Here is a 55,847-nt window from a genome sequence, read left to right on the forward strand (position 1 = left end):
GGCATACGGTGGTGCGGGTCGTGCGGACCGTGCGCGGCACCGTGCGCTTCGCCCTGGAGTGCCGTCCGCGCTTCGACTACGCCCGCACCGACCACACCCTCGACATGTACGGCGGAAACAGCGGAAACGGCGGGACCGGCGCAACCGGCGGCGCCGGCGGGACGGCGGGCAGCGCGGTCTTCCGGGCGCCGGGCACGACCGCGTACCTGCAGGCCACCTTCCCGCTGGAGCGGGACGGGCGCGACGCGCGGGGCACGGTCACCTTGAACGCCGGCCAGTCGGCGGCCGCCGTGTTCACGGTCTGCGACGGCGACGGCGAGGCGCCGCCCCCGCCGACCGCCGACTCGGTCACCGAACAGATGTGGGACGCCATCGACTTCTGGCAGCGCTGGGTGCGCACGTCCCGCTACCGCGGCCGCTGGCCGGACATGGTGAACCGCTCGGCCATCACCCTCAAGCTGCTCACCTACGCCCCGAGCGGCGCCCCGGTCGCCGCCGCGACCATGGGGCTGCCCGAGCAGGTGGGCGGCGAACGCAACTGGGACTACCGCACGCGCACCCAGGTGTAGCTGTTCGCCGAGGAGATCGGCCCCAGCGGGGAGCAACTGGGCAACTTCCCGCAGGCCTTCACCCATCTGTCGCTCATCATGGCGACGACGACCCTGGACGAGGCGCTCGACCGGCTGACGGCCCGCTGAACGCCGGGATGGCCGGTCCCCGCGGCAGCAGCTGGGTCACGACGAAGGACACCACCGCCGCGAGCACCACGAGCGCCACCGTGTCCACGTTGCCCAGCAGCAGGACGACCAGCACCGCGCCGCTGACGGGCAGTCGCAGGGCCGCCGTCACGGACGCCGCCATCCCGGCCGCCATCGCCGGCACCAGGCCGAAACCGGGCAGCGGCGCCAGCAGGGCGCCGGCCGCCCCGCCGAGGAACAGCGCGGGAAAGACGGGACCGCCGCGCAGGCTGCCCAGGCAGAGCGAGTAGGCGAGCCCCTTGAACACCAGCACCGCCACGAGCGCGCCCACGGACCAGGCGGTCGCGTTCTGCGCCAGATCGGCCAGGGCGCTCTCCCCGGACAGCGCGGCCTCGGCGGGGGAGCGGCCGGTGGAGACGGCGTAGAGGGCGATGCAGCCGGCCGCGCCGAGTGCGCACAGCGTGGTGTTGCGCACCGTCCAGGACGTCACCCGACCGGCGGTGAACCTCCCGCCCACGAAGATCCAGTGGATCAGGAAGGCGAGGGCCGGCGCGATCAGCAGCACCCACAGGATGTCCGCCCAGTCCAGCGGCGGCGGCTTGGGCAGGCCGATGTCCAGGCTCCCGGTCCGCAGGCCCGTCCAGCGGACGAACCCGGTGAAGACCAGGTCGCCGACCCCGCTGGCCAGCAGCACCGGCAGCATCACCGCGAACAGCTGGGGACCGCCGACCCCGGCCACCTCCATCAGCAGCACCGCGCCCACCAACGGATTGCCGAAGAGCGCCGAGACGGCCGCGGCGGCGCCGGCCGCCCCGAGCAGCGCGGTGCTCGTCTCCGTCTGCGGGGCCCGCACGAAACTCGCGAAGAGCAGCGCCAGTCCGCCGCCCAGGGCGATCAGCGGCGCCTCGGGACCGAGCACGGCGCCGAGCGGCAGGCCCACGAGCGCGGCGACGAGCACGCCGGGCAGCGCCTCCTTGCTGGCGCCGCCCGCGTGCAGTCCGCCCGCGGGAATGTGCCCGCCCCGCCCGGGAAGCCGGGAGACCACCAGCCCGACGACCGCGCCGGCCACCAGCAGCAGCGGGAACCCCCACCACCACGGGGCCCGCGTCCAGCCCAGGTCCTTGGGCCAGTCCGTCCAGATCAGCCGCTCCAGCTGGTCGAGCGTCACGAGGAACCAGAAGGCGATCAGGGCCACCGGAACGCCGATCAGACCGCAGAAGACCAGCGCCTTGAGGTATTCGGGCCGGCGCAGCATCGTGCGCAGCAGGTCGGCTTCCGGCGGCTGGTTCGGGGCGGACGCGGTGGTCGCCTCCGGCTTCGTCCCGGCGATGGGAATCTCCTCGGCTCGTCGACTCGGCAGGCGATTCCCCCGTATCCCCTCATTTCCGGACGAGGTTATCCCTCCGGTCGCGTCCGGGGAGGGAGCGGCGCGGACCTCCACGCCGCACGCCGCTCCCTCCCCGGCCCGCGCGGGTCAGTTCTTGCCGAGCAGCTTCTTCATCTCCGCGATCTCGGCGGTCTGCGCGGTGACGACGGAGTCGGCCATGGACCTGGCCGGACCGTACGCGCCCTTGCTCTTCTCGACGGCGGCCATGTCGACGGCGCCCTGGTGGTGCCGGACCATCATGGCCAGGAACATGGCGTCGAAGTCCTTGCCCGACGCCTTCGCCAGCTCGTCCATGTCGGAGGCGCCCATCATGCCGGGCATCGCGCTCCCGCCGGAGTGGTCCATGCCGGGCATCGCCCCGGCCATGGAGTCGGACGCCGCGGGGACCTTCTCGCCCCACGTGGCCAGCCAGCCGCTCATGGTCTTGATCTCCGGGTCCTGGGCCTTCTCGATGCGCGAGGCGAGGTCCTTGACCTGAGCGGAGGAGGCCCGGCGGGCGGCGAGCTCCGCCATCTCCAGGGCCTGCCGGTGGTGGGGGATCATGCCCTGCGCGAAGGACACGTCCTGGCCGTTGTGCGCACCGACGGCGCCGGCGGACGACGACGGAGACGACGACGGAGACGACGAGGCCGACGACGAGGCCGCCGAGGAGGACGTGTCACCGCCGTCGGCCCCGCAGGCGGCGAGGGTGAGCGCGGCGGTGACGGAGACGGCCGCCAGGACCGTGCGGCGGGTCAGGGAACGGGTGTTGCGCATGCTGAAGCTCCTGTGGTGCTGGTGGAAAAGGGATCTGGACATGCCGAGGCGCACCGCGTCGTCGTACCGGTGACGTGGTGCGGTGCGGTGTCTAGATCCGCAGGAGCTGGAGTTCCGCCAGCGAGGGCGGCGCGCGGGCGCCGTCGGGCGCGTCGGCCGCGTACGGGCAGAGCGAGTCGTCCGGCCCGGGGACGGCCACCGGGTCGGGAACGAGCGCGGGCAGCGCGGGAGTCCCGCTCACCGCGGCCGCCGCACAGGTCGGATCGGCGTGCTGGAGATGCCCTCCGCCGCAGCCCCCGCCGCCCCCGGCACAGTCGTCGTGCGCACTGACCTCACGGGCCGCACCGACCTCACGGGCTGCACTGACCTCGCGGGCCGCGCCGATCTCACCGACCGCGCTGACCGTGACGGCCGCGGTCTGCGCCGCGCCGGGCCGACCGACGGCGTGGCCGCCGGAGTGTTCATGACCGGCCCCGCCGGGCGCCAGGGCGTGCATGGCCAGCAACCCGACCAACACCGCGAACACGAGCAGCCCCCACCGCCGCCGCCACCCGGGCGGCGCCGAGAGATGCTGCTCGGGCCTGGTCATCGGAAACACCTTAGCCGCAGCCCGCGAAGGGGACTGACACGCGGCGCCCACGACGGACGCGTGTCGGGACCTGCCGGAACGGGTGCCTCAGGGCCACACGAGGCAGTACGGCTGATGCCCCGCCTCGTGCAGACGGTGGCTGAAGTCCTGCCATTCGTGCAGGAGTTGGTACACGTTGAAGGCGTCCCGGGGGCCGCCCCGGTCCGGCACCGTGGACCAGATGAACGCCGCCGCACCGACCGCTTCCTCGCCGATGTCGCGGATCGGGTCGACGACCGTCATGGGGAGCTTCACCACGGCGTAGTCGGGGTGGAGGACGACCAGTTCCAGCGGGGGCACCTTGTGCAGGGGGACGCCTTCGATGCCGGTCAGCACCATCGCGGCCATCGTCTCCGGCTTGATCTTGGTGAACATGCCGTTCATGCCGAGCTCGTCGCCGCCGAGTTCCTCGGGGCGCATCGAGATCGGGACGCGGGCCGCCGTGGCACCGTCGGGCGCGCCGAAGTACTTGTACGTCACCCCCACCCGACCACCGTTCCCGCTCCCCGCCCGGAGGCGGTCGACCCGCTGCTCGACTCGCCGGTCGACCAGCTCGGGCTCACTCGGTACACCCTGTGCCTGCGTCTGACGTGCTTCGTTGGCTTCCTCCGCGTCGCGCCGGTGCCTTCCCCGCCGGGCACGTCGAGGACCCAGGTCGTCAGTCCCCTCGCCCAGTCCGCCACCGCGATGCATATCTCCACCCGACTGCTTTTCTAGGACGCGTGGCCCCCGCCGCGCAACCCGATCATCGTGTCAGTGACCTCCCCCACGGCCGCCCGCCGAAACGTGCGGTGAAACACCTGTCCGCAGGATCTTCGCAGCCCCTCGACACACGGTCGGTGAGAGCTACGTCTGTCAGGCCCGTTCCGACTCAGTTTCGCAGATGGTGAAGCGGTCGGCGGCGTGGGCGGCGGAGCGGATGCGGGGCGGGCGGGAAGAAGGGACTGGCCGTCCGGTCAGTAGACGCGGTACGCCCCGCACGGCCCCCGTGGGCCGCCGGGGGCGCTGGCCTACCCTGGGAGGTCACTGGCAACCGGAGTCCAGCAAGTCGGAAAAGGTCGGAGAAGCCGCAGGTCATGAGCGAACTGCCCTATTCATACGATGCGCCTGTCTCGCAGGCGCTGTTCGACCGTGCGTCCGTCGTCACGCCGGGCGGGGTGAACTCGCCGGTGCGCGCCTTTCGCGCCGTGGGCGGAACGCCCCGGTTCATGGTGTCCGGCGCCGGCCCGTATCTGACGGACGCCGACGGGCGGGAGTACGTCGACCTCGTCTGCTCCTGGGGGCCCATGATCCTCGGGCACTCCCACCCCGAGGTCATCGCGGCCGTGCAGGACGCCGTCTCGCGCGGCACCTCCTTCGGCACGCCCGGCCAGGGCGAGGTCGAGCTCGCCGAGGAGATCGTGGCGCGGGTGGAGCCCGTGGAGCAGGTGCGGCTGGTGTCCAGCGGCACCGAGGCGACCATGTCCGCGATCCGGCTCGCCCGCGGCTTCACCCGGCGCTCGAAGGTGATCAAGTTCGCCGGCTGCTACCACGGGCACGTCGACTCGCTGCTCGCCGCCGCCGGGTCCGGCGTCGCCACGTTCGCGCTGCCCGACACGCCCGGCGTCACGGGCGCCCAGGCCGGCGACACCATCGTGCTGCCGTACAACGACCTGGAGGCCGTGCAGGAGGCCTTCCACCGGCATCCGGGCGAGATCGCCTGCGTGATCACCGAGGCCTCGCCGGGGAACATGGGCGTCGTGCCGCCCATGCCCGGGTTCAACCAGGGCCTCAAGGACGCCTGCGCCAACAACGGCGCGCTGTTCATCTCCGACGAGGTCATGACCGGGTTCCGGACCTCCCGGGCGGGATGGTTCGGGATCGACGGGGTGCGGCCCGACCTCATGACCTTCGGCAAGGTCATGGGCGGCGGCTTCCCCGCCGCCGCGTTCGGCGGGCGCGCCGACGTGATGGCGCACCTCGCGCCCGCCGGGCCCGTCTACCAGGCCGGCACGCTCTCCGGGAACCCGGTCGCCACGGCCGCCGGGCTCGCCCAGCTCCGGCTCCTCGACGACGCCGCGTACGTCCAGGTCGACGCCGTGTCCGGGCAGATCCAGGCGCTCGTCTCCGAAGCGCTGGCCAAGGAGGGCGTCGCGCACACGCTGCAGAGCGCCTCCAACATGTTCTCCGTCTTCTTCACGGACCGGCCGGTGCGGGACTACGACGACGCCAGGGCGCAGGAGTCGTTCCGCTTCACCGCCTTCTTCCACTCGCTGCTGGCGAACGGCGTCTATCTGCCGCCGTCGTCCTTCGAGTCCTGGTTCGTGTCCACGGCCCACGACGACGCGGCCGTCCAGAGAATCGCCGACGCCCTCCCGGCGGCGGCCCGAGCGGCTGCGGAGGCCACCGCGGAATGAGCACCTTCGACAACAACGGCGCCGACCAGGACATCACCGTCGTCCACCTCATGCGGCACGGCGAGGTCCACAACCCCGACGGGGTCCTCTACGGCCGTCTCGACGGCTACCACCTCTCCGATCTGGGCCGGCGGATGGCCGACCGGGTCGCCGAGCACCTCGCCACCCGCGACGTCACGCACGTCGTCGCCTCCCCGCTGGAGCGGGCGCAGGAGACGGCCACCCCGATCGCCAAGGCGCACGGCCTCGATGTGGGCACGGACGCCCGGCTCATCGAGGCGGAGAACGTCTTCCAGGGCAAGACGTTCGGCGTGGGGGACGGCGCGCTGCGCCGGCCCGAGAACTGGAAGCACCTCGTCAACCCGTTCAGGCCGTCCTGGGGCGAGCCGTACGTCGACCAGGTCGTGCGGATGACGGGTGCGCTGGACGCGGCCAAGGACGCGGCCCGCGGGCACGAGGCGGTGCTCGTCAGTCACCAGCTGCCGATCTGGATCGTCCGGTCCTACGTCGAACGGCGGCGGCTGTGGCACGACCCGCGCAAGCGGCAGTGCACGCTCGCTTCGCTGACGACCTTCACGTACCGGGGCGACCGGATCGTGTCCGTCGGCTACACCGAGCCCGCCATCGACCTGGTGCCCGCCCACCTGCGCGCCGGCGCCAAGCCGGTGAAGGGTCAGGTCCCGGGCGGCGGCAAGGCGTTCGGGGCGTAGGGGCCCGGGCGCGGGCGTTCGGTGGGGGAGGTCGGGGCGTAGGCTCCGGTCACCCAGTCATGACCGAAACCGGATGACCGAGTGGTGGCTGAAATCGACCGGCCTGTTACGGAATCCGGAAGTATCGGCGGAACCGCCTCGTTCGTCATGTCCTCTGAATGGGTGACTGCCCACCAGAGAACGTGACGAACGGGGTTGCCATGCGCGCCATCACCCGAAGGGGAGCACTCGGACTCGGCGCCGGTGCTGCCGCCGCCGGACTCGTGGGCTGCGGAAGCCTCACGGGTTCGGACGAGCCCTCCCACGACGGCGGTTCCGGCGAATCCGGGCAGAACTCCTCCGGCAGCCCGAAGCCGAAGTCGACCGGACGCCCCATCGGCGACGGCTCGACCTCCTTCACCGGCACGCAGCCCCACCAGCCGGCCAAGCCCGTGCCGCTGGAGGCCGGCCAGGAGCCCCCGCAGTTCGTGATCTTCTCCTGGGACGGCGCGGGCGAGGTCGGCAACGGGCTCTTCCCGCGCTTCCTCGACCTCGCCAAGGAACACGGCGCGAGCATGACGTTCTTCCTCTCCGGGCTGTACCTGCTGCCCGAGTCGAAGAAGCGGCTGTACGACCCCCCGAACAACCCGCGCGGCGCCTCCGACATCGGCTACCTCTCCGACGACCACGTGAAGGCGACGCTCACCAACGTCCGCCGGGCCTGGCTCGAAGGGCACGAGATAGGCACCCACTTCAACGGGCACTTCTGCGGCGAGAGCCACGGCTCGGTCGGCAAATGGACGCCCGCGCAGTGGCGCAGCGAGATAGACCAGGCGAAGAAGTTCGTGAAGGAGTGGCGGACCAACACCGGCTGGACGGACCTGCCCTCGCTGCCCTTCGACTACGAGAAGGAGCTCGTGGGCGCCCGTACGCCCTGTCTGCTCGGCCAGGACAACCTGCTGCCCACCGCCCGCGCCCTCGGCTGGCGCTACGACGCCTCCTCGCCGGGCGGCAACCAGGTCTGGCCCACCAAGAAGCAGGGCGTCTGGGACCTGCCCCTTCAGGCCATACCGTTCCCCGGCCACAGCTTCCAGGTGCTGTCCATGGACTACAACATCCTCGCCAACCAGTCGATCAACTCGACCAAGGCGCCCGCCCACAACTACCCGGGCTGGCGGAAGCAGGCCTCCCAGGCGTACATACAGGGATTCAAGCGGGCATACGAGACGAATCGCGCACCCTTCTTCATAGGCAACCACTTCGAGCAGTGGAACGGCGGCATCTACATGGACGCCGTCGAGGAGGCCTTCAAGCACATCGCGCGCGAGAAGGAGAAGGGCGCGGACGTGCGGCTGGTCTCCTTCCGGCAGTTCGTCGACTGGATCGACGTCCAGAAGCCGGAGATCCTCGACAAGCTGCGCACCCTCCAGGTCGGTCAGCAGCCGGCCGGCGGCTGGAAGACGTTCCTCGCCGGAAGCTCCGCCGCCGCGGGCAGCACCGCCGGGACGACCGCGGGCGCCACCGCCGGTACCGGAACCGCAGGCTCCAGCGCCTCCCCGAGCGCCGCCTGAAATGCGGTTTTCCCCCCGCAAGGGGGGCGGGCAAGATCCCCAGAACGGGCATGCGAAACTTTTCACATGAGTGCCGCCAGCCGCGCCCTTCCGCGCTCGCCTGCCCGAGTCCGTCCGCGCCGTGCCGCCCTGACCACGGCAGCCGGCGGGGCCGTCGCCGCACTGCTGCTCTCCGCCTGCACCTCCGGAGGCGTCTCCGGAGGCGGCGGTGACACCAACTTCGTGATGGGCAAGGACGGCGTCTCCACCGTCGAGCGGGACAAGCGGGACGCGGCCCCCGACCTGTCCGGCAAGGCCATCGACGGCGGGCAGCTCGACATCAAGAGCTACAAGGGCAAGGTCGTCGTCCTCAACGTGTGGGGATCCTGGTGTTCCCCGTGCCGGGCCGAGGCGCCGAACTTCGAGAAGGTCTCCACCGACCTCAAGGGCAAGGGCGTGCAGTTCGTCGGCATCAACCTCGACACCAGCAACAAGAACGCCCTCGTCTTCGAGAAGGAGCAGGGCGTCACCTACCCCAGCCTGTCCGACCCGACCGGCAAGCTGATGCTGCGGTTCAAGAAGGGCACCCTCAACCTCCAGGCCATCCCGTCCACGCTGGTCATAGACCGCGAGGGCAAGATCGCCGCCCGTTCGCTGGCCGCGCTCACCGAGGACAAGCTGCGCAAGATGATCGCTCCCGTCCTCGCGGAGAAGTGACGTGAGCGCTCTCACCACGCTCGCCGCCACGGGCTACAACGACACCGTGCTCAACGGCGCGTTGCTGGTCGCGCTGCCCATCGCCCTGCTCGGCGGGCTCGTCTCCTTCTTCTCGCCGTGCGTCCTGCCGCTCGTCCCCGGCTACCTCTCGTACGTCACCGGCGTCGCCGGCACCGATCTGGCCGACGCCCGCCGCGGGCGGATGGTCGCCGGCGCCTCGCTCTTCGTCCTCGGCTTCACCGCCGTGTTCGTCTCCAGCGGGGCCCTGTTCGGCTACTTCGGCGACACCCTGCGGGCGAACCAGGACGTTCTGTCCAAGGTGCTGGGCGTCCTCATGATCGCCATGGGCGCCTTCTTCATGGGCCTGATGCCCTGGATGACCCAGCGCGAGTTCCGCATCCACAAGCGGCCCGTGACCGGGCTCGTCGGCGCCCCGCTGCTGGGCGCCCTGTTCGGCATCGGCTGGGTGCCGTGCATCGGCCCCACCCTCGCCTCCGTGCTGGCCCTCTCCTCCCAGCAGGGCAGCGCCGGCCGCGGCGCCCTGCTGACCGTCGCCTACTGCGTCGGCCTCGGCGTGCCGTTCGTGCTCGCCGCCGTCGCCTTCCGCAAGGCGCTCGGCGCCTTCGGCTGGGTCAAGCGGCACTATGTCTGGGTGATGCGGATCGGCGGCACCATGATGATCCTGACCGGTGTCATGCTGCTCACCGGTGCGTGGGATCGTCTCGTGCAGGACGTGCAGTCCTGGTCCGCCGGTTTCGATGTGGGGATCTGATCCATGAGCAAGACCACGCCCGGCGTGCCGACCGAGGCCGCCGTCTCCGACGAGCAGGAACTCGGAGCTGCCGGATCCCAGCTGTCGACGGCCCCCACCGACACCCTCGCCAACACCCCCGGCCTGGGCGTGATCGGCTGGACCCGCTGGTTCTGGCGGCAGCTCACCTCCATGCGGGTCGCGCTGCTGCTCCTGCTGCTGCTGGCGCTCGGCGCGATCCCCGGCTCGCTCATCCCGCAGTCCGGCACCGACGAGACCAAGGTCGCCGACTTCCGCGAGGCCCACGGGACGCTCGCTCCCGTCTACGACAAGCTCGGCCTCTTCCACGTCTACAGCTCGGTGTGGTTCTCCGCGGTCTACATCCTGCTGTTCGTCTCCCTCATCGGCTGCATCGTGCCCCGCACCTGGCAGTTCGTCGGCCAGCTGCGCGGCCGCCCGCCGCGCGCACCGGGGCGTCTGACCCGGCTGCCCGCCTACACCACCTGGCGCACCGAGGCCGAGCCCGAGCAGGTCCGTGAGGCCGCGCTCGCCCTGCTGAAGAAGCGCCGGTTCCGCGCCCACATCGCCGGGGACGCCGTCGCCGCCGAGAAGGGCTACGCCCGCGAGGTCGGCAACCTCGCCTTCCACATCGCGCTGATCGTGATGCTGGTCGCCTTCGCCTGGGGCCAGCTCTTCAAGGCCGAGGGCAACAAGCTGGTCGTCGAGGGCCAGGGGTTCTCCAACACCCTCACCCAGTACAACGACTTCAAGTCCGGCAGCCTCTTCAGCACCGACGACCTGAACCCGTTCAGCTTCACCCTGGACAAGTTCACCGGCACGTACGAGACCTCGGGCCCCAACACGGGCACCCCGCGCACCTACCAGGCCGCCCTCACCTACAGCGTGGGCGCCTACGGCAAGGGCGAGAAGACCGTCGTCAAGGTCAACCACCCGCTGGAGATCGCCGACTCGAAGGTCTACCTCACCGCCCACGGCTACGCGCCCGTGATCACCGTCCGCGACGGCAGGGGCCAGGTCGTCTACAGCGACGCCGTGCCGCTGCTGCCGCTCGACTCCAACGTCACCTCCACCGGCGTCGTCAAGGTCCCCGACGGCTACCGCGACGCCAAGGGCGTCAGGGAGCAGCTCGGCATCTCGGCGTTCTTCCTGCCGACCTACACCAAGGGCATGGAGACGGCCTCGACGTTCCCGGCGCTCGGCAACCCCGTGCTCAACCTGACGCCGTACCACGGCGACCTCGGCGTCGACGCGGGCATCCCGCAGAGCGTGTACCAGCTCGACAAGACCCATCTGAAGGGGTTCAAGGACGCCAAGGGCGCGCAGCTGAGGGAGAACCTCAGGCCCGGCGAGACCATGACCCTGCCCGGCGGGGCCGGCACGGTCACCTACGAGGGCACCAAGCAGTGGGCGAACTTCCAGGTCACCCAGCAGCCCGCGAGCGGCTGGGCGCTGACCGGCGCCCTCACCGCCATCTTCGGACTGGCCGGCTCCCTGTTCATCCAGCGCCGCCGGGTCTGGGTGCGTGCGGTGAAGGGCCCCGACGGCGTGACCGTCGTCGAGATGGCCGGTCTCGGACGCAGCGAGTCCGCCAAGGTGCCCGAGGAACTCGGCGACCTCGCCGGGATCCTGTACGACCAGGCCCCCGGGGCGTCCGGCCCCGGTCCCTCGGATTCCCCCGACCCCCAAGCCGTACCTGCCGAAGGGGCTGAGAAATGACTCTCGCCGCCGCAACCGAGCTGGCCACCGCCACCAACGAGCATCTCGCGAGCATCAGCAACACGCTGATCTACTCCTCCATGGCCGTCTACACCCTGGCCTTCTTCGCGTACATCGCCGAATGGCTCTTCGGCAGCCGCAGCAAGGTCGGCCGCACCGCTGCCGCGCTCACCGCCGAGGCGAAAGCCGGCGGCAAGGGCGCGGGCCCGGCCGTCACCGTCAAGCAGAACGGCGGGACGGCCGTCCTGGAGCGTCCGCAGGTCGTCGTGCGCTCCACCGCCGGGACGCGTGACGTGCCCGACGGGCCGGGCGCGCACGGCGGCGACGAGCAGGGCGACATGTACGGCCGGATCGCCATCTCGCTCACGGTGCTCGCGTTCCTGGTCGAGCTGGCCGGCGTGGCCGCCCGCGCGGCCTCGGTGCAGCGTGCGCCGTGGGGCAACATGTACGAGTTCAACATCACCTTCTCCACGGTGGCCGTCGGCGTGTACCTCGGGCTGCTGGCGCTGCGCAAGAACGTCCGCTGGCTCGGGCTGTTCCTGATCACCACGGTCCTGCTGGACCTCGGCCTCGCGGTGACGGTCCTTTACACGGCGAGCGACCAGCTCGTCCCCGCCCTGCACTCGTACTGGCTGTACATCCACGTCTCCACCGCGATCTTCTGCGGCGCGGTGTTCTACGTCGGCGCGGTCGCCACGATCCTGTACCTGTTCAAGGACGCCTACGAGAACAAGCTCGCGACCGGCGGCAAGCCGGGCAGGTTCGCCAACTCGGTCCTGGACCGGCTGCCCGCCTCCGCCTCCCTCGACAAGTTCGCCTACCGCGTCAACGCGGCCGTCTTCCCCCTGTGGACGTTCACGATCATCGCGGGCGCGATCTGGGCGGGCGACGCCTGGGGCCGCTACTGGGGCTGGGACCCCAAGGAGACCTGGTCGTTCATCACCTGGGTCGCCTACGCCTGCTACCTGCACGCCCGCGCCACCGCCGGCTGGAAGGGCCGCAAGGCCGCCTACCTGGCCCTGATCGCCTTCGGCTGCTGGCTGTTCAACTACTACGGCGTCAACATCTTCGTCACCGGCAAGCACTCGTACGCGGGCGTCTGACCCGGACACCCCTCAAGACCACGCGCCACCGAAGGCCGGTCCCCGACCCCCGAAACCGGGCCCCGGGAACCGGCCTTCGCCGTGAGCGCGTCGGGTCGCGTTCCCCGCAGGAACCGGTCGGCGAGGAGGGGGTCGGAACGGGGTCCTGCGTCGCAAGGGGATCAACAGCGGGGAGAGGAGGGCTCCTTGCTACAGTGCGCGGCATGTCGAACCGTTCGAAGCGCACCTTGGCGTCCGGGGCCAGAGGGGCCGTGATGCTCACCGCCCTCGGCGCGTACTGGATGAGCCAGGGCGCTTCGCCGGCCGGGATGGCCCCATGGGCTCTCGCCTTCACCGCGCTCTTCACCGGGATCACGTGCTACACGTGGTGGTACTACGGCGATTCTCCGAAAGCCCTTGCCCTGCAGGCGAAAACGGAAGCGAAGAAGACCCAGCGCCTCGGACAGTGACGCCCGGCCCTCCGGTGCCGTGGTCGGCTGCCTCCGGTGGTGGTGATGGACGCGAGTCCAGGCTTCGCCAGGGGCGTCGTCAGGCATCGCTGTGAGCATCGGCCACTATCTGTTCGCCCAGATCCGGCCGGTGCTCGCCGAGTTGCGCCGCGAGGGCGGCAGCGAGGCGGAGCTGCGGTCCTCGCTGGCGGCACGCGCGGAGACGCTGACGGCCCGCAGCCGCGCGATGCTCGCGGGAGCGGGCCGTCTGCACGCCTACCTGGACTTCGTCAGCGCAGCCGGGACGACGACAGGATCGACAGCAGGTGGGCCGGGACCATCAGCCAGGTGATGACCGCGATCGCGGCCAGCGCCCAGCGGGTCGGGTCCACGGAGTGGGTGGCCGCGTCGGCGAACGCCACGACGAGGAGGACCAGGGACGCCTCGATGCCGTTGGTCACCCGGTGGATCTTGAACGCGGCGGCGAGCCGGCGCACCGACGCGACGCCCTGCGAGCGCGGCGCGGCGGCCTCGTCGTCGGCCACGGCGAGGCCGCGCCGGGCCCGGGCCACGTCCACCAGGTCGGTCGACGCCTTCAGCAGTACGACGCCCAGCGCGGTCGCCAGCCCGAGGGACACCCAGCCGTTGAACCCCGCCCAGCCGCCGAGCCCGGACTCGGCGGCGCGGAAGCCGAAGCCGGTCATCAGCGCCGCGTCGGCGAGATACGCGCCGAGCCGGTCGACGTAGATGCCGGACGCGCTGTTCTGGCCCTTCCAGCGGGCGACCTCGCCGTCCACGCAGTCGAAGAGCAGGAAGAGCTGCATGAGGAGGGCGGCCAGCACGGCCCCGGCCAGGCCCGGGATCAGCAGCGCGGCCCCGGACAGCACCCCGCACACCACCATCGTCCAGGTCAGCTGGTCCGGGGTGACCCGGGTGCGCACCAACTGGCGGGTGAACCGCAGGGAGATCCGGCGCATGTACAGCCGGCCCGCCCAGTGTTCGCCGTTGCGGCTCGCCAGCTTGGCCTGCGGCTGGCAGACCTCCCGCAGCTCCTCCAGTACCGGAGCAGCAACCATGAACGTTCCTCCCACGAGCCCACGATGATCGGGCCAGGCTACCGACCGCCCAAGTGGCCGCCGCGGCGGGGCGGTTCGGGCCTGCCTCAAGGAGAGCGCGCGCCCCGATCGGGTGGTCCGCATTGCCCCGCGCCGTCCGTCGCACCAGCATGAGGTCATGGACCTTCTGGATCAGGCGACGGCACGGACCTGGCTGGCCACCGCCGTCGCCGAGGCGCGGGCCGGACTCGCCGAGGGCGGCATCCCGATCGGCGCGGCCCTGTACGGCGCGGACGGCACGCTCCTGGGCCGCGGCCACAACCGGCGCGTCCAGGACGACGACCCCTCCACGCACGCGGAGACGGCCGCGTTCCGCGCGGCGGGCCGGCAGCGCTCGTACCGCGGCACGACGATGGTCACGACGCTCTCCCCGTGCTGGTACTGCTCCGGCCTGGTGCGTCAGTTCGGCATCTCCCGGGTGGTCGTCGGGGAGGCGGCCACCTTCCACGGCGGCCACGACTGGCTGGCCGAGCACGGCGTGGAGATCGTGCTGCTGGACGACGCCGAGTGCGCCGCGATGATGCGCGAGTTCATCGAGCGGAACCCCGCACTGTGGAACGAGGACATCGGCGTCTGACCCGCCGCCGTCCCGGAACCTTGTGGCGCGGACCCTCCCGGACGGCGGGGGCAGGCTCCTCACCGCTGAGCGAGCTGGACCGCGGGGTGCGTGGCGTCGCCGGCGAGCACGGCGTCGACGGTCTGGGCGAAATCGAGGAGTTTGTCGGCGCTCAGCCCTGCGGCCGTGTGCAACGGCCCCTCCGAGGCGACCAGCCACGCCTGGTAGTCGCGCAGGAACCCCCGGAACTGCGCGACCCGCCCGTCGTCGGTCAGATAGTCGTCGGCGCACACGTCCGAGAGGCCGTTGGCCTGCCGTCCGATCGACCTCAGCCAGAACGCCTGCCATTCGCGCAGCCACGGCACCGCGCGGTACGCGGGATTCGCCTCGACGTACATCGCCGCCAACGCCATGAACGTCTCCTGCTGGACGTCGTGCGCGTGCGCCCAGTGCTCGCGGAACCTGAACATCGACCAGCTCAAGGGGTGTCCGCCTCTCCGTGTCCAGGTCGGCCCTGCGGACCGGTCCGTTCACGGTAGCCCGCCGGGCCGCACGGTTTCCGCGGATTTCCGACCCGCCCGCACCCACGCGGCACGCGGCACGCGGCCGCAGCGAAATGCCGGGTTCCTCCGAGGCCGCGAGTGGGCCGGAGAATCCCTCTCGGGGGCTCGGGTGTTCGACTAGGGTGGGCCGCCTTCGCAGTCGGCAAGGGGGGACTCGATGGCTTCGTCGAACGGCGGCTGGCAGTCGCGGGTGCGCGAGCTCTACTGGGAAGGCGTGGAGGCCCGCACGCAGGCTCAGCGAGCCGACGGCGCGGAGAGCCGTCGCCTCGTTCTGCGATCGCTGGACCTGCACGACCGGGCGGCAGGGATCCTGCGCGCGGAGCTGGACGCCCGCCAGGACGAACCGCAGCTCAACGAACAGCTCGCGTCGCTGCTGTACTCCCTGGGCTCCTCGCAGACCGGAGCGGACCTGATCGACGAGGCCCTGTCGTCGCTCGACGAGAGCGAGAGCCGCTACCAGCGATCCGGGCTCACACCGCCGGCCCTGGCGACCAGGATCGGCGATGTCCGTGCCCGCCGGGCCGTGGCCCACTCCGTCGCCGGGCACGCGGCTTCCGCGCTCACCGACGCCGACGGGGCCGTGGAGGCGTACGCGGGAGCCGGGTTGCAGACGGCGGGGCCTCCCCTGTCGCTGGACTTCGCCCGGGTGCTCAGCCTGGTCGCGGTCGTTCAGGCGCAGCACGGTGATCCGGACCAGGCCCTGTACTGCGCCGGACAGGCCCTGAGCCGGTACCAGGACGCTCTCGACACCGTGGCCGCCGACCCCGGCGCGCACGCCGGGTACGCCGTCGACATGGCGGCGGAGGTCGCCTCCCGGATCGAAGCCGCCCATGCCGGCTGGGACCACGCTCTGGCCGTGGACGGCTTCAAGCTGAGCATGGCCGAGCAGGGCTGGGGCGACCTCGCGGGCGCGCTGGCCCGCACCGGCGTGCACCTGCGCGCCGCGGGCCGCCCGGCCGAGGCGGAGCCGCTGCTCGCCCGGGCGGCCTCCCTCGATCCGGCCGCCGTGCCGGCCGAGGAGCGCATCCTGGCCGACGGCGTGCCGGTCACGCTCGGCGAGGCGGTGCTGCGGGCGGGGGCGGCCCTGGGCGAGCCCGTCGAGGCCCTGCACCGTGCGCTCGCCTCCGGCGAGTCCGCCTCGGTGACCGGCCGGTTGCCGTATCCGGAGGCGGCTCCTCCGTATGCCCGACGTCTGGGCCGGCTGGCAGCCGATCTGCGGGAGTCGGAGGGCGACCCGGATGTCGCCTGGCGGCTCGCGCTGGAGAGCCACCTGTTGTACTCCACCGCCTTTCGGCACCTCGTCGGGGATCCGCGAATCTGGCTGCGGGAGCACGGCGAGGGGTGGGCGCAGACCGGGATCACCACCCTGCATCTGGCCCTTTCACGGGGGAGCGAAGCGGCCCACGACGACCTGTGCCGCCCGCTGGCAGCGCTGGCCGCGGGCCTGGAGGAACTGGCGGAGGCCGGCCACCCCGTCGCCGCGGCCGCGGAGCTCGCGCGGATGACGGACGGCAGCGGCATGACGGCGGGGTGACCCCCTGGGCCCAGGGGGCGTCCCGGCCCCGGCGTCTCCGGTGCGGCGACCTGCCGGTCCCGCCTGGCGGCTGCGTCTGCTGCCCGCCAGGCGGTCCGGTGTCACGTCAGGACTTCAGGTGCCGGGTGAAGAACCGGGCCGCCGCCTCGCCCGCGTACTGCGGTACGCCGGTGTGGCCGCCCATGTTGGCGTTCAGCGTCTTCTCCTTGGAGCCGAAGGCGTCGAACAGGTCCAGGGCCGCCTGCCGGTCGTTGCCCTCGTCGTCCCACTGCAACAGGACGTGCAGCGGGACGGTGACCCGCCCGGCCTCCTCGAACATGGCCCGGGGCACGTAACTCCCGGCGAACAGAGCGGCGGCCGCGATGCGCGGCTCGACGACCGCCAGCCGTACGCCGATGGAGATCACTCCTCCCGAGAACCCGACCGGGCCGTCGATCCCGGGCAGTGACAGGAGGGCGTCCAGGGCGGCCTGCCATTCCGGGACCGCCTTGTCGACCAGCGGCAGGACGAGCCGGTCGACGATGTCGTCGGAGACCGACTCGCCGGCCTTCAGCACCCGGTGCAGGTCGGCGCGGGCCTGTTCGGCGGCGGCGGAACGGGGCCGGTCACCGCTGCCGGGGAGCTCGACGGTGGCCGAGGCGAAGCCCTCCGCCGCGGAGTGCCGGGCCCGGGCCGCCAGTCGGGGGCGCATCCTGTCCAGCCCGCCGGGGTGGCCGAGCAGGATCAGAGGCACCGGCGCGGATGCGGACGCGGATGCCGGTGCGGAAGCGGGCGCGGGCGCGGGCGTCCAGAGGATGCCGGGGATGTCGCCGAGGGTGAAATCGCGTTCGAGGACGCCGTCGTCGAGACGCTGTTCAGACGTGAACTGCATGGTCGTGCCTTTCGGGAGGGCTCTGGAACGGCGCTCCCGGACGACCTATCGCCCGACCGTGACCCCGGAGGAGAGCACCCATGTCGTTGCTGTGTTCACGGGTACCACCTCCTCGTTCTCTCGCACGGCCTCCGGAAAGGTAGCAGCGGCCGCCGTGGTCCGCCACGGGTTTTCGCGCGGGCTCCGCCGGGTGGCCCGATCACCGTGAGCTGAGCACCGCGTAGTCGGCGACGGTACGGCGGTAGCGTGCGTGCCCGGTCTCCCGGGTGTGCCCCTGCTGCCACTCCTCCGCCTCGGCCGGGCGCTGCCGTGCCCCGGACCCGGCCCGGCACTCGGTGCACGACGTCTCGTACTCGGCCCCGGCCGAGACGTCTGGCACGAGCGCGTACTCGCGCAGCCCCAACAGGGGTGCGTGGTAACGGCGTTGGTGGCGGCGCAGCAGGACGTCCGCGTCGGTCTCGGCGCTGCCGTCGTGCCGGGCGCGGGCGTCGTCGCGCAGGGCGGCCAGATCGGCGCAGGCCGCGCAGTCCCGGACGGGGGCGGGGGAGAGGGGCTCCGACGCGCCCTGGAACGAGCGGGAGTTGGCGGCGCGGACGGCCGCGCTGAGGCGTTCGCCGGGGGTGGCCGCACGCAGCGACTCCGGGCGGGCCTCCCACTCCCGACCCCCGCCGAGCGGCCGCAGCAGCGCGTACGGGCCCGCCGTGCCCTGGTACTCGCCGACGTTGTCCGAGGCGGGGTCGTAGACGACCGTTCCCGTTTCGAACTGGTTCTCGGTGCTTTCGGTCATGCCCGTCCGTGCCCTCTCCGTACCGACTTCGTGACTCTGGGTGTGTCGAGCGTCGCGCCCGGGCACGGTGCGTATCAATGTCCGGCGCGTGCCAGTGGACGCCTGTCACAGAGGGGACGACGACCATGACGACCAACGCCGCCCTGTTCGGCGAGCTGCTGCGCCACTTCCGGGAGGGGGCCCTGCTCACGCAGGACGCGCTGGCGAAGGCGATCCCGTGCGATCGGTCGTTGGTGGCGCGGGTGGAGGCGGGGACACGGGTCCCGCAGGAGCCGTTCGCGAAGAAGTGCGACGAAGTGCTGGGCACGGGCGGGGCGTTGGGGCGGTTGTGGGGGCGGGTGGACTGGTATCCGCAGGTGGAGCATCCGGACTGGTTCGAGCGCAGGGCAAGGATGGACGCGGAGGCGGTCTCCCTGCGGGCGTATCAGACGCACGTCATGCCGGGCCTGCTGCAAACCCCTGACTACGCGGCGGCATTGTTCGCACGGCGTCTTCCGCAAGGCGACGACGTGGAGGACCGTGTCCGGGCCAGGCTCAGCCGCCAGCAGCGCTTCTACGCCGAGGGCGGACCGTACTACTTCGCGGTGCTGGACGAGACCTGCCTGCGCCACGTCGTGGGAGGGCGTGAGGTCATGCGTGAACAGTGCGCGCATCTCCTGAGAGTGGGAGCGCTCGCCAACATCCGCATCCAGGTGGTCCCGTTGAGTCGCCCGGAGATCGACCGGCCCGACACCTCGCTGTCGTTGATCAGGCTTCCCGACGGACACGAGTGGGTCTACTCCGAGTCACTGGACCGAGGTCACTTCAGCGACGATCCAGCGGCCTTCCTGGCTCACAGCCATACCTATGATGTGCTCAGGGCCGACGCACTGTCAGCCCCCGAATCCGTCGCTCTGATCAGCGACGTGATGGAAGGGTACGAGCATCATGAGCCAGTCCGAACCGAGCGCGGTCACCTGGATCAAGAGCAGCTACAGCGGCGCCAACGGCGGCGACTGCATCGAAGTCAGCCCCGATTTCCCCGCCGTCGTCCCCGTCCGTGACAGCAAGGTGGTCGACGGTCCAGTGATCGTCGTCGCGCGGAGCGCCTGGGCCGCGTTCGTGGCGGGCCTGTCGGCATGAGCGGCGGGACGCTCAGTGCGACGACCTGGATCAAGAGCAGCTACAGCGGCGAGAACGGCGGCAACTGCATCGAAGTCGCCCCCGGGTTCGTTTCCGTCGTCCCCGTCCGTGACAGCAAGGTGGCGGACGGCCCGGTGATCGTGGTCGCGCGGAGCGCCTGGGCCGCGTTCGTGGACGCCGTCAGCCTTCCGTAGGGTCCTCGCCGGCCTCGCGGCGCTTCAGCTCGTCCTCGCGGCGGCGCAGGTCGGCCTCCCAGTCCTTGAGGAGCTTCTCCTCGTTCCTGGCCGTCTCGTTCTCCAGGGACTTCAGGAACTCGGGGTTGTCGTCCGGGGCCACCCACTCGGCGCGCCGGGCGCGGGGCGACTCGGCCGCCGTGCCGCCGCCCGCGAGCGCGTGGCGGGCCCGGCCGGCCACCAGCCAGGCGACCGGGCCGACGAGCACCTCGCCGAAGAGCAGGATGACGATGACCCAGACCACCTTCGGAAGCCCGCGCACCTCCTCCTCGGGAGTGTTCAGGCAGTCGATGAAGGCGTAGATCCACAGCGCCAGGACCAGCAGGAACGGCAGATACCTGAGCATGGCGGCGGGTTCTCCCAGAACGCGGCGAGGGGGCGGGGGCGGGCCCCGGTGACGGGGTCAGGGTAGCGGGTGGCCGCTGTGCCGTTCCGGGGGACGACCCCCGGACCCCCGGCAGAAAGACAGGGGCGGGCGTCGGGGGAGAGCGAGCCCTCGGCGATACTGGGACACATGGCTTACGACGATCTTCGTTCCCTGCTCAGGGCACTGGAACGCGAAGGCGACCTCAAGCGCGTCAAGGCCGAGGTCGATCCGTATCTGGAGGTCGGGGAGATCGTCGACCGGGTCCAGAAGTCCGGGGGCCCCGCGCTGCTCTTCGAGAACGTGAAGGGCTCCAGCATGCCCCTCGCGATGAACGTCTTCGGCACCGACCGGCGGCTCCTGAAGGCCCTCGGGCTCAAGTCGTACGCCGAGATCAGCGACAAGATCGGCGGGCTGCTGCGGCCGGAGCTGCCGCAGGGCTTCGTGGGCGTGCGCGAGGCGTTCGGCAAGCTCGGCGCGATGACGCACGTCCCGCCGAAGAAGGTGAAGGCCCAGGACGCCCCCGTCCAGGAGGTCGTCCTGCACGGCGACGACGTCGACCTCGACGCCCTGCCCGCCCTCTTCACCTGGCCGCAGGACGGCGGCTCCTTCTTCAACCTGGGCCTCACCCACACCAAGGACCCCGAGAGCGGCATCCGCAACCTCGGCCTCTACCGCCTCCAGCGCCACGACAAGCGCACGATCGGCATGCACTGGCAGATCCACAAGGACAGCCGCAACCACTACCAGGTGGCCGCGCGCAAGGGCGAGAAACTGCCCGTGGCGATCGCCTTCGGCTGCCCGCCCGCCGTCACCTACGCCTCCACCGCCCCGCTGCCCGGCGACATCGACGAGTACCTGTTCGCCGGGTTCCTCGCCGGCAAGCGGATCGAGATGGTCGACTGCAAGACGGTGCCGTTGCAGGTGCCGGCGCAGGCGGAGGTCGTGATCGAGGGCTGGCTGGAGCCGGGCGAGATGCTCCCGGAGGGCCCCTTCGGCGACCACACCGGCTTCTACACCCCGCAGGAGCCCTTCCCCGCCCTGACGATCGACTGCGTGACGATGCGGAAGCGGCCACTGCTCCAGTCGATCGTGGTCGGGCGCCCGCCGACGGAGGACGGACCCCTGGGGCGGGCCACGGAGCGGTTCTTCCTGCCGCTGCTGAAGATCATCGTCCCGGACATCGTGGACTACCACCTGCCCGAGGCCGGCGGCTTCCACAACTGTGCGATCGTCTCGATCGACAAGAAGTACCCCAAGCACGCGCAGAAGGTCATGCACGCGGTCTGGGGGGCGCACATGATGTCGCTGACCAAGCTGATCGTGGTCGTCGACTCCGACTGCGACGTCCACGACCTGCACGAGGTCGCCTGGCGGGCGCTCGGCAACACCGACTACGCCCGCGACCTGTCGATCGTCGAAGGCCCCGTCGACCACCTGGACCACGCCTCCTACCAGCAGTTCTGGGGCGGCAAGGCGGGCATCGACGCGACGCGGAAGTGGCCCGAGGAGGGGTACACGCGGGACGGCGGCTGGCCGGAGATGGTCCTGCCCGACCCGGAGACGGCGGCGAAGGTCGACCGCCGCTGGAAGGAGTACGGACTGTGAGCTCCGCTTCCGCAGCGCTCCCGCAGCAACCGGGGCGCACCAAGGCCTTCCTGCGTCTGGTGATGATCGAGCACTCGGTGTTCGCGCTGCCCTTCGCCTACATCGCCGCCCTCACGGCGATGTTCGAGCTGGACGGGAACGTCCACTGGGGCAGACTGCTGCTGGTCACCGTCTGCATGGTGGGCCTGCGCACTTTCGCCATGGCGGTCAACCGGATCATCGACCGCGAGATCGACGCCCGCAACCCGCGCACCGCGCAGCGCGAGCTGGTGACGGGCGCGATGTCGGTGAAGCACGCCTGGACCGGCGCGCTGATCGCCGTCGCCGTGTTCCTCGGCTCGGCGGCGCTGCTCAACCCGCTCTGCCTGGCCCTGGCCCCCGTCGCGGTGATCCCGATGGTGGTCTACCCCTACGGCAAGCGGTTCACGAACTTCCCGCAGGCCATCCTGGGCCTGGCCCAGGCGATGGGCCCGATCGGCGGCTGGCTGGCGATCACCGGCGAGTGGTCCTGGGACGCGGTGATCCTGGGACTCGCGGTGGGCATCTGGATCGGCGGCTTCGACCTGATCTACGCCTGCCAGGACGTCGAGACCGACCGCGAGACCGGCGTCCTGTCCGTCCCGGCCCGCTTCGGCATCCCGGCGGCCATCCGGGGCGCGCGCGTCTGCCACGCCGTGACGACCGCGCTGCTCGTCTGGTACGCGCTGGCCACCGGCGCCGGCGCGTTCTTCTGGCTGGGGCTGCTCATCGTCGCGGGCGCGTTCGTGTACGAGCACTCCATCGTGCGCCCGCACGACCTGTCCCGCCTGAACAGGGCGTTCTTCTCGACGAACGGGTTCATCGGCATCAGCCTGTTCGCCTGCGCGCTCGTCGACCTGCTGGTGCGGGGTCTCACGGTGTAGTCCGGTCCTGAAGACCCCCGTGCTCACCGGTACGCTCAAGGTGTGAACGCAGGAGAAACGCAGCGCGTGCCTTGGATCGTGGGGGTGTCCGGGGCGTCCGGTACGCCCTATGCCGCCGCCGTGCTGCGGGCGCTGCTCGCCGGGGGCGAGAGCGTCGACCTGGTGGTCAGCCGGGCCTCCCGGCTCACGCTGCTCGACGAGACGGGCATCTCCTTCCGCGACGCGCACTGGCGGGACGACCTGCGGGAATGGCTGGGGCGCGGGGCCGACGGGAAACCGGGCGCGTTCGACGTCGACGTCAGCGGCGACCGGGTGCGGTATTGGGGCGCAGGGGACCTCGCCGCCGGCCCCTCCTCGGGGTCGTATCCCGTGCGGGGCATGCTGATCGTGCCCGCCTCGACCGCCTGTGTCGCCGGGGTCGCCCTCGGGCTGTCGAAGGACCTGCTCCAGCGGGCCGCGAGCGTCACGCTCAAGGAACGGCGTCCGCTGGTCGTGACCGTCCGCGAGACCCCGCTGAGCGGCCAGACCCTGCGTCATCTGGTCGCGCTGGACGAGGCCGGCGCGAGCGTCGTGCCCGCCTCCCCCGCCTTCTACGCGGGAGCCACCCACATCCAGGACCTGGTCGACTTCGTCGCCGGGCGCGTTCTCGACGCGGCGGGGGTCGCGCACGGGCTCTACCGCCGGTGGGACGGCGAGCTGGGCGGCGCGTCCGGAACCCGGGCGACCTGATCGCCGTCTGACCACGTCGCAGTACCTCATCACTTCAGGAACTCTGACCGGAAGGCTTCGATCGCATGGACGCGGTGGACAGGCAGCTCATCCAGGCCCTCAGGGAGAACGGCCGGGCCTCTTACGCGGAGCTGGGACGCCTCGTCGGTCTGTCGGGACCCAGCGTCACCGACCGCATCAACCGGCTGGAGGCGGCCGGCGTCATCACCGGCTACCGCGCCACGGTGAACGCCGCCCAGCTCGGCCTCGGCGTCATCGCCCTCATCGGCATCTCCCTCTCCGACGCCGCCGACCACGAGGACGTGGCGGCCCGGCTGAAGGACCTGAGCGAGATCGAGGACTGCTGGTTCATCGCCGGCGACGACTCGTTCATGCTCAAGGTGCGGGCCACGGACGTCGACGGCCTGGAGAAGATCATCCGTCGGCTCAGCGGGACCAAGGGGGTCTCCAGGACCCGTACCACCATCGTGCTCTCCACCAAGTGGGAGAACCGCGTCGGGGAGCTGCCGGAAGAGGTGTAGCGGCGGGGACGTACGGTGGGTCGGGTCGGCACGGAAGCCGGCGGCGGGCCGACGGGAAGCCGTCGGCGGTCGTCGGGCACGTTCCGGGTATGCGTCGGTAGGTCGGTAGTTCAGTGGGTCGTCGGTGAAAGGTGTGGGCATGGACGTCGGGCTCAAGCGCGAGCTGGAGGAGAAGGTCAGGGCCGGTGAGCGGCTGACCCGTGAGGACGGCGTCGCGCTGTACGAGTCGGACGACCTGGCGTGGCTGGGCGGTCTGGCGCACGAGGTGCGCATGCGCAAGAACGGCGACGTCGTGCACTTCAACGTCAACCGTCACCTCAACATGACGAACGTGTGCACCGCTTCGTGCGCGTACTGCTCCTTCCAGCGCAAGCCGGGCGAGAAGGACGCGTACACGATGCGCATCGAGGAGGCGGTGAAGCTCGCCAAGGCGATGGAGGGCGAGAACCTCACCGAGCTGCACATCGTCAACGGGCTGCACCCCAATCTGCCGTGGCGCTACTACCCGCGCTCGCTGCGCGAGCTGAAGGCGGCCCTGCCGAACGTCTCGCTCAAGGCGTTCACGGCGACGGAGATCCACCACTTCGAGACGATCAGCGGGCTCACGGCGTCGGAGATCCTGGACGAGCTGATCGACGCGGGCCTGGAGTCGCTCACCGGCGGCGGCGCGGAGATCTTCGACTGGGAGGTCCGCCAGCACATCGTGGACCACCGCACCCACTGGGAGGACTGGTCGCGGATCCACCGCCTGGCGCACGAGAAGGGGCTCAAGACCCCGGCCACCATGCTGTACGGCCACATCGAGGAGCCCCGCCACCGCGTCGACCACGTGCTGCGGCTGCGCGAGTTGCAGGACGAGACGAACGGCTTCCAGGTCTTCATCCCGCTGCGCTACCAGCACGACTTCGTGGACATGAAGGACGGCAAGGTCCGCAACCGGCTCCAGGCGCGCACCCAGATGGCGACCGGCGCGGAGGCCCTCAAGACCTTCGCCGTCTCGCGACTGCTCTTCGACAACGTCCCGCACGTGAAGGTGTTCTGGGTGATGCACGGCGTCCAGACCGCGCAGCTGGCGCTCCAGCACGGCGCGGACGACATGGACGGCTCGGTCGTCGAGTACAAGATCACGCACGACGCCGACAACTACGGCACGCCGAACAAGCTCACCCGCGAGGACCTGCTGGACCTGATCCGCGACGCCGGGTTCCGGCCGGTGGAGCGCAACACGCGCTACGAGATCATCCGCGAGTACGACGGCCCGGACCCGGCCCGCCGGGAGTCGCCGCAGCCCATGCGGGTGTGAAGACGGCGGGTCTCGTAAGGCCGTAAGGGCTACGATGCCGGTGTGTCCATTACCTTCACTCTCGATCCCGCTGTCGACCCGGCCCTGCGCGACGGCGTCCTCGACCTGTGGACGGACGTCTCCAACGCGGGCGGAGCCGTCGGCTTCGTGGGCCCGGTGGACCGCGAGACGGTCCGGCCCGAGCTCCTCAGGCACCTCGCGGCGATGGCAGAGGGCCGCCACCGGCTGCTCGTCGGGCGGGACGCGGCCGGCGAGGTGGCCGCGACGGCGTTCTTCTCCTTCAACGCGCACCGGCTGCAGAAGCACTGGGTCTGGCTCTACACGGTGATGGTGCACCCCCGGCACCAGGGCCGGGGATACGGCCGCGACCTGCTGGCGGCCGCCGCCGACGCGGCCCGCGGCTTCGACGGCATCGAGGCGATCCGCCTCTCCTGCCGCGGCGGACTGGGCCTGGAGAACTTCTACGGCTCCTGCGGCTACAAGGAGGTCGGCCGGATCCCGGACGCCATCCGGGTCGCCCCGGGCGACGACCGCGACGACGTCATCATGCTGCTTCCGCTGCGCTGACGCCGGCGGGGCGGCCGCGGGGGCGGCTGCGGGATCGGCGGCCGGGCGTGCTTCACTGGATGACGGCCCCTTTTGGAATCGGAAGAGTGGATTGACATGCTCCGCTACACACTGATGCGCCTCGGTGTCTTCGCCGGCTGCTTCGTGGTCGTCTGGGGTCTCGTCTACTCGGGCGTCGTCCCGCGCGGCCTCGGCGACTCCAACATCATGTGGGTCCTGCTGCTCTCGCTGGTGATCTCCGCCCCGATCAGTTTCGTGGTGCTGCGCAAGGAACGCGACCGCGCCTCGGTGCACGTCGTGCAGCGGGTCGACCGCATGAAGGCGAACCTGGAGGCCAACCGGTCCCAGGAAGACGCCACGGCCGACGAGTCCGCCCGCCCCCAGGGCCAGACGCAGACCTCGTAACGGGGCCTGCCCGGCACCCTCCCGGGGCAGGCCCGTCCCGTCGCACGGGACCGGGTGCGCCCAGCCCTGGCTACGCTGTGCGCATGGGTGCCGTGAAGACCAAACGGATGCCGCGCGCGGTCCGTGAGCAGCAGATGCTGGACGCCGCCGTGGAGACCTTCGGTCGCCGGGGGTACATGGCCGCTTCGATGGACGAGATCGCCGAACTCGCGGGCGTGTCCAAGCCGTTGGTGTACCTCTACCTGAACTCCAAGGAAGACCTCTTCACCGCCTGCATCCGGCGTGAGGCCAAGGCGCTCGTCGAGGCCGTCCGGGCCGGCGTCCGCACCGATCTGCCCGCCGACCGCCAACTCTGGGAAGGGCTGCGGGCGTTCTTCGCGCACACCGCGCAGCACCCGCACGCCTGGTCCGTCCTCCACCTCCAGGCCCGCACCCACGGCGAGCCCTTCGCCGCCGAGGTCGCGGCGATGCGCGAGGAGATCGTCGCGTTCGTCACGCAGCTCATCGTGGTCGCGGCCCGGGAGGCCCACCGCGATCCCGACCTCCCCGAACGCGAGGTCGCCGGACTGGCCGAGGCCCTGGTGGGCGCCGCCGAATCCCTCGCGGCCTGGACCAACGCCACCGCGGGCGTCACCTCCCGCCAGGCGGCCGCGACCCTGATGAACTTCGCCTGGTCGGGCCTCGGAAACCTGATGGACGGCCGCCCCTGGACCCCACCGGGGGACTGACCGGGACCGCCCATTAACCACCCAGGAACCGCCCAGGACTCCGGCGAGGGGCCGAGCGGGGGAGTCCTAGTCGGGGCGCGACCCCTCGGCGGAGTCGCCGAGGCGGTCCACTCGCCCGCTCACATGGACCCGTCCCGCCTCTCCCGTTCCGCGCAGTTCGAAGCGGCTGCCGTCCGCCGCGAAGGCGACCGTGCCCGGCAGCAGTACCGGGGCCCGGAACTCCGCGCGGACCCGCACCGCCGGAGGCGCACCGTGGGCGGCCAGGCAGCGGGCCACGGTCCACATGCCGTGGGCGATCGCCCGGGGGAAGCCGAAGAGGCGGGCGGTGAGTGCGTGCAGGTGGATCGGGTTGCGGTCGCCCGACGCCGCGCCGTAGCGCCGCCCGACGTCGACGGCGAGCCGCCACTCGTCGAGCACGGGCAGCAGACCGGGCTCGGCGCGCCCGGAGGCCGGGACTGCCTGTCCGGTGACGGGGGCCGGACGTACGGGCGCGGACGCAGCTCGGTCCGTGGCCGGTGTCGGAAGGCCGGGAGGCGGCGCGACCTGTCCTGTGGCGGAGGCTGCCTGTCCGGTGGTGGGTGCCGGATGTCCGGGCGCGGGCGCGGCCCGGTCGGTGGCCGGTGTGGTCCGGGTGGGCGGGGGTGCGGGCCGGTCCGCGGTGGGCCCGGTCCCGGTGCGGTGGCGGGCCAGGTAGGTGCTCGTCGAGGTCCACACGGGCTCGTCCGCGGTGTCCGGCCCCTCACTCGTGCCATGTGACGGAGTCGCCCGCAGATCCGTCACGACGACCGCCTCCGTTCCCTTGCGGTGTGGCTCCAGCCGGTCCACGTACACGGTGAGGTCGTAGGCCCCGGTGGCGGGGAGCGCCGCGCGGCGGGTGATCTCGATCGACGTGTGGACGAGGCCGAGCAGCGGGAGCGGGAAGTCCCGGCCGCTCATGATCCGCATGGCCAGCGGGAAGCCCAGGACATGGGGATAGGTGAGCGGCAGCGCGTCCTCGCCGGTCGGGAAGGCGCAGACCCGCTCGTAGGCGGCGAGCCGGGCCAGGTCCACGCGCAGTCCGGGCAGGACGAGACGGTCACCGGCGCCGGAGAACACCGCGCCGGGCCGGGGCCGCTTGAACGGGGAGCGCAGCGCACCGAGGGCGAGTCGCGGACCGAGGGCCGGGGGGCCGGACAGCGTGATCACGTCGCCGGTCATTACGCCCCCAGCAGGCTCTGGCCGCACACCCGCACGACCTGCCCGTTCACCGCGCCGGACGCGGGGTGCGCGAGCCACGCGGTCGTCTCGGCGACGTCGACGGGCAGTCCGCCCTGCGCGAGGGAGTTCATCCGGCGGCCCGCCTCACGGATGAACAGCGGCACCGCGGCCGTCATCCTCGTCTCGATGAAGCCGGGGGCCACCGCGTTGACCGTGACCCCGTGCTCGGCGAGCGCGCGCGGCGCGAGGGAGCGGACCAGGCCGGCGATCCCCGCCTTGCTCGCGCCGTAGTTCGTCTGTCCGGCGTTGCCGGCGAGGCCGGCGATGGAGGCCGTCGCCACGATGCGCCCGCCCCGGCGCAGGGTCCCCTTGGCGAGCAGCGCGTCCGTCGTGCGCAGCACACTCCCCAGGTTGACGTCCAGCACCGAACTCCAGCGCTCGGCGGGCATGTTGACCAGCCGTCTGTCCCGGGTGATCCCGGCGTTGTGGACCAGCACGTCGAGCCCGTCGGGGAGTTCGGCGGCGATCCGCTCGCCCGCGTCGGCGGCGGTGATGTCGAGGGCGAGCGCCGTTCCGTCCAGTTGCCCGGCCAGCCGCCGGGCGTCGTCCTGGGCCTGCGGAACGTCCAGCACGACGACGCGGGCCCCGTCGCGTGCCAGCGTCCGGGCGACCGCCTCGCCGATGCCGCGCGCGCCGCCGGTGACGAGCGCGGTGCGGCCGGCCAGCGGGAGCGACCGGTCGGCGGGGGCCTCGGAACCGTCGGCCGTCGCCGCGATCACCTGACCGCTGACGTACGCGGACTTGGGGGACAGCAGGAAGCGCAGGGTGGACTCGGCGGCGGCCGCGTCGGTCAGCCTGAGCAGGTTCACGGTCGTGCCGCGTCCGATCTCCTTGCCGAGGGAGCGCACGAACCCCTCCAGGGCCTGCTGCACGGCCGCCCGGTGATGGCCGGACCCGGCGTGCGGGGGCGAATCCAGGGGCGAGCCGAGCACCACGATCCGTCCGCTCGCCGCGACCGACCGCACGACCGGGTGCAGGGCCGCGTGGACCTCGGCGAGCGTGTCGACGTCGTGGACGCCGGTGGCGTCGAGGACGACGGCCGCGACGGCGGCGTTGCCGGGGCTCGCGGCACGGCCCGTGGCAGGGCCGGCGGCGGGGTCGGCCAGGGGGAGCCCGGTGCGGGCGAGGACCGGCGCGAGGTCGCCGAGCGCGCTCTCGCCGGCCGTAAGGTGAAGCAAGTCGCCGGGGAGACAAGGGTGTTCGGGTGACCAGCGCCTGAGCGCCGCCGGTTGCGGAAGGCCGAGCCGCCGGGTGAGGAACCGGCCGGGGGCGGTGGCGGTGAAGCTCAGATAGCGGTCGGCCATGTTCGTCTCGTCTCCCACGGGCTTGACGCACAGGATAATTTACTTACTCCGGAGTAAGGTTACCGGGGGTAAGTCTAGGTCAAGAGTGAGGAGCAGGTCGAGATGAGTACCTCGGAGCCGTCGAAGGTGACCTATCTGAAAGGGGCCCGCAAGAGCCCCCTGGAGCCTCCGCGCGCCCGTCGCGTGGCGATCGTCGGCGGCTCCCGCATCCCCTTCGCCCGCTCCGACGGCCCCTACGCCACCGCCTCCAACCAGGACATGCTGACGGCGGCCGTGAACGGGCTCGTGAACCGGTACGCGCTCGACGTGCCCGGCGTCGTGGGCGAGTTCGTCGCCGGGGCCGTGCTCAAGCACAGCCGGGACTTCAACCTGGCCCGCGAGACCGTCCTCGGCTCGAAGCTCGACCCCCGCACCCCCGCCTACGACGTCCAGCAGGCCTGCGGCACCGGCCTGCAGGCCGTGATCGCCGCCGCCAACAAGATCGCCCTCGGGCAGACCGAGTCCGCGATCGCGGGCGGCGCGGACACCGCGAGCGACGCCCCCCTCGGCGTCAACGACCGGCTGCGCCGCATCCTCCTGGAGGCCCGCCGAGCGAAGTCGACCGGAGACCGCCTCAAGGCGCTCGCGCGGATCCGCCCCTCCCATCTGGTTCCCGAGATCCCGCGCAACGCCGAACCGCGCACCGGTCTGTCCATGGGCGAGCACGCGGCGGTCACCGCCCGCGCCTGGGGCATCGGACGCGAGGCCCAGGACGAGCTGGCCGCTACCAGCCACCAGCGCCTCGCCGCCGCGTACGAGCGGGGCTTCTTCAGCGACCTGGTGGTCCCGTTCCGCGACCTGGCCCGCGACCAGAACCTGCGCCCCGGTTCCACCGTCGAGCAACTGGCCCGCCTGAAGCCGGTGTTCGGGACCGACGGGCCCGAGCCGACCATGACGGCGGGCAACTCCACCCCGCTGACGGACGGTTCGGCCGTCGTCCTGCTCGCCTCCGAGGACTGGGCCGAAGCGCGCGGCCTGGAGCCGCTCGCGTACCTGACCGCCTACGAGACGGCCGCCGTGGACTTCGTGCGCGGCGACGCGGCCGGGGGCGAGGACGGCCTGCTGATGGCCCCCGCGTACGCGGTCCCGCGCATGCTGGAGCGGGCCGGCCTGGGCATCGAGGACTTCGACCTGGTCGAGGTGCACGAGGCGTTCGCCTCCCAGGTGCTGGCCACCCTCGCGGCCTGGGAGAAGCAGGGTCTGGCCCCGGTCGACCGGGACAAGCTGAACGTGACCGGCTCCTCCCTCGCCACCGGTCATCCCTTCGCGGCCACCGGAGCCCGCATCACGGCGACGCTCGCCAAACTCCTCGCCGAACGGGGCGGCCCGGCGCGCGGGCTGATCTCCATCTGCGCGGCGGGCGGACAGGGCGTCACCGCGATCCTGGAACGAACGTGAGCGTCCCTCGGACAACCCCCGAGGTTGCACAGCCCCGCCCCCGGAACATCCCGGAACACGCACACGCCCCACACCTGGGAGCCGTACGATCCCCTACCTAACCGGCGGTAACCCTCGTCTTAACGGGCATCCCGGTTGAACGCGTCGGTGCGCCAAGCACGTACGTCATGCAGCAAGCAGTTTCGTCGCTGCACGCCCAGGGAGCCGCCCGTGTCCACCCCGTCCTCAGCCGCCGGCTCGGCCTACGCCGACCACGACGCTCCCCCCGCCCTCGTGGAACCCGAGACACGCCGACTGGACGGCGCGGTGCGGGAGGCGTCCGTCCCGGCCCTGGCCCGCCCGGTGACCTACGGCTCGCTCGCCGACCTGCCCTACGACAACGCGGCCGCCGCCCCCGACACGGTGGTCCTCAGCCGCAAGGGGCCGGACGGCGACTGGACGGACGTCACGGCGGAACGCTTCGCCGCCCAGGTCCACGCGGTGGCCAAGGGGCTGATAGCGGAGGGGTTGGTCCCCGGCGACCGGCTCGCCATCATGGCCCGCACCACCTACGAGTGGACGCTGCTCGACTTCGCGGCCTGGGCGGCCGGACTGGTCACGGTCCCCATCTACCCGACGTCCTCGACCTTCCAGACCCGCTGGATCCTCCATGACTCGGGCGCGGTCGCGCTGGTCACCGAGACGGCCGGCCAGGCGGCCGCCCTGGGCCCCGAACTCGACCGGCTGCCCGACCTGCACCACCTGTGGGTCATGGACAAGGGGCATGTGGACCGGCTGATCGAGGCGGGCGAGCGCGTCCCGGACGCCGAGGTCGAGATCCGCCGGGGCATGCTGGTCCCCGACACGCTCGCCACCCTCGTCTACACCTCCGGCACCACCGGCCGCCCCAAGGGCTGCGCGCTCACCCACGGCAACTTCTTCGCCGAGGTCGACAACGCGATCGAACTCCTCTACCCGGTCTTCAAGTCGAAGGACGACGAGCTCTCCGTCCTGCTCTTCCTCCCCATGTCCCACGTCTTCGGCCGGATGGTCGCGATCGCCTGCATCCGGGCCCGCGTCCGGCTCGGCCACGCCCCGAGCATCAAGTCCGACGACCTCCTGCCGGATCTGGCGGCCTTCAGACCGACCTGCCTGCTCGCCATTCCGTACATGCTGGAGAAGGTCTTCAACACGGCGCGAGCCAAGGCGGAGGCGAGCGGCCGGGTGGCGTCCTTCGACCGCGCGGTCGGCGTGGCCCGCCGCTACGGCGAGGCGGTCGAGGCGCACAAGACCGGGACCGGGTCCGGCCCGGCGGCCACGCTGCGGGCGGCCCGCACCCTCTACGACCCGCTCGTCTACCGCCGCATCCGCAGTGCGATGGGCGGTCGGGTGCGCCACGCCATCTGCGGCGGCTCCCCGCTGGGCCGCCGCCTCTCCTCGTTCTACCTCGGCGCGGGCATCGAGATCTACGAGGGCTACGGCCTCACCGAGACGACGGCCGCGACCACGGTGACGCCGCCGATGAAACCCCGTCTGGGCACGGTGGGCTGGCCCCTGCCCGGCACCAGGATCCGCATCGCGGCGGACGGCGAGATCCTCGTCGCCGGTGACCACGTCCTGCGCGGCTACTGGGACCCGTCGGCCGGCGGGGTCGTCCCCGCGGCCCCCGACGGCTGGCTGGCCACCGGCGACCTCGGCGAGCTGGACGACGAGGGCTATCTGACGATCACCGGCCGCAAGAAGGAGATGATCATCACGGCCGGCGGCAAGAGCGTCGCCCCCGCGCCCCTGGAGAACTGGCTGCGCTCGCACCCGCTGATCTCCCAGGCCATGGTCCTCGGCGACGGCCGCCCCTACGTCACCGCCCTGCTCACCCTCGACTCCGACGGACTCACCCACTGGCGTCAGATGCACGGCAAGCACCCGGTCCCCGCGGAGCTGCTCGTCGACGACGAGGATCTGAACGCCGTGCTCCAGCGCGCGGTCGACGACGCCAACAAGCTGGTCTCCCGCCCCGAGTCGATCCGCCGCTTCGCCATCCTGACGACCGACTTCTCGGAGCACGCCGGTCACCTCACGCCCTCGATGAAGCTGCGCCGCGAGACGATCCTGCGTGACTTCGCCGACCAGGTGGAGGGCCTGTACCCGCGGTAAAGGGCGCCCGGGAAGCACGCAGGCGGCTAACGGCGTCGACCTGCGCGCCCGCACGGCCTGGGCGACGCGCGAGCTGTGGCGTTCGGAGCTGGAGGACCAGTTCGAGGACCAGGAGCGCGAGCGGGCCCTGACGGCTGTCCACGGGCGGTGTCAGAGCCCCATGGACTTGGCGACGATGGTGCGCATGATCTCGCTGGTGCCGCCGAAGATCCGGCTGGCTCTGTTGTCGGCGTACAGCCGGGTGATCGGGTGGTCCATCGTGAAGCCGAGACCGCCGTGCAGCTGCAGGCACTTGTCGAGCACGCCGGTCGCCGCCTCCGTGCAGTACAGCTTGGTCGCGGCCGCCTCCTCGGCGGTCAGTTCCCCGGCGTCGAACGCCTCCAGGGCCTGGTCGACGACCGCCTGCAGCGCGTTCACCGTGACCTTGCAGTCGGCGAGCACGAACTTGGTGTTCTGGAAGGCTGCGAGGGGCTTGCCGAAGGCGGTGCGCTCGCGGACGAAGGCGGTGGCGAGCCGGACCGCTGCGGCGGCGTGGGCGTACGCGCCGACGGCGATGCCCAGCCGCTCCTGCGGGAAGATGTCGGCCAGACAGACGAAGGCGTCGCCCGGCTCGCCCACCACGTCGCCGATGGGGACGCGCACGTCCGTGAAAGTCATCCCGACGATGTCGGAGGAGCGCAGGCCGAGGGTGGCCGGCTCCGAGTCGACCACCAGGCCCGGGGCTCGGGTGTCCACGGCCAGCAGCGACATGCCGCCGCGCCGGTCCGTCCCCGCGGCCGCGGTGCGGCAGGCGACGAGCACCAGATCGGCCTGGGCGCCCCCGGACACATAGGCTTTGCTGCCGTTGAGTACGTAGTGCGTGCCATCCTCGGACAGCTCGGCCACCGTCCGGATGCCGGCCACGTCGGAGCCGGCCTCCGGCTCCGTGATCGCGATGGCCGTCATCAGCTCGCCCGTGACGAACCCCGGCAGCCAGCGCCGCTTCTGCTCGTCGGTGGTGTAGTCCACCAGGGTGGCCGGGAGGGCCAGGTGCGCGCTGGCTCCGCCGAAGGTGACGCCGGCCCTCGCGCACTCCTCGGCGATGACGGCGTTGAACTTGAAGCCCTTGGGACCGGTTCCGCCGAACTCCTCCGGGACACCGAACCCGAAAATGCCGATTTTGCCCAGCTTGCGATAGAAATCACGTGGCACCCGGCCGGCGGTTTCCCATTCCGAATAGACGGGTATGACCTCCGCCTCGATTAACTCGCGCACCTGAGTACGGAAGGCTTCGTGCTCGTCCTGGAAAACAGTGCGCCGCACCGCTCATCTCCCTGCTGCTCTGATCGGTGTCTCTGCCAACGACTCGAACGTAATACGGAGTCGAGGGCAGTGTCCAGGCAGGGCGGGCCTTGTCACCCCCAGCCCCCATGTGCCTAGTATTCGACCACCGGGATCTCGGCCGCTTCGGCGGGCCGGCGGTCCTGCCTGCCGATTTCATGGGGGAGACTGGTATGGAACCACCCGGCAACGAACCTCTATTCAATGCGCGCGATCCGCGATTGCGCACCGACCCGTATCCGCTCTACAAACGCCTCCGGGACGCCGAACCGGTCCATCGGACGCCGTTCGGGCACTGGGTGGTCTCCGGATATGACGAGGTCGCCGCAATCCTGCGAAAGCCCGAGTTATCCAGTGAATACCCGCAAGACCCGAAATGGGCCGCACACCGGGGCGGGCAGGGCAGCCCGATCGTGCAGGCCACCCGGAGCTGGATGTTGATGCGGGACGGGGAGGCGCACCGTCGGCTGCGTGGTCTGGCCAACCCGGTGTTCACCGCCCGGGCCATCCGTGAGACGGCTCCCCGTATGACCGGCATCGTCCACCGGATCATGGACGAGATGGGCGACGGCCGGGACATCGACCTCATCGGGTCCCTCGCGGCCCTCGTGCCCGTGACGGTCTTCTGCGGCCTGGGCGGCCTGCCGGTCGAGGATCGTGACCTGTGCCGGAAGTGGACCGACGCGCTGAGCCACGTCATCGACCCCGCCATCGACGACACCACCCGCCGGGCCATGAACGACGCGGCGGAGGAGTTCGGCGAGTACATCGCCGAGCATCTGGCGCGACGGCGCTCGGACCCGCAGGACGACATCATCTCCCGCCTGCTGCTGGCGGACTTCGACGGCGGAAAGCTCTCCGACGACGAGATCATCGCCAACGTCATGATGTTTTTCATGGGCGGTCACGAGACGACCGTCAACCTCATCGGCAACGGCATGCTCGCCCTGCTCCGCCACCCCGACCAGCTGCTCGCCCTGCGCGAGGAGCCCGGCCTCGTCGACAACGCCGTCGACGAACTGCTGCGGTACGACGCCCCCGTCCAGCTGGTGGCCCGCATCACCACCGGTGACATCGAGGTCGGGGGCACCACGATCCCGGCCGGCGCCAAGGTGATGGTCCTTCTCGGCGCCGCCAACCGCGACCCGCGGCGCTACGCCGATCCCGACCGCCTCGACCTGCGGCGTGCCGACATCCGCCCGCTGTCCTTCGGGGGCGGCCCGCACTACTGCATCGGCGCGCTCCTGGCGAAGGCCGAGGCCCGACTGGTCTTCACCGAGCTGCTGCGCCGGCACCGCGACATCAGACAGGCCGGCGAGGACGTGGTCTGGCACGCAAAGGTCAACATTCGCGGACTCAGAGAACTCCGCGTGGACCTGATCGCCTGACGCCTGACGCCTGACGCCTGACGCCTGACGCCTGACGCCTGACGCCTGACGCCTGACGACTCGCGGCGAGCGGCGTGGTGCCGCTCCGCGGACCCCGTCAGGCCGAGACCCTTCCTGGCGGGCGGCCGACCGTACCTTTGTCCGCCCATCATCCGGCCCGTCCGACATCGTGCTGTCCGAACGCCGTTCCCCGCACCGCAGTCCTCCCCGGCTCTCGGCGCGACGCGGGGATGCCGGTGTGCGCCGTCCTGTGCGCGGAACCGATTGACGGGCCCTACGAGTGGGGATGTAGCGCAGAAACATGAGTACCCACACCATATCTCCCGACATCCTGGACCCGGTCGCCACGAGGGCCGCCGTGGACACCGTCCTCTTCGATTTTCTGCACGATCACCGGAATAATTCAGAGCAACGGCAGTTGACCCATCTTGTGGAATTGCTTGAAGAATTCATGGTGGGTGGCAAGCGAATACGTCCGATTCTCACCGCTCTCGGCTGGCAGGCGGCCGGCGGAGAAAATGACTTGACGACCGTGGTACGTGTGGCCGCGTCACTCGAGATGTTCCACGCGTTCGCTCTGATCCATGACGACATCATGGACGACAGCGACACCCGGCGCGGTCGTCCGACCATCCACCGGATACTCGCCGGAAAACGCGGCGACGACCGCACCGAGCGTTTCGGAATCGGCGGTGCGGTGCTGCTGGGCGACCTCGCCTTCGCCTGGTCCGACGACCTGCTGCACACGGCCGGCCTCACCCCCGCGCAGTCGGCGGCGGTGCTGCCGATCCTCACCGAGATGCGCACCGAGGTCATGCTCGGCCAGTACCTGGACCTGCGGGCGACCGGCGACCTCACCGACGACGTCGATGCCACGCTGACCGTCAACCGCTACAAGACCGCCAAGTACACGGTGGAACGGCCACTGCACATCGGCGCCGCCCTCGCGGGCGCCGACGCCTCGACCCTGGCCGCCTGCACGGCGTTCGCGCTGCCCCTGGGGGAGGCCTTCCAGCTCCGCGACGATCTGCTGGGCGTGTACGGCGAGGTCCGGGACACCGGCAAGTCGCGCCTGGACGACCTGCGGGCCGGCAAGAACACCACCCTGGTGGCGCTGGCGCTGCGCGCCGGCGACGCGGCACAACGCGCCCGGCTGCGCACGCTGATCGGCGATCCCGGCCTGGGCGAGACCGGTGCCGAGGAGATCCGCGCGATCTTCGCGGCCACCGGCGCCCGAGACACCGTCGAACGCATGATCGATAACCGTTACCGGCGGGCGCTGGGCGTGCTGGACGCCGCCCCGTTCACAGCCGACGCGGTCACCGCCCTCAAAAACCTTTCCGCCATGGCCACCAGGAGGAACTCATGACCGCGGATCTGACCGCACCGGCCGCGCCGACTCCCGCGGGTACGACCCGCCACTGGCAGGAGTGCACCGACCGGTTCGCCGCCCTCTTCGACCGGCACGTCGGGTACGAGGCCCAGAAGGTGGCGATGACGGACGTCGAGCTGCGCGAGGTCATCGACGCCTGCAACCGCGCGGTCGCCCCGCTCGGCAAGAGCGTCTCGGACAAGCGCTGGATCTCCTACATGGACGTCGTGCGCTGGTCGCAGAGCGCCCGCCACATCAAGGACATGGAGGCGTTCAAGGCCGTCTGCGTGCTCAACTGCGTGACCTTCGTGTGGGACGACATGGATCCCGCCCTGCACGACTTCGACCTCTTCCTGCCCCAGCTGCGCGCGGTGTGCGAGCGGTACTACACCCCGCAGGACGCGGAGTTCGCCTACGAGGGAGCCCGCGCCTTCGTCACCAGCGACCACATGTTCCGTGACTCGGAGCTCAAGAGGGTGCTCTGCGGCACCTCGCCCGAGCAGTACTTCCGCTTCCGCGTCACCGACGTCGGCGTGGACTTCTGGATGCGGATGTCATACCCGATCTACCGCCACCCCGAGCTGACCGAGCACTCCAAGACGGGGCTGGCCGCCCGGATGACGGCCCGTGGCCTGGCGATAGTCAACGACTTCTACTCCTACGAACGCGAGCAGGCCCTCGGTCAGATCACCAACTGCTTCCGCCTGTGCGACATGTCCGACGCGGCCGACTTCCAGGCGTTCTTCCAGGCCCGCCTCGACGACATGGCCGAGGACATGGAGTGCATAAAGGCGTTCGACCCGGTCACCCGGGACGTGCTGCTCGACCTCGTCCAGGGCAACTTCGTCTGGACCACCCGGGACCGGCGCTACCGGGCCGCGGTCAACGACGTCAACTCACGGATCCAGTAGGGGACCCGGGATGCCCCCCACCCCCGGATCGCCCTCGGTCGAACGGACCTGGCGGATCGGCGCCGCGCCCGGCGCCGTGCCGCTGCTCGGACACGTCCCCGCGCTGTGGCGCCGCCCGTTGGAGTTCCTCGCCTCGCTTCCCGCGCACGGCGACCTGGTCGAAGTCCGGCTCGGTCCCACCCGCGCCTATCTCGCCGCCCACCCCGAACTGGTCCGGCACGTCCTGCTCAACCCGCGCGTTTTCGACAAGGGCGGCGTCTTCGACAAGGCGCGCCAGCTGCTCGGTAACAGCCTGTCGGTCTCCCGCGGCGAGGAGCACCGCTTCCAGCGGCGGTTGATCCAGCCCGCGTTCCACACCACCAAGATCGCCGCCTACACGACGGCGGTGGCCGCGGACACCCGTACCGTCACCGACGGCTGGCGGGCCGGCGAAGTCCGGGACATCAGCGACGCCATGCACGCCCTGCTGATGCGGGTCGCCGCCCGCACCCTGTTCTCCACCGGGCTCGACGAGGACACCGTCGAAGAGGCCCGGCAGTGTCTGCGGACGGTCTCGCACGGCATCTACCGGCGAACCGTCGCCCCGCTGGGCGTCCTGGAGAAGCTGCCCACCCCGGGAAACCGCGCCTACGACCACGCCAACACGCGGCTGCGGCAGATCGTGGCGGACATGATCGCGCTGCGGCGCCGGTCCGACGCCGACCACGGCGACCTGCTGTCCACCCTGCTGCGGGCGGAGCACCCCGAGACCGGTCAGAAGCTGGACGACGCCCAGATCCTGGACCAGGTCGTCACCTTCCTGGTCGCCGGCAGCGAGACCACCGCCTCCACCCTGGCGTTCGTCTTCCACCTGATGGGCACGCTCCCCGAGGTGGAGCAGCGGGTGCACGCCGAGGTGGACGCCGCGCTGGCGGGCCGGACGCCGGTCTACGAGGACCTGCCCACGCTGCCGTACACCCGCAATGTCATCACCGAGGCGCTGCGGCTGTACCCGCCGTCGTGGATGGCGATGCGGGTCGCGGCCGAGGACGTCGAACTCGGCGGCCGGACCATCCCCGCCCGGACGATGATCCTCTACAGCGCCTACGCCCTCCATCACAATCCCGAGCTCTTCCCGGATCCCGAGACCTTCGACCCGGGGCGCTGGGAGGGCGAGCGGGCGGCCCACGTACCGCGCGGGGCACTGCTGCCGTTCGGCGCGGGCAGCCACAAGTGCATCGGCGACGTCCTCGCGCTCACCGAGACGGCACTGATCGTCGCGACCGTCGCCGCTCGCTGGCGGCTGCGCCCGGCACCCGGCAGCAGACTGCGCCCTGAGCCCAAGGCCACCCTGGAGGCGGGCCCGCTGCCCATGGTGCTGGAACGCCGCTGACCTGTCTTCCCCCTTTTCCTCCCTCTCCCTTCCTTCCCTTCTCTCCGTCCGTACCGTCTCAGGGGGCGCATCCGGCATGAAGACCCAATCCGACCCGGTCAGGCGCAGATGGCGGATCGCCAAGGCGCCGGGCCGGCTTCCGCTGGCCGGCCACGCGCTCCACCTGGCGCGCCGCCCGCTGGAATATCTGTCGTCGCTGCCCGCCCTGGGCGACCTGGTAGAGCTGCGGCTGGGCACCCGGCTCACCTATCTGCCCTGTCATCCGGAGTTGGTGCAGGAGGTGCTGCTCAACGCGCGGGTCTACGACAGCGGAGGCCCGGTGAAGGAGAAGGCCCGTCCCATCCTCGGCAACGGGCTGATCACCTCCGGCTGGGCCGACCACCGCAGACAGCGGCGGATGGTCCAGCCGGCGTTCCACACCACGCGCATCGCGACGTACGCCGAGGTGATGCGCGAGGAGTGCGCGGCGCACGCGGATGCGTGGCGGCCGGGCCGGCCGGTCGACGTCGGTGACGCGATGCAGGCGCTGACCGCGCGGGTGACGGCACGCGCGCTGTTCGCGACGGAGATGGCACCGCGCTCCGTCGCGGAGGTCCAGCGCAGCCTGCCCGTCATGGTGCGCGGCGCGTTCCGCCGGGCGCTCGATCCCACCGGTCTGATCGCCAGGCTGCCGCTGGCCGCCAACCGTGAGTTCGATGCCGCGCTCGACCGGCTGCACACCCTCATCGACGGCATCATCGGGGACTACCGGCGCTCCGGCGAGGACCGCGGCGACCTGCTCTCGGCGCTGCTGGCCGCGCGGGACGACGACAACGGCGGCGCGCTGACCGACCGGGAGGTCCACGATCAGGTCATGACCCTGCTGCTGGCCGGCGTCGAGACCACCGCGAGTGCCCTGACCTGGGCCTGGCATCTGCTGGCGGCCCATCCCGAGGTCGAGGCGCGGCTGCACGCCGAGGTCGACGAGGTGCTGGGCGGCCGAACGCCGACGTACGCCGACGTGCCGAGGCTCGCCCACACCCAGCGGATCTTCACCGAGACCCTGCGCCTTTACCCGCCGGCCTGGATGTACACCAGGATGACCACCCAGCCCACCGAACTGGCCGGTCATCCACTGCCGGCCGGGACGGACATCCTGATCAGCCCCTACGTCATCCACCGCATCCCGGAGTTCTTCCCGCGCCCGGAGACCTTCGACCCGGACCGATGGCTGCCCGAGCGCGCCAAGGACGTCACCCGTGGGTCCTACCTGCCGTTCGGGGCCGGCAGCCGCAAGTGCATCGGTGACGTCTTCGGGATGACGGAGGCGACGCTCGCGCTCGCCGCCCTCGCCTCCCGCTGGCGTCTGCGGCCGGTGCCGGGCGCGACCGTCTCGCCCCGGGCCGAGATGAGCCTGTCAGCCGGGCCGCTGCCCATGGTGCCCGAACCGCGTTAGCCGAATGTGACGGGGAGCGCGTGCAGGCCGCGGAGCATCAGGCTGGGGCGCCACCGCAGGTCGGCGGGGTCCGTGTCCAGGGCCAGACCGGGGCACCGCTCCAACAGGGCGCGGAAGGCGATCGCGCCCTGCATGCGGGCCAGCGGGGCGCCCAGGCAGTGGTGGATGCCGTAGCCGAAGGCGGTGTGCCCGCGGGTGTCGCGGCGGATGTCGAACCGGTCGGGCTCGGCGAACCGCTTCGGATCGCGGGACGCGGCGGCCAGCACGACGGCCACGGAATCGCCGGCGCCGATCACCGTGCCGTCGATCTCCAGGGGCTCCTTGGCGTAGCGGAACGCCGTGGTCTCCACCGGCCCCTCGTAGCGGAGCATCTCCTCCACGGCGTTCTCCAGCAGCGACCAGTCGCCGCGCAGCGCCGCCAGCTGATCGGGGTGGCGCAGCAGGGCGAGCGTTCCGCTGGACAGCAGGTTGGCCGCCGTCTCGTATCCGGCGACCAGCAGCACGAAGGCCATGCCGAGCATCTCCTCGGGCGTGAGGCCGTCCTCCTCCTCGCCCAGGCGACCGGCCAACGCGCTCAGCAGGTCCTCACCCGGTTCGCGCCGCTTGGCCGCGACGAGCTCGGCGAGGTACCCCGTCATGGCCTGGGCCGCGGCGGCGGCGACCTCGGGCCGGGTGAAGTCGGTGCTCTCCAGATACCAGTCGTGGAAGGTCTTGCGGTCGTTCGCCGGCACGCCGAGCAGTTCGCAGATCACAGCCAGCGGCAACGGCAGCGCGAATGACTCGACCAGGTCCGCGCGGCCCAGCGGCAGCATGGCGTCCAGCAGCTCGTCCGCGATCCGCTGGATCTTCGGACGCAGCGCCTCGATGCGCCGAGAGGTGAACTCCTTCGCCACGAGCCCGCGCAACCGGGTGTGCTGCGGCGGGTCCGTCTGCACCATGTTCAGGCCGATCGAGTTGCCTCCGTCGTCCTGCCACCCGGCCGAGTGCCTGATGTCGTTGGACAGCCGCGCGTCGGCCAGCGCCGACCGCGCCTGCGCGTGCCCCACGACCAGCCAGAACTCCCCCGACGCGGCGGTGCGGACCCGGTGCACCGGCCCCTGCGCGCGCATCCGCTCGTAGACCGGATACGGATCGTCGACGAAAGGCCGGCCGAGTGCTGTCAGATCTTCAAATCCCGTCACGGACAACGGTGTTCCTCGCTTCGAACTCGCTGGTGCGGCTGAGCGGGGAGTGCTCCCCCGGTGGACGGCGCGACCTTAGCAACGAAACGGGGAGCTGTCCCCGGTTTTGCTGTTAGTGTGCCGCGCATGGACGGCGGAGACGAACGGCGGACACCTCGGCGCAGTGACGCGCGCCGCAACCGCGAGATGCTGATCGCCGCCGCCCGGGAGATCTACGCCGAACGCGGAGTCGATGCGCCGCTGGACGACATCGCCCGCCGGGCGGGAGTCGGCAACGCAACGCTCTACCGCCACTTCACCGACCGCGCCGCACTGATCGAGACCGTCTTCCATGACGCTTTGACCCCGATCCTGGACGCGGCCCGCGAGACCCGGGAGCGGGCGGACGCCTGGAGCGGTCTCACCGCATACCTGGACCGGGTCTTCACGCTCCTGGCCGCCGACCGGGGCGCCGGTGACCTGATGACCACCGGCATGCGGGGCGTGCCCACGCTCGACGCCCTGCGCGAGGAGAACCGGCGCACGCTGGACACGCTGCTGCGCCGCTGCCAGGAACAGCACACGATCCGTCCTGACCTCACTGTCGAGGATCTGCTGTTCCTGCTGGCCGCGCTGGGCCGGGCCACGCCGGCCGCCCCCCGCTCCTGGCGGCGCCACCTGGCCCTGATGCTGGACGGTCTGCGCCCCGCGGCCGCCCGCCCCCTGCCCGCGCCGTCGCTCGACCGAGAGCAGTTCGAGGCCGCCCTGCACCGTCTCGGCGGCGTCCCCCGGGCGGCCCTGCAGGAAAAGTCCCTTCGTCCACCGAGACCGGAGACCTGAAGCCAATGACCCGTCAGCGACCCATATCGCCCTTCGAGAGCGTCTATTTCCTGGACCTGGGAGCGGCGGGCCTTCCTCTGTACGACATGCCGGCGTTCGTGGAGTCCCTGGTACGCGGCCGGCCGGACCCGGCGCTGATCCGGCGGGCGCTCGTCCTGCTGACCGAGCGCCATCCGATCTTGCGCTCCGAGGTGGCGGCCGGCGAGGGGGGCCTGCTGCTGCGAGTCCGCGACCGGGTCGAGCCGCCGCTCACCCTGCTCGACGGCATCGAGGACGCCTACGCCGAACTGATCAATACGCGGCCCGACTGGACCCGGAGCCTGCTGCACGCCTGGCTGCTCTCCGACGGCGAGCGCTCCCAGGTGGTGCTCGGCGTCCACCACGGGGTGGCCGACGGACGTTCGGCCTTCGCCCTGCTCGACGAGTTCTGGCAGTACTACACCGCCCTGGCAGCCGGCGCGACACCGTCCGTCGAGCGACGCGAGGAGCTTCCCGAGGCGATCGACACCCGGCTGGCCGACGCCCTGCCGGAAGCAGAGATCGACGCCGTGGTCGACGCGATCGCGCAGGGCGCTGCGGCCGAGACCAAGCCCGCCGTCCTGCCCACCGAGGGTGTGGGGCGCCCCGACCGGCCGGCCGCGACGCGCCGCTTCGTGGTCGACCGGCTGGAGTTCGCCGCGCACACCACCGACGCCCTGGTGGCCGCTGCACGGGCTCGCGAGGTGACCGTCAACAGCCTCGTCTCAGGACTGGTCCTGACCGCTGTACGGACTCAACTCGCGCCGAAGGAAGGACCGTTGACGATGACCTGCGGTCACGGAGTCGATCTGCGGACCCGGTTGACGCCCGAACTGCCCCTGAGCACCGTGCTCAACTGCATCACCGGCCTGCAGACCACGCTGACCGTCGGTCACGACGACCGTCCGGAGAGCGTGGGCCGGGAGGTGGCCGACCAGGTTGCCGGCGCGCTGGCCCGGCGGGACCCCGAGCGCTTCCTGCTGGCCGCGCTCAGGGCCGGCGCCCAGGGCATCGCGGTGCCCGTCCCGGTCGTCAGCTACGGGATCTCCAACGTCGGCCGGATCCCCGCCCATCCCGTCCCCGAGGACCTGGAACTGCTCCGCTTCGGCGGGACGGCCAACGCGCCGGGCATGCCCCCCAAGATCGGCGTCGCCAGCTTCGGTGGCCGGCTGCTCGTCCAGAACGAGTACGACAGCTGGACCTACGCCCCCGAGCAGATGCGGCGGCTGCGCGAGGCGCTGCGCGCTTCGCTGACGGATCTGGTCCGCTGACGGCGGCCGGGGCGGCCGCCCCGGCGACGCTCGCTGTGGTGAGCCACCCCTTACGCGAGCCCCACGACCGTCCTGCTCTACCGGAAGACGCGATGTCTAAGTCGTCGGGACGAGCGGCCTCCGGGCGATCAGGAAGGCCTGGGGGACCTGCTCGGCCAGGTCGGCGTCCGGCTCGCGCACCGTGCGCGACAGCATCGTGAAACCGGCCCCTGCCAGCAGCTTCTCCATCTGTTCCGGGCGGCGGCGCTCGAAGTCGAGGGTGACCGGGCGGCCCCAGGGGCGGTCGTGGCGGCGGGGTTCGTCGCCCACCTGGAAGGCCAGCAGGAGGTGGCCGCCGGGGGCCAGGACGCGGTGGAACTCGGCGAAGAGCGCGGGCAGCTCGTCCACCGGGGTGTGGATGCTGGAGTAGAAGGAGACGACCCCGGCGAGGGCCCCGTCGGGGAAGTCCGGTTTCAGCATCGAGCCCTGCTCGAAGCGGATCCCCGGGTTCTCGCGACGGGCGATCGCCAGCATCGACTCCGACAGGTCGAGCCCGGACACGTCGAGCCCGAGCGAGGCGAGCCGTCCGGTGGTCCGGCCGGGACCGCACCCCAGGTCGGCCACCCGGCCGCCGGCCCCGACGAGTTCGGCGTACACGGCGAGGAGGGCCCGCTCCAGCGGCCTGGAGACGAGTTCCTCGCGGAAGTGCTCGGCGTAGTCCTCGGCGACGGCGTCGTAGAAGGCGCGGGTGGCGGTGAGGAAGGCGGGGACGGGGACGGGGGCGGGGGCTCCGGAGGGGGACGCTGTGATGTCGGTCATGGGCGGGGAGCCTAGGAGCCGGCACTGACAAAGGCAGGAGCCCCGTGCCGAAAGGCACAGGGCTCCTTGGGTACTGCTCTCAGAGACTTGCGATCTCAGGGTGTGAAGATCAGACGGGGGTGACGTTCTCCGCCTGAGGACCCTTCGGGCCCTGCGTCACGTCGAAGGAGACCTGCTGGTTCTCCTCGAGCGAACGGAAACCCTGCGCGTTGATCGCGGAGTAGTGGACGAAGACGTCGGGGCCGCCGCCTTCCTGGGCGATGAAGCCAAAGCCCTTTTCGGCGTTGAACCACTTCACGGTTCCGGTAGCCATAAGCCCTCCTTGGGCCCAAAGGGTTGCCCTGCTCCAGAACCCTGCAAGCGTGAAAGCAAGTGCCGCACAACTGCATACGTCTGAAAACGACGAGAGCCCGCGGTTACATGCTCCGCAGGCTCTGTACTGCAAGGGAAACCAAACTGCAACTTGCGGCGAGCCTAGCACGCAGGCACCCGAAAGCAATAGAGGTCAAGATCACGTCACCCGGATGTTTGAAGATCCCGGAAAGAGCTTGACTCGGGGGGTGGAGTCCCGACAGTACCCCAAGGGGTCTAGCCTCGCGATGTGGACAATTCTCGCACCCGGCCGCGCGTCGGCCACATCCAGTTCCTCAACTGCCTGCCCCTCTACTGGGGGCTCGCGAGAACCGGCACCCTCCTCGACTTCGAGCTCACCAAGGACACCCCCGAGAAGCTCAGCGAGCGGCTGGTGCGCGGCGAGCTCGACATCGGGCCCGTCACCCTCGTCGAGTTCCTCAAGAACGCCGACGACCTGGTCGCCTTCCCCGACATCGCCGTCGGCTGCGACGGCCCGGTGATGTCCTGCGTGATCGTCAGCCAGGTCCCGCTGGAGGAACTGGACGGCGCGCGGGTCGCCCTCGGCTCCACCTCCCGCACTTCCGTGCGCCTGGCACAGCTCCTGCTGGCGGATCGTTTCGGCGTCCAGCCCGAGTACTACACCTGCCCGCCCGACCTCAGCCTGATGATGCAGGAGGCCGAGGCCGCCGTCCTCATCGGCGACGCGGCGCTGCGGGCCAACCTGCTCGACGGGCCCCGCTTCGGCCTGGAGGTCCACGACCTCGGCGCGCTCTGGAAGGAGTGGACCGGCCTGCCCTTCGTCTTCGCCGTGTGGGCGGCCCGGCGCGAGTACCTGGAGCGCGAGCCCCTCATCACCCGCCAGGTCCACCAGGCCTTCCTCGACTCCCGCAACCTCTCCCTGGACGAGGTCGGCAAGGTCGCGGAGCAGGCGGCCCGCTGGGAGGAGTTCGACGAGCAGGTCCTGGAGCAGTACTTCACCACCCTGGACTTCCGCTTCGGCCCGGCCCAACTGGCCGCCGTGACCGAGTTCGCCCGCCGCGTCGGTCCCACGACGGGTTTCCCGGCCGACGTCAGGGTGGAACTGCTCCAGCCCCGTTCTGCGTAGTCTGCTGCACAGCCCGTGAGCACGCAATCCGGCCACGGTCGACGGGTCCTCACGGGTCCTCACGGGGGAGGGGTGGACGCCCATGCAGCCGCTCGGAGACGACGAACCCACGACGGTGGGGCCCTACCGGCTGCTCGGCCGGCTCGGCTCGGGCGGGATGGGCCGCGTCTACCTCGGCCGCAGCGTCGGCGGTCGCACGGTGGCCGTCAAGATCGTGCACCCGCACCTCGCGCTCGACGAGGAGTTCCGCGCCCGCTTCCGGCGTGAGGTCGAGGCCGCGCGGCGGGTCGGCGGGGCGTGGACCGCGCCGGTCCTGGACGCCGACCCGGAGGCCGCGGTGCCCTGGGTCGCCACCGGCTACGCGGCCGGGCCCTCCCTGGCCGCGGCGGTGGTCTCCGGCGGGCCGCTTCCCGAACACTCCGTGCGCGTGCTGGGCGCCGGTCTGGCGGAGGCGCTGGCGACCGTGCACGCCCTGGGCCTGGTGCACCGGGACGTCAAGCCGTCGAACGTGCTGCTGACCGTCGACGGACCGCTGCTCATCGACTTCGGCATCGCCCGTGCGATCGACGGCACGGCCTCGCTCACCTCGACCGGCGTCTCGGTCGGCTCGCCCGGCTACATGGCCCCCGAGCAGATCCTCGGCCGGGGCGCGTCCGGCGCGGCCGACGTCTTCTCCCTCGGCGCGGTCCTGGCGTACGCGGCCACCGGGCAGCCCCCGTTCCCGGGCGACTCCTCGGCCGCCCTCCTCTACCGGGTCGTCCACGAAGCGCCGGAACTGGGAGCTCCGCAGGGCGCTCTGCGGGGCGAGCTGCGGGCCGTGGTCGAGGCCTGTCTCGCCAAGGACCCGACCGCACGGCCGGCCCCCGCCGAACTGTCCGCCCGCCTCGCTCCCGAGGGCGCGACCCCACTGGTGGCCGCCGGCTGGCTGCCGGGCCCCCTCGTGGCCCAGGTGAGCCGCAGCGCCGTCCAGCTCCTGAACCTGGAGGGAACGGGGGCGGAAGCGGGGGCCGAACCGGAAGCCGGCACGGGTGCGGGGACGCAGGCGGCGACGGGTTCGGGCCCGGGGGCCGAGGCCCCAGGAGTGCGGGCGGGCGCCGGGACGGGCCCGTCGGCGTCCGGCCCGGTGGAGTTCAGCAGCCCGGCGGTGCGGCCGGGCGAACCGTCGGGGCCCGGCGGCGGGTTCACGGGGTCGACGGGCGGGTCCTCGGCGTCGATGGGGGAGTTCGGGCCGCCGCCGGTGATGGACCGGGTCCCCGCCGCTCCGGGCGACGCCCCGGCTGCCGTGCCCGTGCCGCGGGACGCCGAGCCGACGACGGGCGGAGCCGGACGTCCCGGCCGGGTGTCCGTCACCGTGGCGGCCGCCGCGACGCCGGGTGAGGGCGGCCGTGGACGACGACTGAGCTGCAGCGTCGCGCTCGCGGTCGCGGGAGCGCTGGCGGCGGCGACGGTCGGTTCGGTGTTCCTGTTCCACCTGCTTCCGGACGACGGCGACCACGACTCCGCCTCCGGCAGCGACGCCCACTCCTCACCGCCGGCGGCCGCCGAGACCCCGGCCCCCACCGGCGGCGGGACGCCCACCGCAGGCCCGGCCCCCACCGTGCTCCCGGCCCGCTACGTCGGCACCTGGGAGGGCCAGGGAACCGGCCTCGGCGGCTCCCTCCCGATGGGCACGTTCCGGGTGACCGTCCAACGGGCCGACGTCGGACAGAAGTTGGGGGAGCTGCGGCAGACGGACGTGCTCGGCGGGGTCTGCCTCGACGTACTGACGCTGAAGCAGGTGACGGACAAGGACGTCGTCGCCACGTCGGTCGGCGCGAAGAGCAACCACGGCGGCTGCAACCCGACGGCCCACACGATCCGGCTCACCCCCACCGGCGACGACCTGACCTACGCCTCGGACAGCGCGGCCGAGGGCAATCCGGTCGCGCGCATGTCGCGGGTCGACTAAGAGTCGGCCGGGGGTCGGCCTGGCGTCGGCCACGCGCGTCGACCAGGGCAGGCCCCGGAGCGCCGTGCGGGCGAACCCGTGGCTGCGCCCCCGGCGGATCCCTACGATCGCTGACGATGAGCACACCTCCCGACGACCTGACGCTGGCCGCCGTCGCCGCACTGTGGGGCGCCGTGATCGGGGCACTGCTGCCTCGGGCGGCCTACCGCTTCTCCACGCCGTGGGAGGAGGCGGACGGCGCCTGGCGGACGGCCTGCCCGGCCGGCCACCCGATCCGAGGCTGGTTCGGACGGGCCCGTTGCGCTCGTTGTGCCCGATACGCCGGACGCGCCGGACGCGCCGGTCCGGCCGAGTCGCCCGGTCCGGCCGAGTCGCCCGGTCCGGCTGAGCCGCCTGGTCCGGCTGAGCCGCCTGGTCCGGCTGAGCCGCCTGGTCCGGCTGAGCCGCCTGGTCCGGCTGAGCCGCCTGGTCCGGCCGAGCCGCCTGGTCCGGCCGAGCCGCCCGGTCCCGCCGAGCCGCCTGGTCCGGCTGAGCCGCCTGGTCCGGCTGACCCGCCCGGTCCGGGCGGGCCGGATTTCCCGGTGGAGTACGCCCCCGGCGGCGTCCTGCTGCCCGTGCTCACCGCCGTCGTCTGCGCGGCGCTCGCCCTCGCCACAGGTGTGCGGCCCGAACTGGCCGTGTGGCTGGTGCTCGCGCCGGCCGGGGTGCTGCTCGGCGTCGTGGACCTGCGGGTGCGCCGGCTGCCCGATCCGCTCACCCTCCCGCTCGCGGCCGTCGCCCTGACCCTGCTGGGCCCCGCCGCGCTGCTGCCCGAGCACGCGGGCGACTGGACGACGGCCCTGCTGGGCGCGCTCGCCCTCGGCGCCGGCTACCTCGTCCTGCACCTGGTCAATCCGGGCGGCATGGCCTTCGGCGACGTGAAGCTGGCGATCGGGGCGGGCGCCGTCCTCGGCTGGTACGGCTGGCCCACGGTCATGCTGGGCACGTTCGCGGCGTTCCTGTCGGGCGCGTTGTGCGGGGGCGCGCTGGTCGTCGTGAGGCGGACCGGACGCAAGACGCTGATCGCGTTCGGGCCGTTCCTGCTCGTCGGGACGCTCGTGGGTCTGCTGATCGGCGCGTACGCGGCCTGAGGTCCGGGCGTCGAAACGTCTGGCGTACGCTGGCTTGGTCTGTCCACAACCCTTGACGAAAGGGACGCTCCCGGTGACCGAGAAGGCCGACCTTCAGTCCGTCCTCGACCGTGCCGCCGCCGGTGGGCGGATCACTCCGGAGGAGGCGCTCGACCTCTACCGCGACGCGCCCCTGCACGCGCTCGGCGCCGCCGCCGACGCCGTGCGCCGCCGGCTGTACGCGGGGACCGAGCACATCGCCACGTACATCATCGAGCGGAACATCAACTACACGAACGTGTGCGTCACGGCGTGCAAGTTCTGCGCCTTCTACGCGGCCCCCAAGGACACCGCGAAGGGCTGGACGCGCGACCTCGACGACATCCTGCGCCGCTGCGCCGAGACCGTCGAGCTCGGCGGCACCCAGATCATGTTCCAGGGCGGCCACCACCCGGACTACGGCGTCGAGTACTACGAGAAGCACTTCGCGGCCATCAAGGCGGCGTACCCGCAGCTGGTGATCCACTCGCTGGGCGCGTCCGAGGTCGAGCACATGGCACGGATCTCGAAGGTGACGGTCGAGGAGGCCATCACCCGTATCCACGCCGCCGGCCTCGACTCCTTCGCCGGCGCGGGCGCCGAGCTGCTGCCCGCCCGGCCGCGCAAGGCCATCGCGCCGCTCAAGGAGTCCGGCGAGCGCTGGCTGGAGATCATGGAGATCGCGCACGGGCTGGGCGTCGAGTCGACGTCCACGATGCTGATGGGCACCGGCGAGACCAACGCCGAGCGCATCGAGCACCTGCGGATGATCCGTGAGGTGCAGGACCGCACGGGCGGCTTCCGCGCCTTCATCCCGTACACGTACCAGCCCGAGAACAACCACCTCAAGGGCCGCACGCAGGCGACCCTCTTCGAGTACCTGCGGATGATCGCGATCGCCCGTCTGTTCCTCGACAACGTCCGTCACATCCAGGGCTCCTGGCTGACCACCGGCAAGGAGGTCGGCCAGCTCTCCCTGCACTACGGCGCGGACGACCTCGGCTCGATCATGCTGGAGGAGAACGTCGTCTCCTCGGCCGGCGCCAAGCACCGCTCCAACCGCATGGAGATCATCGACCTGATCCGCAAGGCGGGCCGTGTGCCGGCGCAGCGCGCGACGACGTACGAGCACCTCGTCGTCCATGACGACCCGGCGAACGACCCGGTCGACGAGCGGGTCATGTCCCACATCTCGTCGACGGCGATCGCGGGCGGCACGGCGCACCCCGAGCTGAAGCTCCTCGCGTCCAACTAGCCCTCACATGCTGACCGTTCACGCGGATTCCCGGGGCCGGGCGCTCGCCGTCAAAGGCGCGTGGATCGCCGACGCCGGATCGCCGGAGGAACTTCTCGCCGCCTTCCCCGGCGCGCGGGTGCGGACGTGGCCGGGCATCCTGACGCCCGGTCTGGTCAACCTGCACGGCAACGAGCTGCTGGAGGAGGCGTACCACCCGGATCCGCGCGAGGCCGACGAACTGGGCGTCGAGCCGCTGACCGGGGGCGCGTTGGCGGCGCTCGCCATGGACGACGCGCGCTGGGGCGCGAGCGCCCGGCGCGGGGTGCAGCGCATGCTGGCGCACGGCACGGTACGGGCGGCCTGCGAGGAACTGCGCAACCGTGCGGTGCGGGACGCCGTTCACCGCACCGGCCTGGCGGTCCTGGGCCGGATCGGCCGACCCGGCGGGACGCCCGCGCTCGATCCGTACGCCGCCGGGCTGCCGGTGGAGTTCGCGTCCCCGCGCGAGCGGCACAGCGCGGCCCGGTTCGCCGTGTTCGACGTACGCGACGAGGCCGAACTCGCGGAGCGCGGCGCGAGCACCTGTGTCGCCACGGTGGTGGACGGCCGCCTCGTGTACAGACGCCGATAGAGCTGCGCCTCTCCTGCGGCCACTGGTCGGCTATTTCGAGAACGCCTTCGCGAACGCGCCCGAACTCTGCTTCACCCCGCTGCAGTTCGTCAGGGCGTCGTCCTTGGCCGAGTCGGCCGCCGAGCACTGCTGGTCCCGGAACGTGGACCACATGGAGACCCAGGAGATCCCCTTCTCCACGGCGAACGCCCGCACCTGCACCGCGTCCGCCAGTGAGAACGTCTCGCCTGCGACGTCGTTGGTCCCGATCATCGACGTGAGCGCCATGCCCTTCCACGCGCCGGCGTCCGTCGTGCCGAAGACCTTCTTCAACTGCGCCTGGGCCGCCGTCGCCGAGGTGATCGCGTATCCGCCCATGTCACCGGCGTACGACTCGCCGTAGTTCATCGTCATGAGGTTGACGGTGGAGACCTGGACGTCGTACTTGTTCGCGGACGCCAGCAGCGCCAGGCTGTCGGAGTCCAGCCCGGACGGCATCACCGGAAGCGTGAAGGAGACCTCCAGGCCCGGGCGTTCCTTCTGCAGCGCGGCGATCGCCCGGGAGCGCAGGGCCACCGAGTCGGAGTCGGTCAGTTCGTCGCCCTCGACGTCGAAGTCGGCCTGGGCGGAGCCGGCCGCGTCGAGCGCCTCGCCGTACGCCCGCGCCAGTTCGGAGACGCTGCCGCAGGAGGCCGCGAGCTCCGTGCCGGAGGAGCCTCCGAAGGAGACGCGCGCCGTCGCGCCCGACTTCGTCAGCGCCGAGACGCGGGACTTCACGGCCGGGTCGCCGATGGCGTTCGTGCCGTTCCACGTCGGCGTGCAGGCGCTGCCGCCCGTGATGACGAACGCCAGGTTGTACGCCGTGGGCGAGCCGGCCGAGTCGTTGTCCGAGGCCTCCACCGCGCTCACGTACGGCGCGTAGGAGGTGCCGGAGGCTCCGGCACTCGACGATGCGGAGCCGGCCGGGGGAGAGGGGCTGCCGGAACCGTTGCCGGTCCGCCCGGTGGCCGGGAGCGCCGCGTCCGACGTGCTGTCGGATCCCGCGGAGCATCCCGTGACGGCCAAGGCGAACAGGCAGGTCACCCCGGCCGTCGGCATCAGGAAACTCCTCATTGCGTATGCACCCGCTCTCGTGACTTCCGTCTCAGGCCGGAAACAATGCGTGCTTCCGGAAAGGAAATGTCTCACATGCGGGCGGATTGCGCGGGAACAGCGGGCGCACAGTCGATTCATGGACGCAAGTGTGCAAAAGGTGATAACCACCCGCCCAAAAGGGGCAATCGAACCTCTCATGATGAGCGGGGGGTGCGCAGGATTTCCCAGGATCTCTCAGGCGAAGGACAGGTTCAGACGTTTCTCATCGGCCTCTCACAAGCGGTCCAGAGTTTGCGCCACATAAAGCCTCCCTAATATCCGGGGAATGCAATCCGAGCCTGCCATCGAAAGCCGTGCCGCCGCTCGCGGCAGCCGTCGCGGCCGCAAACGTGACGACGCCTCCGCGGAGGGGCCCGTGTTCGTTGACAACTCCGGACGCAGGTCGAAGCTGCTGCGCCGGATCGGCCTCCTGCTGGGCGTCGGCTGTCTCGCGTACGCGGCCGTCCTGGGCGCCGCGTTCATGGGCTGGGGCACCTCGCTGACCCCGTCCTCGCTGCTGCCGTTCGGCAACGGGGGCCCGCGCGACGCCCAGAACTCCGGACCCGGCGGAATCCAGCCGCAGGGCGGCGCCGGCGCCCCGCCCGCCAGGCCCACCGGCGCCCCGCCCGCGGGCGTAGCCACCGGCGAGGCGCCCAGCTCCGCCCCGACCGCGACCGCGACCGCGCCTGCGACTTCGAGCGCGCCTGCGCCTGCGACCGCCGTCGCGGCCGCCAACTGACCGGAGCACAGCCACTTCCATGACGACCACCACCTCCCGCGGCCGCCGCCGCGCCCCGACCCGCATCGAGCGGGCGGCGGGCAAGGCCGCGGCGCTGCAGAAACCGCGCGTCATCCTCGCCCTGCTGCTTCTGCTCGCCCTCACCAGCGTGATGCTCCTCGACGGCTATCTGCGCGCCGAGGTCGGCGGCGACCAGCGCGTGCGCACCGGGGCCAGCTCCAGCCAGGTCCCCGACGACGTCCTCGACGGCGGCCCCATCCTGACGTTCCGTGGCGGCCGGGCCACCACGGTCTCGGTGCCGGACAAGACGATCGCGCTGACCTTCGACGACGGCCCGAACCCGACCTGGACCCCCCAGGTGCTGCGGATCCTCCGGGAGTACGACGTGCCCGGCACGTTCTTCCTGGTCGGCTCGATGGTGTCGCGCTATCCGGGCATCGTCGAGGACATGGTCGAGCAGGGCGAGGAGGTGGGCATCCACACCTTCACCCACGTCGACCTCTCCTACCAGTCGCACGCCCGTGTCCGGCGCGAGATGACGCAGACCCAGCTGGCCCTCGCCGGCGCGGCCGGCATCACCACGACCCTGTTCCGGGCCCCCTACTCCTCCGAGACCGACGCCATCGACAACTACAGCTGGCCGGTCTACAAGGAGCTCGGTGAGGACGGCTACACCAGCGTCTTCGTCGACACCGACAGCGACGACTGGAAGCGGCCGGGCGTCTCGAAGATCGTCGAGTGGGCCACTCCGGACGACGGCAAGGGCGCGTCGGTGCTCTTCCACGACGCCGGCGGCGAGCGCTCGCAGACGATCAAGGCACTGCCGACGTACATCGAGAAGATGAAGGCCGCGGGCTACACCTTCACCACCGTCAGCGGGGTGCTGCAGAAGCAGAACGCGGCTGCCCGCGACGCGACGACGGGTACCACGACGGGGACGCAGGGGGAGCAGCCCGCTGAGCTGCCCGACGGCGCGGGCGCGGTGGGCGACCGTCTGCAGGCCGCCCACCGCGAGGCCACCGGCGTCACCCTCTACGAGGGCAAGGCCCTCATCGCCGCCGTCACCCTCGCCGAGTGGACCGTGCCCACGCTGTCCGTGGGACTGATGGTCGTCGGCGTGGCCGTCATGGGCCGCTTCGGGATGATGCTGCTCCTGGCCCGCCGCCACCACAGACAGCGCAACAGGCGCCGCTTCAGCTGGGGAGCCACGGTCACCCGGCCGGTGAGCGTGATCGTCCCGGCGTACAACGAGAAGGAGTGCATCGCCAACACCCTGGAGTCGCTGGCGAGGAGCACCCACCCGATCGAGATCATCGTCGTGGACGACGGCTCGACCGACGACACCTCCGGGATCGCCCGCGCGGCGGCTGCGTCCCTCGGCATGACGAACGTCCGCGTCATCCGCCAGGAGAACGCCGGCAAGCCCGCCGCGCTCAACAACGGCGTCCGCAACGCCGCCCACGACATCGTCGTGATGATGGACGGCGACACGGTCTTCGAACCGGAGGCCGTGCACCAATTGGTGCAGCCCTTCGCGAACCCTGAGGTCGGCGCGGTCGCCGGCAACGCGAAGGTCGGCAACCGCGACACGGTCATCGGCGCCTGGCAGCACATCGAGTACGTGATGGGCTTCAACCTCGACCGCCGCATGTACGACCTGCTGCGCTGCATGCCCACCATCCCCGGTGCCATCGGGGCGTTCCGCCGCGACGCCGTGCTGGAGGTCGGCGGCATGAGCGAGGACACCCTCGCCGAGGACACCGACATCACCATCGCCATGCACCGCGCGGGCTGGCAGGTCGTCTATCAGGAGCACGCCAAGGCCTGGACGGAGGCGCCGGGCTCGCTGAAGCAGCTGTGGTCCCAGCGCTACCGCTGGTCCTACGGCACGATGCAGGCGTTGTGGAAGCACCGCGGGTCCCTGACGGACAGGGGCCCCTCGGGCCGCTTCGGCCGGGTCGGCATGCCGCTCGTGGTGCTCTTCCAGATCGTCACGCCGGTCTTCGCCCCGCTCATCGACGTCTTCACCGTGTACTCGATGATCTTCATCGACTTCCAGGCGGCCCTGCTGGCCTGGCTCGCGGTCCTCGGGGTCCAACTGAGCTGTGCGGCCTACGCGTTCCGCCTGGACCGCGAGAAGTACCGCTATCTGCTGATGATGCCGCTGCAGCAATTCGCCTACCGCCAGATGATGTACCTCGTCCTCATCCACTCCTGCGTCACCGCCCTCACCGGCGGCCGTCTGCGCTGGCAGAAGCTGAAGCGCACGGGCGAGGTCGGCACCCCGGCGGGGGCGAGCCGATGAGCTGGGACCAGCAGGGCCACGGCCATCAGTACGGGCAGCAGCCCCAGCCCCCCTACGGATACGAGGGGCACGGGCACCATCAGCAGTACGGGCAGCCCCAGCAGTACGCGCCGCAGCCGTATCCGCAACCGCAGCCGTATCCGCCGCAGCCGTATGCGCAGGGGCCGTATCTGCAGGGGCCGTATCCGCAGGAGCAGGCGGAACATTCGGAGTACGGGCAGGCCGTCGCCGGCGCCGTCGACGAGACCGCACCTCTGCCCACGATGGAGACGTCGGCCGCCGGGCCCGCCGCTCCCCAGCGTGACCGCTACTTCGACACCCTCCGTGCCCTCGCCCTGATCAGGGTCGTCGCCTATCACACGTTCGGCTGGGCCTGGGCGGGCATGGTCTTCCCCTCCATGGGGATCATGTTCGGCCTGGCCGGCACCCTGATGGCGAAGTCCCTGGAGCGTCCGGCCGTGAAGGTGGTGAGGAGTCGCCTGCGCCGGCTCCTGCCGCCGTTC

General features: G+C 71.4%; 54 protein-coding genes and 2 pseudogenes (2 of these 56 only partly in view). 40 read left to right on the forward strand and 16 right to left on the reverse strand.

All coding sequences use genetic code 11. The annotated features are described in order from the left end of the window. Positions 1-551: pseudogene (locus Sri02f_RS36545) on the forward strand (trehalase-like domain-containing protein) (its annotated part extends 304 nt beyond the left edge of the window); the annotation flags it as partial. A 94-nt stretch (positions 552-645) separates the two neighbouring features. Here Sri02f_RS36545 and Sri02f_RS36550 read toward each other — a convergent pair. The 4 genes from Sri02f_RS36550 to Sri02f_RS36565 all read right to left on the reverse strand — a co-directional run bounded on the left by Sri02f_RS36550 (position 646) and on the right by Sri02f_RS36565 (position 3,955). Further along, complete coding sequence (locus Sri02f_RS36550; RefSeq protein ID WP_109005611.1) at positions 646-1,953, reverse strand: chloride channel protein; 1,308 nt, start codon at positions 1,951-1,953, stop codon at positions 646-648. Between the two features lie 219 nt (positions 1,954-2,172). Next, entirely contained in the window at positions 2,173-2,841 is a 669-nt protein-coding gene (locus tag Sri02f_RS36555) for a DUF305 domain-containing protein (protein WP_109005612.1), read from the reverse strand. Between the two features lie 91 nt (positions 2,842-2,932). Then, complete coding sequence (locus tag Sri02f_RS36560; RefSeq protein ID WP_174855783.1) at positions 2,933-3,430, reverse strand: DUF6153 family protein; 498 nt, start codon at positions 3,428-3,430, stop codon at positions 2,933-2,935. An 87-nt stretch (positions 3,431-3,517) separates the two neighbouring features. Then, positions 3,518-3,955, reverse strand: a complete 438-nt coding sequence (locus Sri02f_RS36565; protein WP_109005613.1) for a hypothetical protein — start codon at positions 3,953-3,955, stop codon at positions 3,518-3,520. A gap of 590 nt (positions 3,956-4,545) precedes the next feature. Here Sri02f_RS36565 and hemL point away from each other — a divergent pair. From hemL to Sri02f_RS36615, 9 genes and pseudogenes are all read left to right on the forward strand, one after another. Beyond that, positions 4,546-5,865: a glutamate-1-semialdehyde 2,1-aminomutase gene (hemL, locus tag Sri02f_RS36575; protein ID WP_109005615.1), complete on the forward strand. Its 1,320-nt coding sequence runs from the start codon at positions 4,546-4,548 to the stop codon at positions 5,863-5,865. Then, the gene (locus Sri02f_RS36580) at positions 5,862-6,575 is read left to right on the forward strand and encodes a histidine phosphatase family protein (protein WP_109005616.1); all 714 of its coding nucleotides are present in this window, start codon (positions 5,862-5,864) and stop codon (positions 6,573-6,575) included. The genes hemL and Sri02f_RS36580 overlap by 4 nt, the downstream gene beginning before the upstream one ends. A 200-nt stretch (positions 6,576-6,775) precedes the next feature. After that, a complete protein-coding gene (locus Sri02f_RS36585; protein WP_109005617.1) occupies positions 6,776-8,125 on the forward strand; it encodes a polysaccharide deacetylase family protein in 1,350 nt (449 codons plus the stop codon). Between the two features lie 66 nt (positions 8,126-8,191). Next, positions 8,192-8,821 (forward strand): TlpA family protein disulfide reductase, encoded by a 630-nt coding sequence (locus tag Sri02f_RS36590; protein WP_109005618.1) that lies wholly within the window; start codon positions 8,192-8,194, stop codon positions 8,819-8,821. Position 8,822: 1 nt separating this feature from the next. Beyond that, positions 8,823-9,593: a cytochrome c biogenesis CcdA family protein gene (locus tag Sri02f_RS36595; RefSeq protein WP_109005619.1), complete on the forward strand. Its 771-nt coding sequence runs from the start codon at positions 8,823-8,825 to the stop codon at positions 9,591-9,593. 3 nt (positions 9,594-9,596) lie between these two features. Next, the gene (gene resB / locus Sri02f_RS36600) at positions 9,597-11,309 is read left to right on the forward strand and encodes a cytochrome c biogenesis protein ResB (protein ID WP_109005620.1); all 1,713 of its coding nucleotides are present in this window, start codon (positions 9,597-9,599) and stop codon (positions 11,307-11,309) included. Continuing rightward, positions 11,306-12,412 (forward strand): c-type cytochrome biogenesis protein CcsB, encoded by a 1,107-nt coding sequence (gene ccsB / locus Sri02f_RS36605; RefSeq protein WP_109005621.1) that lies wholly within the window; start codon positions 11,306-11,308, stop codon positions 12,410-12,412. Before resB ends, ccsB begins: the two co-directional genes overlap by 4 nt. Positions 12,413-12,615: 203 nt before the next feature. Continuing rightward, entirely contained in the window at positions 12,616-12,861 is a 246-nt protein-coding gene (locus Sri02f_RS36610) for a hypothetical protein (RefSeq protein WP_109005622.1), read from the forward strand. Positions 12,862-12,961: 100 nt separating this feature from the next. Next, a pseudogene (locus tag Sri02f_RS36615) lies at positions 12,962-13,192 on the forward strand (MerR family transcriptional regulator); the annotation flags it as partial. Here the strand turns inward: Sri02f_RS36615 and Sri02f_RS36620 are convergent. Then, positions 13,131-13,916: a CDP-alcohol phosphatidyltransferase family protein gene (locus tag Sri02f_RS36620; protein WP_109005623.1), complete on the reverse strand. Its 786-nt coding sequence runs from the start codon at positions 13,914-13,916 to the stop codon at positions 13,131-13,133. The pseudogene Sri02f_RS36615 and the gene Sri02f_RS36620 overlap by 62 nt on opposite strands. A gap of 157 nt (positions 13,917-14,073) precedes the next feature. Here Sri02f_RS36620 and Sri02f_RS36625 point away from each other — a divergent pair, with 157 nt between their 5' ends. Then, complete coding sequence (locus tag Sri02f_RS36625) at positions 14,074-14,532, forward strand: nucleoside deaminase (RefSeq protein ID WP_109005624.1); 459 nt, start codon at positions 14,074-14,076, stop codon at positions 14,530-14,532. Positions 14,533-14,591: 59 nt separating this feature from the next. On the opposite strand, the gene Sri02f_RS36630 is transcribed toward Sri02f_RS36625, so the two are convergent. Further along, on the reverse strand, positions 14,592-14,981 hold the full coding sequence (locus Sri02f_RS36630; RefSeq protein WP_109005625.1) for a hypothetical protein: 390 nt from the start codon (positions 14,979-14,981) through the stop codon (positions 14,592-14,594). A 250-nt stretch (positions 14,982-15,231) separates the two neighbouring features. Between Sri02f_RS36630 and Sri02f_RS36635 the strand changes: the two genes are divergently transcribed. After that, positions 15,232-16,608, forward strand: coding sequence for a tetratricopeptide repeat protein (locus Sri02f_RS36635; RefSeq protein ID WP_109005626.1), 1,377 nt, complete (start codon positions 15,232-15,234; stop codon positions 16,606-16,608). A gap of 106 nt (positions 16,609-16,714) precedes the next feature. Here the strand turns inward: Sri02f_RS36635 and Sri02f_RS36640 are convergent, their stop codons facing one another. Together Sri02f_RS36640 and Sri02f_RS43925 are read right to left on the reverse strand one after the other, a co-directional pair. Continuing rightward, positions 16,715-17,479, reverse strand: a complete 765-nt coding sequence (locus Sri02f_RS36640) for a dienelactone hydrolase family protein (protein ID WP_109005627.1) — start codon at positions 17,477-17,479, stop codon at positions 16,715-16,717. Between the two features lie 199 nt (positions 17,480-17,678). Then, positions 17,679-18,266, reverse strand: coding sequence for a DUF7848 domain-containing protein (locus Sri02f_RS43925; RefSeq protein ID WP_109005628.1), 588 nt, complete (start codon positions 18,264-18,266; stop codon positions 17,679-17,681). 125 nt (positions 18,267-18,391) lie between these two features. Between Sri02f_RS43925 and Sri02f_RS42125 the strand changes: the two genes are divergently transcribed. From Sri02f_RS42125 to Sri02f_RS36665, 3 genes are read left to right on the forward strand one after another with little or no spacing between them, the layout of a single operon-like run. Further along, positions 18,392-19,309, forward strand: coding sequence for a helix-turn-helix domain-containing protein (locus tag Sri02f_RS42125; RefSeq protein ID WP_159106848.1), 918 nt, complete (start codon positions 18,392-18,394; stop codon positions 19,307-19,309). Further along, positions 19,266-19,388, forward strand: coding sequence for a DUF397 domain-containing protein (locus Sri02f_RS43325; protein WP_245970959.1), 123 nt, complete (start codon positions 19,266-19,268; stop codon positions 19,386-19,388). The genes Sri02f_RS42125 and Sri02f_RS43325 overlap by 44 nt, the downstream gene beginning before the upstream one ends. Further along, on the forward strand, positions 19,385-19,582 hold the full coding sequence (locus tag Sri02f_RS36665) for a DUF397 domain-containing protein (RefSeq protein WP_109005631.1): 198 nt from the start codon (positions 19,385-19,387) through the stop codon (positions 19,580-19,582). The genes Sri02f_RS43325 and Sri02f_RS36665 overlap by 4 nt, the downstream gene beginning before the upstream one ends. On the opposite strand, the gene Sri02f_RS36670 is transcribed toward Sri02f_RS36665, so the two are convergent. Beyond that, entirely contained in the window at positions 19,569-19,967 is a 399-nt protein-coding gene (locus Sri02f_RS36670; RefSeq protein ID WP_109005632.1) for a PLD nuclease N-terminal domain-containing protein, read from the reverse strand. The two genes, Sri02f_RS36665 and Sri02f_RS36670, sit on opposite strands and share 14 nt — an antisense overlap. Positions 19,968-20,135: 168 nt before the next feature. On the opposite strand from Sri02f_RS36670, the gene Sri02f_RS36675 reads away from it, so the two are divergent. The 8 genes from Sri02f_RS36675 (at position 20,136) to Sri02f_RS36710 (ending at position 26,748) form a co-directional block, all read left to right on the forward strand. After that, positions 20,136-21,593, forward strand: a complete 1,458-nt coding sequence (locus Sri02f_RS36675; protein ID WP_109005633.1) for a menaquinone biosynthesis decarboxylase — start codon at positions 20,136-20,138, stop codon at positions 21,591-21,593. After that, positions 21,590-22,495, forward strand: coding sequence for a menaquinone biosynthesis prenyltransferase MqnP (gene mqnP / locus Sri02f_RS36680; protein ID WP_109005634.1), 906 nt, complete (start codon positions 21,590-21,592; stop codon positions 22,493-22,495). Before Sri02f_RS36675 ends, mqnP begins: the two co-directional genes overlap by 4 nt. Positions 22,496-22,561: 66 nt before the next feature. Further along, positions 22,562-23,224, forward strand: a complete 663-nt coding sequence (locus tag Sri02f_RS36685; RefSeq protein WP_109005635.1) for a UbiX family flavin prenyltransferase — start codon at positions 22,562-22,564, stop codon at positions 23,222-23,224. A 65-nt stretch (positions 23,225-23,289) separates the two neighbouring features. Beyond that, positions 23,290-23,745 (forward strand): Lrp/AsnC family transcriptional regulator, encoded by a 456-nt coding sequence (locus Sri02f_RS36690; RefSeq protein ID WP_057583651.1) that lies wholly within the window; start codon positions 23,290-23,292, stop codon positions 23,743-23,745. 139 nt (positions 23,746-23,884) lie between these two features. Further along, positions 23,885-25,048: an aminofutalosine synthase MqnE gene (gene mqnE, locus Sri02f_RS36695; RefSeq protein ID WP_109005636.1), complete on the forward strand. Its 1,164-nt coding sequence runs from the start codon at positions 23,885-23,887 to the stop codon at positions 25,046-25,048. A gap of 42 nt (positions 25,049-25,090) precedes the next feature. Beyond that, a complete protein-coding gene (locus Sri02f_RS36700; RefSeq protein WP_109005637.1) occupies positions 25,091-25,615 on the forward strand; it encodes a GNAT family N-acetyltransferase in 525 nt (174 codons plus the stop codon). 96 nt (positions 25,616-25,711) lie between these two features. Beyond that, positions 25,712-26,020: a DUF4229 domain-containing protein gene (locus Sri02f_RS36705; protein ID WP_109005638.1), complete on the forward strand. Its 309-nt coding sequence runs from the start codon at positions 25,712-25,714 to the stop codon at positions 26,018-26,020. 83 nt (positions 26,021-26,103) lie between these two features. Then, on the forward strand, positions 26,104-26,748 hold the full coding sequence (locus Sri02f_RS36710) for a TetR/AcrR family transcriptional regulator (RefSeq protein WP_109005639.1): 645 nt from the start codon (positions 26,104-26,106) through the stop codon (positions 26,746-26,748). A 66-nt stretch (positions 26,749-26,814) separates the two neighbouring features. Here the strand turns inward: Sri02f_RS36710 and Sri02f_RS36715 are convergent, their stop codons facing one another. Next, positions 26,815-27,945 (reverse strand): MaoC family dehydratase, encoded by a 1,131-nt coding sequence (locus tag Sri02f_RS36715; RefSeq protein WP_109005640.1) that lies wholly within the window; start codon positions 27,943-27,945, stop codon positions 26,815-26,817. Beyond that, on the reverse strand, positions 27,945-29,309 hold the full coding sequence (locus tag Sri02f_RS36720; RefSeq protein ID WP_109005641.1) for a 3-oxoacyl-ACP reductase: 1,365 nt from the start codon (positions 29,307-29,309) through the stop codon (positions 27,945-27,947). Before Sri02f_RS36720 ends, Sri02f_RS36715 begins: the two co-directional genes overlap by 1 nt. Before the next feature lie 102 nt (positions 29,310-29,411). On the opposite strand from Sri02f_RS36720, the gene Sri02f_RS36725 reads away from it, so the two are divergent. Further along, the gene (locus Sri02f_RS36725) at positions 29,412-30,746 is read left to right on the forward strand and encodes an acetyl-CoA C-acetyltransferase (protein ID WP_245970956.1); all 1,335 of its coding nucleotides are present in this window, start codon (positions 29,412-29,414) and stop codon (positions 30,744-30,746) included. A 210-nt stretch (positions 30,747-30,956) separates the two neighbouring features. Then, a complete protein-coding gene (locus Sri02f_RS36730; RefSeq protein WP_109005642.1) occupies positions 30,957-32,879 on the forward strand; it encodes an AMP-dependent synthetase/ligase in 1,923 nt (640 codons plus the stop codon). A 150-nt stretch (positions 32,880-33,029) separates the two neighbouring features. Here Sri02f_RS36730 and Sri02f_RS36735 read toward each other — a convergent pair whose 3' ends face one another. Beyond that, positions 33,030-34,181 carry an acyl-CoA dehydrogenase family protein gene (locus tag Sri02f_RS36735; RefSeq protein ID WP_109005643.1) on the reverse strand — a complete coding sequence of 384 codons (1,152 nt, stop codon included), beginning with the start codon at positions 34,179-34,181 and terminating at the stop codon, positions 33,030-33,032. Between the two features lie 239 nt (positions 34,182-34,420). On the opposite strand from Sri02f_RS36735, the gene Sri02f_RS36740 reads away from it, so the two are divergent. The 5 genes from Sri02f_RS36740 to Sri02f_RS36760 all read left to right on the forward strand — a co-directional run bounded on the left by Sri02f_RS36740 (position 34,421) and on the right by Sri02f_RS36760 (position 40,677). Next, positions 34,421-35,587 carry a cytochrome P450 gene (locus Sri02f_RS36740; protein WP_159106849.1) on the forward strand — a complete coding sequence of 389 codons (1,167 nt, stop codon included), beginning with the start codon at positions 34,421-34,423 and terminating at the stop codon, positions 35,585-35,587. A 358-nt stretch (positions 35,588-35,945) separates the two neighbouring features. Then, the gene (locus tag Sri02f_RS36745) at positions 35,946-36,956 is read left to right on the forward strand and encodes a polyprenyl synthetase family protein (protein ID WP_307721067.1); all 1,011 of its coding nucleotides are present in this window, start codon (positions 35,946-35,948) and stop codon (positions 36,954-36,956) included. Continuing rightward, positions 36,953-37,870: a terpene synthase family protein gene (locus tag Sri02f_RS36750; protein WP_109005646.1), complete on the forward strand. Its 918-nt coding sequence runs from the start codon at positions 36,953-36,955 to the stop codon at positions 37,868-37,870. The genes Sri02f_RS36745 and Sri02f_RS36750 overlap by 4 nt, the downstream gene beginning before the upstream one ends. Positions 37,871-37,880: 10 nt before the next feature. After that, entirely contained in the window at positions 37,881-39,242 is a 1,362-nt protein-coding gene (locus Sri02f_RS36755; RefSeq protein ID WP_109005647.1) for a cytochrome P450, read from the forward strand. A 76-nt stretch (positions 39,243-39,318) separates the two neighbouring features. Then, positions 39,319-40,677: a cytochrome P450 gene (locus Sri02f_RS36760; protein WP_109005648.1), complete on the forward strand. Its 1,359-nt coding sequence runs from the start codon at positions 39,319-39,321 to the stop codon at positions 40,675-40,677. Here Sri02f_RS36760 and Sri02f_RS36765 read toward each other — a convergent pair. After that, a complete protein-coding gene (locus tag Sri02f_RS36765) occupies positions 40,674-41,858 on the reverse strand; it encodes a cytochrome P450 family protein (protein WP_245970957.1) in 1,185 nt (394 codons plus the stop codon). The two genes, Sri02f_RS36760 and Sri02f_RS36765, sit on opposite strands and share 4 nt — an antisense overlap. 126 nt (positions 41,859-41,984) lie before the next feature. Here Sri02f_RS36765 and Sri02f_RS36770 point away from each other — a divergent pair, with 126 nt between their 5' ends. Next, positions 41,985-42,677 carry a TetR/AcrR family transcriptional regulator gene (locus Sri02f_RS36770; RefSeq protein ID WP_109005650.1) on the forward strand — a complete coding sequence of 231 codons (693 nt, stop codon included), beginning with the start codon at positions 41,985-41,987 and terminating at the stop codon, positions 42,675-42,677. Positions 42,678-42,682: 5 nt separating this feature from the next. Then, positions 42,683-43,966, forward strand: coding sequence for a phthiocerol/phthiodiolone dimycocerosyl transferase family protein (locus Sri02f_RS36775; protein WP_109005651.1), 1,284 nt, complete (start codon positions 42,683-42,685; stop codon positions 43,964-43,966). A 96-nt stretch (positions 43,967-44,062) separates the two neighbouring features. Here Sri02f_RS36775 and Sri02f_RS36780 read toward each other — a convergent pair whose 3' ends face one another. Then, complete coding sequence (locus Sri02f_RS36780; RefSeq protein ID WP_109005652.1) at positions 44,063-44,764, reverse strand: class I SAM-dependent DNA methyltransferase; 702 nt, start codon at positions 44,762-44,764, stop codon at positions 44,063-44,065. A 109-nt stretch (positions 44,765-44,873) separates the two neighbouring features. After that, on the reverse strand, positions 44,874-45,077 hold the full coding sequence (locus tag Sri02f_RS36785) for a cold-shock protein (RefSeq protein WP_003974443.1): 204 nt from the start codon (positions 45,075-45,077) through the stop codon (positions 44,874-44,876). Positions 45,078-45,365: 288 nt separating this feature from the next. Here Sri02f_RS36785 and Sri02f_RS36790 point away from each other — a divergent pair, with 288 nt between their 5' ends. The 5 genes from Sri02f_RS36790 to Sri02f_RS36810 all read left to right on the forward strand — a co-directional run bounded on the left by Sri02f_RS36790 (position 45,366) and on the right by Sri02f_RS36810 (position 51,187). Next, the gene (locus Sri02f_RS36790; protein ID WP_109005653.1) at positions 45,366-46,223 is read left to right on the forward strand and encodes a menaquinone biosynthetic enzyme MqnA/MqnD family protein; all 858 of its coding nucleotides are present in this window, start codon (positions 45,366-45,368) and stop codon (positions 46,221-46,223) included. Between the two features lie 82 nt (positions 46,224-46,305). Further along, positions 46,306-48,171: a serine/threonine-protein kinase gene (locus tag Sri02f_RS36795; protein ID WP_109005654.1), complete on the forward strand. Its 1,866-nt coding sequence runs from the start codon at positions 46,306-46,308 to the stop codon at positions 48,169-48,171. 581 nt (positions 48,172-48,752) lie between these two features. After that, entirely contained in the window at positions 48,753-49,301 is a 549-nt protein-coding gene (locus Sri02f_RS44375; RefSeq protein WP_307721068.1) for a prepilin peptidase, read from the forward strand. Between the two features lie 73 nt (positions 49,302-49,374). After that, a complete protein-coding gene (mqnC, locus tag Sri02f_RS36805; protein ID WP_109005656.1) occupies positions 49,375-50,574 on the forward strand; it encodes a cyclic dehypoxanthinyl futalosine synthase in 1,200 nt (399 codons plus the stop codon). Between the two features lie 7 nt (positions 50,575-50,581). Then, on the forward strand, positions 50,582-51,187 hold the full coding sequence (locus Sri02f_RS36810; protein WP_109005657.1) for a hypothetical protein: 606 nt from the start codon (positions 50,582-50,584) through the stop codon (positions 51,185-51,187). Between the two features lie 30 nt (positions 51,188-51,217). On the opposite strand, the gene Sri02f_RS36815 is transcribed toward Sri02f_RS36810, so the two are convergent. Continuing rightward, positions 51,218-52,279, reverse strand: a complete 1,062-nt coding sequence (locus Sri02f_RS36815) for a chitinase (protein WP_109005658.1) — start codon at positions 52,277-52,279, stop codon at positions 51,218-51,220. Positions 52,280-52,676: 397 nt separating this feature from the next. Between Sri02f_RS36815 and Sri02f_RS36820 the strand changes: the two genes are divergently transcribed. The 3 genes in view from Sri02f_RS36820 to Sri02f_RS36830 are tightly spaced (at most 19 nt apart) and all read left to right on the forward strand, a layout consistent with a single transcriptional unit that may run on beyond the window. Then, entirely contained in the window at positions 52,677-53,039 is a 363-nt protein-coding gene (locus tag Sri02f_RS36820; protein ID WP_307721069.1) for a hypothetical protein, read from the forward strand. Between the two features lie 19 nt (positions 53,040-53,058). Beyond that, entirely contained in the window at positions 53,059-55,344 is a 2,286-nt protein-coding gene (locus Sri02f_RS36825) for a bifunctional polysaccharide deacetylase/glycosyltransferase family 2 protein (RefSeq protein ID WP_109005660.1), read from the forward strand. After that, on the forward strand, positions 55,341-55,847 hold the beginning of the coding sequence (locus Sri02f_RS36830; protein WP_109005661.1) for an acyltransferase family protein. It continues 822 nt past the right edge of the window; the window shows 507 of its 1,329 coding nt (coding positions 1-507); its start codon is at positions 55,341-55,343; the stop codon falls past the right edge of the window. Before Sri02f_RS36825 ends, Sri02f_RS36830 begins: the two co-directional genes overlap by 4 nt.

It is taken from the genome of Streptomyces rishiriensis (genome assembly GCF_003112535.1).
Taxonomy (GTDB): Bacteria; Actinomycetota; Actinomycetes; order Streptomycetales; family Streptomycetaceae; genus Streptomyces; species Streptomyces rishiriensis.

Coding starts and splice junctions, on each gene's coding strand:
- Sri02f_RS36720 (WP_109005641.1), bottom strand. CDS start 29,309: ATGGCCGACCGCTATCTGAGCTTCACCGCCACCGCCCCCGGCCGGTTC.
- ccsB (WP_109005621.1), top strand. CDS start 11,306: ATGACTCTCGCCGCCGCAACCGAGCTGGCCACCGCCACCAACGAGCAT.
- Sri02f_RS36825 (WP_109005660.1), top strand. CDS start 53,059: ATGACGACCACCACCTCCCGCGGCCGCCGCCGCGCCCCGACCCGCATC.
- Sri02f_RS36625 (WP_109005624.1), top strand. CDS start 14,074: ATGGACCTTCTGGATCAGGCGACGGCACGGACCTGGCTGGCCACCGCC.
- Sri02f_RS36715 (WP_109005640.1), bottom strand. CDS start 27,945: ATGACCGGCGACGTGATCACGCTGTCCGGCCCCCCGGCCCTCGGTCCG.
- resB (WP_109005620.1), top strand. CDS start 9,597: ATGAGCAAGACCACGCCCGGCGTGCCGACCGAGGCCGCCGTCTCCGAC.
- Sri02f_RS36610 (WP_109005622.1), top strand. CDS start 12,616: ATGTCGAACCGTTCGAAGCGCACCTTGGCGTCCGGGGCCAGAGGGGCC.
- Sri02f_RS36630 (WP_109005625.1), bottom strand. CDS start 14,981: ATGTTCAGGTTCCGCGAGCACTGGGCGCACGCGCACGACGTCCAGCAG.
- Sri02f_RS36705 (WP_109005638.1), top strand. CDS start 25,712: ATGCTCCGCTACACACTGATGCGCCTCGGTGTCTTCGCCGGCTGCTTC.
- Sri02f_RS42125 (WP_159106848.1), top strand. CDS start 18,392: ATGACGACCAACGCCGCCCTGTTCGGCGAGCTGCTGCGCCACTTCCGG.
- Sri02f_RS36795 (WP_109005654.1), top strand. CDS start 46,306: ATGCAGCCGCTCGGAGACGACGAACCCACGACGGTGGGGCCCTACCGG.
- Sri02f_RS36815 (WP_109005658.1), bottom strand. CDS start 52,279: ATGAGGAGTTTCCTGATGCCGACGGCCGGGGTGACCTGCCTGTTCGCC.
- Sri02f_RS36580 (WP_109005616.1), top strand. CDS start 5,862: ATGAGCACCTTCGACAACAACGGCGCCGACCAGGACATCACCGTCGTC.
- Sri02f_RS36640 (WP_109005627.1), bottom strand. CDS start 17,479: ATGCAGTTCACGTCTGAACAGCGTCTCGACGACGGCGTCCTCGAACGC.
- hemL (WP_109005615.1), top strand. CDS start 4,546: ATGAGCGAACTGCCCTATTCATACGATGCGCCTGTCTCGCAGGCGCTG.
- Sri02f_RS36710 (WP_109005639.1), top strand. CDS start 26,104: ATGGGTGCCGTGAAGACCAAACGGATGCCGCGCGCGGTCCGTGAGCAG.
- Sri02f_RS43925 (WP_109005628.1), bottom strand. CDS start 18,266: ATGACCGAAAGCACCGAGAACCAGTTCGAAACGGGAACGGTCGTCTAC.
- Sri02f_RS36725 (WP_245970956.1), top strand. CDS start 29,412: ATGAGTACCTCGGAGCCGTCGAAGGTGACCTATCTGAAAGGGGCCCGC.
- Sri02f_RS36755 (WP_109005647.1), top strand. CDS start 37,881: ATGCCCCCCACCCCCGGATCGCCCTCGGTCGAACGGACCTGGCGGATC.
- Sri02f_RS36665 (WP_109005631.1), top strand. CDS start 19,385: ATGAGCGGCGGGACGCTCAGTGCGACGACCTGGATCAAGAGCAGCTAC.
- Sri02f_RS36690 (WP_057583651.1), top strand. CDS start 23,290: ATGGACGCGGTGGACAGGCAGCTCATCCAGGCCCTCAGGGAGAACGGC.
- Sri02f_RS36760 (WP_109005648.1), top strand. CDS start 39,319: ATGAAGACCCAATCCGACCCGGTCAGGCGCAGATGGCGGATCGCCAAG.
- Sri02f_RS36670 (WP_109005632.1), bottom strand. CDS start 19,967: ATGCTCAGGTATCTGCCGTTCCTGCTGGTCCTGGCGCTGTGGATCTAC.
- Sri02f_RS36560 (WP_174855783.1), bottom strand. CDS start 3,430: ATGACCAGGCCCGAGCAGCATCTCTCGGCGCCGCCCGGGTGGCGGCGG.
- Sri02f_RS36550 (WP_109005611.1), bottom strand. CDS start 1,953: ATGCTGCGCCGGCCCGAATACCTCAAGGCGCTGGTCTTCTGCGGTCTG.
- Sri02f_RS36590 (WP_109005618.1), top strand. CDS start 8,192: ATGAGTGCCGCCAGCCGCGCCCTTCCGCGCTCGCCTGCCCGAGTCCGT.
- mqnE (WP_109005636.1), top strand. CDS start 23,885: ATGGACGTCGGGCTCAAGCGCGAGCTGGAGGAGAAGGTCAGGGCCGGT.
- Sri02f_RS36675 (WP_109005633.1), top strand. CDS start 20,136: ATGGCTTACGACGATCTTCGTTCCCTGCTCAGGGCACTGGAACGCGAA.
- Sri02f_RS36750 (WP_109005646.1), top strand. CDS start 36,953: ATGACCGCGGATCTGACCGCACCGGCCGCGCCGACTCCCGCGGGTACG.
- Sri02f_RS36810 (WP_109005657.1), top strand. CDS start 50,582: ATGCTGACCGTTCACGCGGATTCCCGGGGCCGGGCGCTCGCCGTCAAA.
- Sri02f_RS36635 (WP_109005626.1), top strand. CDS start 15,232: ATGGCTTCGTCGAACGGCGGCTGGCAGTCGCGGGTGCGCGAGCTCTAC.
- Sri02f_RS36780 (WP_109005652.1), bottom strand. CDS start 44,764: ATGACCGACATCACAGCGTCCCCCTCCGGAGCCCCCGCCCCCGTCCCC.
- Sri02f_RS36620 (WP_109005623.1), bottom strand. CDS start 13,916: ATGGTTGCTGCTCCGGTACTGGAGGAGCTGCGGGAGGTCTGCCAGCCG.
- Sri02f_RS36785 (WP_003974443.1), bottom strand. CDS start 45,077: ATGGCTACCGGAACCGTGAAGTGGTTCAACGCCGAAAAGGGCTTTGGC.
- Sri02f_RS36770 (WP_109005650.1), top strand. CDS start 41,985: ATGGACGGCGGAGACGAACGGCGGACACCTCGGCGCAGTGACGCGCGC.
- Sri02f_RS36585 (WP_109005617.1), top strand. CDS start 6,776: ATGCGCGCCATCACCCGAAGGGGAGCACTCGGACTCGGCGCCGGTGCT.
- Sri02f_RS36775 (WP_109005651.1), top strand. CDS start 42,683: ATGACCCGTCAGCGACCCATATCGCCCTTCGAGAGCGTCTATTTCCTG.
- Sri02f_RS36555 (WP_109005612.1), bottom strand. CDS start 2,841: ATGCGCAACACCCGTTCCCTGACCCGCCGCACGGTCCTGGCGGCCGTC.